Below are 44,141 nucleotides of genomic sequence, written 5' to 3' on the forward strand. Positions count from 1 at the left end.
ACCATCTCATCCGTATCCCGGTCACGCCGACGCTCCTTCAGCCGCTGGTCTCGACGGTGCCGTTGCAGGTCTTCGCCTGCGAACTGGCGACCGCCCGCGGCAACGAGGTGGACCAGCCGAGAAACTTGGCGAAGTCCGTGACGGTGGAGTGAGCCACCGTGGAGTGAGAGGCAGGACCGCAGTGATCATCGGGGTGGGGATCGACGTGGCGGAGATCGAACGGTTCGCGGCGTCGCTGGAGCGTACGCCGGCCATGGCCGAACGGCTCTTCTCGGAACGGGAGTTGCTGCTGCCCAGCGGGGAACGGCGCGGGATCGCCTCCCTGGCCGCGCGCTTCGCGGCCAAGGAGGCGCTGGCCAAGGCGCTGGGCGCGCCGGCCGGGCTGCACTGGACGGACGCCGAGGTGTACGTGGAGGAGAGCGGGCAGCCACGGCTGCGGGTACGGGGCACGGTGGCGGCGCGCGCGGCGGAACTGGGCGTACGGAACTGGCATGTGTCGCTCAGCCATGACGCGGGGGTCGCGTCGGCGGTGGTGATCGCCGAGGGGTGACACCTCCCGCCGGCGGAGGGGTGGGCCAGGGCGTGTTTTGAAACTAGCGTCGTCCGCCCGCAAGGGCGGGGTTCACGGCGTCTGGTGCGTGCGCTCGCAAGACGGAGGATCGCTCACGTACTGGACGTACTTGAGCGACTCCGACAACACCGCGAGCGCGCGTGCCAGGCGTCGTGAGCCAGACGGGGGTTTCAAAACACGCCCTGGTGCCGGGTGCGGCAGACTCGGTGCCATGCGTATCGCCTACAGCGTGGAGACCGTACGGACCGCCGAACGGGAGCTGATGGACCGGCTCCCCGACGGCGTACTCATGCAGCGGGCCGCGGCCGGGCTGGCCGCCGCCTGCGTGGATCTGCTGCGGCGGCGGGGCCGGGTGTACGGGGCGCGGGTCGTCCTGCTCGTCGGCAGCGGCGACAACGGAGGCGACGCGCTGTACGCGGGGGCCCGTCTCGCGCGGCGCGGGGCCGGGGTGGCGGCGGTGCTGCTGAACCCCGGACGGGCGCACGCCGGGGGGCTCGCGGCGCTGGTGGGCTCGGGCGGCCGAGTCCTCGACAGTTCGTCCGACCCGTTCGACGTACTGGCCGCCGCCGATCTCGTCGTGGACGGCATCACCGGTATCGGCGGGCGCGGCGGGCTGCGGCCGGACGCGGTGCCGGTGGCGCGGGCCGCGCGCGGCTCCGGCGCGGTGGTGGTGGCCGTCGACCTGCCGAGCGGGGTCGAGGCGGGGAGCGGCGAGGTGGTGGGGGAGGCGCTGCGGGCGGACGCGACGGTGACGTTCGGCACGTACAAGCCGGGCCATCTGATCGACCCGGCGCGGGAGTACGTGGGCGCGGTGCGGCTCGTGGACATCGGGCTCGGTGCGGTGCTGCCGTCGGTGCCGGAGCTGGAGGCGCTCCAACACGCGGACGTGGCACGGCTGTTGCCGGTGCCGACCGGGGAGAGCGACAAGTACCGGCGGGGGGTCGTGGGTGTCGTCGCAGGCTCGGCGCGCTATCCGGGGGCGGCGGTGCTGGCGGTGGCGGGCGCGCTGCACGGGGGCGCGGGCGCGGTGCGGTACGTGGGGCCCGCCGGGGACGCGGTGATCGCCCGCTTCCCCGAGACCCTGGTCCACGCGGGGCCGCCGGCGAAGGCGGGCCGCGTCCAGGCGTGGGTGGTCGGGCCCGGCCTCGGCGACGAGCCGGGCGTACGGGACGCCGTGGCCTCCGACGTACCGGTCCTGATCGACGCGGACGGCCTGCGCGGGCTGGACGCCGGTGCCGTACGGGCGCGTACGGCACCGACGCTGCTCACCCCGCACGCCGGTGAGGCGGCGGCGCTGCTGGGAGTGCCCCGCGAGGAGGTGGAAGCGGGCCGGCTCGCGGCGGTGCGGGAACTGACGGCGCGCTACGGCGCGACCGTACTGCTCAAGGGCTCGACGACCCTGGTCGCTTCCCCGGCCACCGCGGACCCGGTCCGCGTCAACCCGACGGGCACGCCGTGGCTGGCCACGGCGGGCAGCGGCGACGTGCTCTCGGGGCTGACGGGCTCGCTGCTGGCGGCGGGCCTCACGGCGCGGGACGCGGGGTCGGTGGGGGCGTACCTCCACGGCCTGGCGGCGCGGGCGGCGGCGCAGGGGGCACCGGTGAGCGCGGAGGACGTGGGGGCGGCGTTGCGGGGGGCGTGGCGGGATGTGTCGCGGGAGGCGTGACCTGCCCGCGCCCCCTCATAGGGACCGGATCACCAGGGGACGAGGCCGGCGTCCTCGAAGAACGAACCGGTCGGGCCGCCGTCGGGCAGCGTGGCGAGACGGATCGCCGTGGCCGCGCCCTGCTCGGGTGTACGGGGCGCCTGGAAGCCGGTGAAGTCGGTCGCGACCAGGCCAGGACAGGCGGCGTTGATGAGGATGTTCGTGCCGGCGAACTGCCGGGCGTAGTGCACGGTGACGGCGTTGAGGAACGTCTTCGTCGGTGAGTAGGCCGCCATGACGGGCCCGATCTCGATGTCAGGGTCCGCCTGCCGGGTCAGGGAGCCGACGGAACTGGAGACGTTGACGATGCGCGGCGCCGCCGAGCGCCTGAGCAGCGGCAGCATCGCGTTGGTCACCCGGATGACACCGATGACGTTGGTCTCCACGACCGTGCGGACCACGTCGAGGTCGAGCGTGGTCGGGTCCTGCTCCCACCCCGGGCCCATCGGACCGGAGATGCCGGCGTTGTTGACCAGGACGTCCAGCCGCCCGGCCTGCCGTTCGACCAGTGCCGCGGCGTCGGTGACACTGCGGTCGCCGGTCACCTCCAGCGGTACGCCGAAGGCGTCCGCCCCAGCCGCGCGCAGCTTCTCGACGGCGGCCTCGCGCCGGGCCTCGTCGCGTGCTCCCACCCCGACCCGGTACCCGAGGGCGCCGAGCCCGGTCGCGATCTCGTAGCCGATTCCCTTGTTCGCGCCGGTCACCAGCGCGATCTTCGTTTCGCTCATGACGTAGATGCTGGCTCGCGGGGGAGCCGTGCGGCCAACACCGATACGGTGCTCTGTCATACCCGGCGGGTATCACCGAGTTACGCTGGGGCGATGGACACCTTGGAGACCCGCGAGCTGAGGTACTTCCTGGCCGTCGCGGAGGAACTGCACTTCGGCCGCGCCGCCGAGCGCCTCGGGATGGCCCAGCCACCGCTGTCCCGGGCGATCCAGCAGCTGGAGCGGCGCCTCGGTGTCTCCCTGCTGGAGCGCGACCGCCGCGGTGTCTCCCTGACCGGCGCCGGAGAGGTCCTGCTGCACGAGGGCCGCGCGGCGCTCGACGCGACCACCGCCGCCGCTCGCCGCGCCCGTCGCGCCGGCGGCGCCGACGGTCCGGGCGGCCCCCGCAACCGCCTGGTGCTGGCTGTGAAGGCCGCCGCCTCTCACGAACTGCTCCAGAAGCTCCTCGCCGCCTACGCGGCCGAGCCCGATGCCGCCACCATCGAGGTGCTGCCGAGCGGCATGTGCGAGCAGGAGGAGATGCTGCGCGACGGCCGCGCCGATGCGGCGTTCATGCACGCGCCGTTCGACTCACTCGCCGGTTTCGACAGCGAGGCACTGATGTCCGAGGGGCAGATCGCCGTCCTGCCGGCCGGGCACCCTCTCGCCGCGCGCGAGACGCTGACCATGGCCGACGTCAGCGACCTTCCCGGTCTTCCGCACGCCCGCTGGCCCCGCCACGGCACGTACGCCCCTGGTCCAGGACCGGAGATCCACGACCAGACGCAGCTGGCCCAACTGATCGCCCTCGGGCGGACCATGGCCGTCTTCCCCGACTCCGCCCGCGCCTGGCTGTGGGCCGAGCACGCCGCTGTACCCCTGACCGACGCGCCGCCCGTCACCACACATATCGCCTGGCCGGCGCACAGTCGCTCGCTCGCGCTCGCGGGGCTGGTGCGTACGGCCACCCGACTCTGACCGCGTACGCCCCGCGGCGCCGTACTAGACCTTGTCGAGCCAGATCACGATCCCCGTCAGGTCGTTGAGCACAGCCGCGACGCCCGCCCTGACGGCCGCCGCGCAGCGCTCGGCCGTGAACGAGGCGGGGTCGTACGCCGATGACGCGCCCAGCCCTTCGCCGCGGAACGACGCGCCCGTCCAGTCGACCGCCGTGACGTTGCCGGTGGGCTCGGCCAGCTCCGCCCCCACGACGAGGAACTGCTGCGACAGATGGTTGGGGGTGACCGTCGCGAGGGGGTCGATGAGGTCGTTGCCCGCGCTGATGACGAGGTCCGGGTGCAGCTCCATCGCTTCGGTGATGCTCGGTATGAGGTCGTGCGGGTTGTCCGCGACGACCGTTCTGAGGTCGACGTCCTCCTTCTCGCCCCACTCCCGGACCGCCGTCACGAGGGCCTTGGCCGGACGGTCGTCACCCGTGGTGAGGAGCACCACGCGGTAGTCCTGCGGGGGATGGACCCCGTCCCAGGACCCGGGCCGGGGTGTCGCGGTCGCCTCGGGGGCGAGTGAGGCGGCGGCGGGGCCGGTGAATCCCTCGCCGAGAGTGCCGACGGGGGTGGGCTCGGGGCGCGGTTGGGACCAGTCGTCGCCGGAGCTGCATCCGGTGACCAGCGCGGCTGTCGCGGCCAGCGCGGCGACGGCCCGAAGCGGGGGGCGCAAGGCGATCTTCCTCCGAGAGAGATGGCGGACGGTTCGCCTACATCCTGCTATCCCGTCTTCTGACTCCTTCATCAGCAGGTGTCGTCATCGCGCTTGTTTTTCCGGTCTTCGCCGACCGGCCGGTCCGTGTTCATCCATGACGTCCACCGTGCACTGGCAACCTGAAGGAGCCAGTCACATGTCAAGACACCTCCGCCGCGCCCTCGTCGGGGTCACCGCCGCGGTGATCGCTCTCCTGAGCCTCGGCCCGTCGGCGCAGGCCCACGGATTCACCTCCACCGTCTACACCGACGTCACGTCGGGCGAAGAGGGTCATATACGCACCGAACTGAAGCTTGAGTACGACCTGTTCGTCGTGTCCGCCGCCGACACCGAGGGGGACGACCCCCTCTTCCGTACGGGCAACGCGGCGTTCGAGGACGGTGACACCGGTGCTCAGGCAGCCGCGCTCAACACCCATGCGGAGTCGGCCGTCTCGTATGTCACCAAGCGCTTCTCGGTCACCTCGGGCGGCGGCGCCTGCACGCCGACCCGGGTCGGCGACTTCACGATGGGCCGGCAGGAGGGCGTGCCGTACGCCGAACTGCGGCTGGACTGGGACTGTCCCGGGGAGGGCGACGACCGCGGGATACGCAGCGAGTTGTTCCCCGACGCCGAGACCTATGTCACCGGCACCAAGACGATCGTCACGTACGAGATCGGCGGCCGGTCGGGCAGCGCCGCGCTCGACGCCGCTCATCCCTCGTTCTCCCTGGGGCAGGCGTGGTACGAGCGGTTCTGGGAGTTCTTCCGGCTGGGCGCCGAGCATCTGCTGGGCGGGATCGATCACATCCTCTTCCTGCTGGCGCTGATCGCCGGGTCCCGGCGGCTGCGCGAGATCGTGCTCGCCGCGACCAGCTTCACCCTCGCGCACTCGGTGACGTTCATGCTCGCCGCGCTCGGTCTGGTCGATGTGCCGTCGAGTGTCGTGGAGCCCGTGATCGCGCTGTCGATCGCGGTGGTGGCCGGCTGGTACCTCTGGCGGATCGGGCGGCGCGGAGATCACGCCGGCGAACTCGACCTGGCTCGTGCCGCGGAAGGCGGTCGCCTCGGTCTTGACCGCGCGGGCCGGCTCCGGCTCGCCGTCGTGTTCTGCTTCGGCCTCGTGCACGGCCTGGGCTTCGCTGGCGCGCTGGGCATCGACGAGGCGTTCTCGTGGACGCTGCTGTGGTCGCTCCTGGTGTTCAACGTCGGTATCGAGGTTGTGCAGTTGGCGATCATCGCCCTCGTCTTCCCGCTGCTGGCGGTGCTGCGGCGCCGGGCGCCGAGGACGGGCCTCTGGGCGACCGGTGTGATCTCCGCGGGTGTGTGCGTGATGGGGCTGGTGTGGTTCACACAACGGCTGTTCGGGCTGTGACTCGCATGGTGACTCGCACGGTGATGGGGGCCCTGAGAGGTCCAGAAGTTCAACTGACCCGCTAGCCGCGGTCGTCCAAGGTTCACCAACGGCGAGGAAGTTGTGGATGCCCAATACATCCACCCATGTGGGTAAAAGGAACGTAAACTAATGATACTCAGACCTTCCTCGCGGGCCCCCCGGCCCGCGCGACGCCGTGTGGCCACCGGGGCCGCCGCGGCATTCCTGGGCCTGGCCGTCGCTCTCGGCGGCGGCATGACGACCCCCGCCGGTGCGGCCGAGCCCGCGACGCTCACCGGCATCATCCTCGGCGTCGGCGCCAACGAGTCGCAGCGCACGGTGACTTGGTACTCCTCCGCCGACACAGCGCAGAAGCTCCAGGTCGCCCCGACCGCGGAGCTCGCCGACGGCGAGTTCCCGGCCGGCGCCGCCACCTTCGACGCCATCGGCGCGGTGAACATCGCCACGAGCGGCGGCTATAACCGCCACGCCACGATCACCGGCCTCAAGGAGCACACCCAGTACTCCTACCGCGTCGGCACCGAGGGCAACTGGTCCAAGGCGTACGCCTTCAAGACGCAGGACTTCGAGGGCGAGTACGACTTCCTGTTCTACGGCGACCCGCAGATCGGCTCGTCCGGCGACCTCGCCAAGGACCAGGCCGGCTGGCAGGACACCGTGGACGTGTCGCTCGCGGCCAACCCGGACGCCGAACTCCTGGTGTCGGGCGGTGACCAGGTCGAGACCGCGAACAACGAGTCCCAGTGGAACTCCTTCCTGGCCCCCGACAAGCTGCGCCAGTACCCCTGGGCCGCCACCATCGGCAACCACGACGTCGGTGGCAAGGCGTACGAGCAGCACTTCTCCACCCCGAACACGGACCGCTCGGCCCCGCTGTACTCCAACGGCAACCCGGCGTCCAACACCTCGGGCGGTGACTACTGGTACATCTACAAGGATGTGCTGTTCATCGACCTCAACAGCAACAGCTACGCCACCTCCCAGGGCGGCGGCGGCGACGCGGCGCACCTCGCGTACGTCACCGACATCATCAACAAGCACGGCGCCGAGGCCAAGTGGAAGGTGCTCACGTACCACCACGCGATCTACTCGCCCGCCTCCCACGCCAAGGACGGCGACAACAAGGTCCGCCGTACGGACTTCCCGACCGCGTTCTCCAAGCTCGGCGTCGACCTGGTGCTCCAGGGACACGACCACAGCTATTCGCGCAGCTACCTGATCAAGAACGGCGAGAAGGCGGACCCGGCCGAGCAGCCCGGTGCCTCCGACGTGTACGCCGGTCCCGGCGGTGTCCTGTACGTGACGGGCAACTCCGCCTCGGGCTCGAAGTACTACGACATCACCAAGCCGGACAGCAGCGGCACGAGCGGCGCCGGTAACGGCCCGGACCCGCTGAACCCGGACAGCTACTGGTACAACTCGGTCCAGAACCAGGAGCACGTCCGCACCTACGTCAAGGTCCAGGTGCGCAACGACAAGCTCGTCGTCGAGAACGTCCGCAGCGGCACCTGTGCCGCTCCGAACGCCGCCGTCGAGAAGGGCAGTTGGTGCAACAACACCGCTGAGGGCCAGCCGGTCGGCTCCCTCGTCGACAAGGTGACGGTGCACCCGTACCACGGTGACGGCCAGGACCTCCAGGTCGACGTACCCAACGTCGCGCCCGGCGAGTTCGGCTGGACCATCGACGGCTACAACGGCCTGGTGGACCTCGGCACCGCCAAGGAGACCGGCGGCACCCACTTCGAGGCTGCGGGCAGGATCAACTCGATCGCCGTCTCGGACAGCCGCCGTTCGCTCGCCCCCTGGTCGATCTCGGCCAACGTGAGTGACTTCAAGGACGCCGACAAGACGTTCTCCGGCTCCTACCTCGGCTGGACGCCGCGCGTGCTCGTGAACGGCGCGGGGTCGAAGGCGGGCGTCAAGGTCGCCTCCCGCTACGACGACCAGGGCGAGGGTCTCTCCGTCTCGCGCGGCCTCGGCTCCGCCGACCAGGGCCACGCACGGGGTACGGCCAAGCTCGGCGCCGACCTGGGTCTGAAGATCCCGGACAGCGTCGCGAAGGGCGGCTACCGCGCCACTCTCACGATCACCGCTCTGAGCAGCTGATCCGACCCGCTCCACTGGCGGGGCAGGCGCCTTCGGGCGGTCTGCCCCGCCTCCCGTTCCAGAGGAAACCCACCATGCTCACGCCCGCAACGCGCCGGAAGCCCGGCCCCCTCCTCCTGCTCATCGCGCTCCTGGCCCTCGCGACGGCCGGCCTGTGCGCCGGGCCCGCCCGCGCCGCCGACGGCGACGTCACCTGGACGGTCAGGACGGCCGCGAACGGGTACGGCGACGACCGCTCCAGCTACAGCTACACCGTCAACCCCGGCGGCGAGATCAAGGACGCCATGGTCGTCGCCAACCGCAGCGAGTCCCCGCTCGAACTCACCGTGTACGCCGCCGACGGCTTCACCACCGGCACCGGCCAACTCGACCTGCTCACCGGCGACAAGAAGTCCGTCGGCGTCGGCGCCTGGGCACACGCCGCCCGCGACAGCGTCGTGATCAAGCCCGGCAAGTCCGCCGAAGTCCCCTTCACGGTGCGCGTCCCGGCCAACGCCACGCCCGGCGACTACGTGGGCGGCGTCCTCACCTCCCTGAAGCAGGCCGACGACGCCGAGGGCATCAACGTCGACCGGCGCCTGGGCATCCGGGTCAAGCTCCGGGTCAGCGGCGAGCTCAAGCCGAAGCTCTCGATCGAGAACCTGGACGTGGACTACGCGGGCTCGCTCAACCCGTTCGCCAAGGGCGACGCCACGGTCACGTACACGATCCACAACACGGGCAACGCCCTGCTCTCGGCCCGCCAATCGGTCTCGCTCTCGGGCCCGTTCGGCCGGCTGCGCACAAAGGCGGGCGACATCGCGGCACCACCGGAACTGCTGCCGGGCGAGAGCTGGAAGGTGAAGGTCCCCGTCCACGGAGTGACCCCCGGGTTCACCCTGTCCGCGACAGCGACGCTCACTCCCCTGCTCACGGACGCGTCGGGCACCACCACGTCGCTCAAGCCGACCGGGTCCACGGCCCACGGCTGGGCCGTCCCCTGGGCACTGCTGCTGCTGATCGTCCTCCTGACCGCCGCGACGATCGCCACGCTCCTCCTCCGCCGCCGCACCCGGACCCGCCGCAAGGCCCGCGAGGACGCCCGCGTCCAGGACGCGGTGGAGCAGGCACTGCGCGAGAGATCGGAGTGACCCGGGCCCCGGTTCACCTCGCCATGGCGACATCGTGACGGAGTAGCCCGACTCCTTGCTCGGAGCCGTACGCCGAGAATCTGCCGGACAGGTCGCGGATCTGCTGGACACAGCGCGACGCACCGATCTGTCGCGCGAGGCCGAGGGAACGGCGAGCCAGCTCGGCAGCCTGTTGGACCTCGCCACCGGCCAGCAGGCTTTCCGCTTCGTACGCGAGGAAGACCGCTTTTGTCTTGTCTCGCGTGCCGGGCAGGAGACTGACGCCCTGGGTGATCTGATCACGCGCACGGCGCGGCTTGCCAAGATCGATCAGGCATCTGCCGGTGTCCACCGCCAGGTCGGCGGGGCTCATCCAGGCGCACCACCTGGGGACTTCCTCGGTGGTCGAGCCCAGTAGCCGCTCGGCCGTGGCGAGTTCGCGGTAGCACTCCCGGGCTTCGCCGAGCATCGCGTGCGCTCGGGCTTTGCGCAGCGACAGCAGGGAGCGGGCCGTGGGGTTCGTGGTGCGCGAGAGCGCGTGGCCGAGGCAGTCGACGGCGGCGGCCGGCCGGCCGAGCCAGATGCTCTGGTAGGCGATGTCGGAGAGCGCGCCCGCGCCCATGTCGGTGTTTCCGGCCTCATGGGCGGAGTGCACGGCAGCGTGCCAGTAACGAGTGGCCGCGGCGTGGTGCTCGTGATCGAACCGGTGCCAGGCGACGGTCCCCGCGAGTGAGGAGGCCAGGGTGTGCAGGCGCTTGCCCAGGGCGCGGTTGTAGCTGCTGTGCTCCAGCAGGTCGACGACGGTTTCGAGGTGCCCGTCCAGAAGGGGACTTGTGTGCTGCCGGTGTGCCGTGGACATGCCGGTGAGACCGTGGGCCGATTCCTCCAGCCAGCCGACGAACGCGGGGTCCACCGGGCGTCCGGTGGTCACGCCGCCGGCCGGTGCCGGTTCTGTCGTGGCCCACTGGAGGGCGAGCGAGCCGAGAGCGGCCGGAGCGAGGGCCAGGAAGGTGCGGCGGTCGGCTGCCATCCGTACGGCCTTTCTCAGAACGGCGACGGTCAGCCCGGCGCCGAGGGGAGCGGGGGTCTCGTGGCCGGGCAGCCAGTGAGGCCAGCCCAGAGCCGTCGCCTGTGCGTAGGGGATGTCGAAGACGTCCGACAGGAGCAGCTGGGAGAACTCGTCGGGGGCCACGCGCTTCTCCCAGAGGGACACGCGCTGACGGGACGTGCCGGCCCGCAGCCCGCGGCGGCCGGCGGCTCTTCTCATCTGCTGGGCGAGGTCGGACTGGGACCAGCCCCGCATCCGTCGCGCGTAGGCCAGAGGATGCCGGATGAGTTCGTCCACGTCTCTCATGAAAGCAGTCGGATGCCCCTGCCGCCGGTCGATCCGGCGGAGGGGGATGACAGGGGGATGACGCCCGAACGATGGCGCGACGAGGCCTGTCGCTCTGTAATCGAGTTGCCGCCGGACGCGTCCGGTCGGCTCCTGCTGGCACAAGACGAGGAAGGGGCGACGCATGGCGATGCGCGCACTCCAGGCTCCGTGGGCGATGCGACTGGTCACCGACCGGCTTCCGGCCGGCCTGCCGTCGTACGCGACGGTGACGCTCGACCCGGTCACGCAGACCGCCCGCTACACCGACACCCTCGGCCGGCCCGTCGAGATGGGAAAGCACGGCACCTCGAAGACGACCGGTACCGCGTCGATGTCCGGGGGCGGTGACGGGAAGCTCCCGGTGTCGCAGACGCAGGACGACAACACCACCGACTACGAGTCGGACTGACCGATGGCCCACACCGTCCTGGTCCTCACCGCGCTCGAAGACATCACCGCGGACCGGGTCGTCGGCGCGCTGAACGAGCGTGAGGTGGCTGTGGCGCGCGTCGATCCCGCCGACATCGGGCCTGCACTGACCTTCGGGTTCCGCATCGGTGGGGAGGACTCGGCCTGGGGCGGCCGACTGCGTACGGCGACCAGGGAGGTGGAGCTGGGTGAGGTGGCGGCGGTGTACTACCGCCGCCCCACCCCGTACGTCGCCCGGTTCGAGCAACTGCCGCAGCAGCAGCGCGAGTTCGCCGTGGCCGAGGCGAGACACGGGCTCGGTGGCGTCCTGAACCAGCTGCGCCGTGCGACGTATGTCAACCACCCGTCAGCGGTGGCCCGCGCCGACTTCAAGCCCGTACAGCTCCAGCGGTTCGCCGAGCTCGGCCTGGCGATCCCGCCGACCCTTGTCACCAACGACGTCGAGGCGGCACGGAAGTTCGCGGCCGACCACGAGCACGTCATCTGCAAAACGTTCCGTGGCCTGCCTCCTGACGGGGACGGGCGCGCCGGGGCGATCTGGGCCCAGCGAATCCGTCCGGAGACCTTCGACCACACACTCGCGGTGACCGCACAGCTTTTCCAGGCCGAGATCCCCAAGACCACGGACGTGCGGGTGACCGTGGTCGGCCGAAAGGTGTTCGCTCAGCAAGTCGCGGCACCGGACGGCGCCCTGGACTGGCGCAGGGGCGACTGGGACGAGTTGGTTCATGCCCCGATCGGCGTCCCGCCCCGGATCGAGGCCGCCCTGCACAGCTATCTGGCGTCGTTCGGCCTGCGCTTCGGCTGCTTCGACTTCGCCCTGACCGGGGACGGGGACGACCCGGCACACTGGACCGCGATCGAGTGCAATCCGAACGGCCAGTGGGGCTGGCTCCCGGACGCGCCGGCCATCACGGCCGCGTTCGCCGACATCCTGAGCACGGAAGGAGGCGGCAGGCCATGACCACGCTCGCCGATCTGGAGAAGGACGCCCAACGGCTGCGGGAGGCGATGGCGAAGGACCTTGCCCAGAACGGCGTCCTCGCCGATCCGGGCTGGCGGCAGGCCGTGGAGACGGTGCCCAGGCATCGGTTCGTGCCTGGCTTCCATCTGCCGGTCGGCGAACGGGACGGGCCTGGGCTGACGGTGTGGGAGCCGGTCACCGCCGCACTCGACCAGGGCCGCTGGCTGGCCGCCGCGTACTCTGACACCACGCTCATCACGCAGTTCGACGGGGACGAACCCGACTGGACGCGGCCCGCCGTACGCCACGGCGGCGCACCGACCTCCTCTTCCACGCTGCCCTCCCTGGTCGTACGAATGTGGGCGGATGCCGAGATCGCCGAGGGGCACACGGTGCTGGAGATCGGCACCGGGACCGGCTACTCGACCGCGCTCGCCTGCGAACGGCTCGGCTCCGGCGGCATCACGAGCATCGAGGTGGACCCCCACCGGCTGGAGACGGCCGCGAGCGCGCTGTACGGGTGCGGTTACACCCCGACCCTGGCCGTGGCCGACGGACTGTACGGCTACTGGCCGGAGGCGAAGTTCGACCGGATCGTCGCCGCCTGCTCCTTCCGCGCCGTGCCTCCGGCACTGATCGCGCAGACCCGGCCGGGCGGGAAGATCCTGCTCACCTTGTCGGGCTGGCTCTACGGGTACGCCCGCGTCCTGCTCACCGTCGCCGCGGACGGCACCGCCGAGGGGCATCTGCTGGATGGCACCGTGTCCTTCATGCCGGCCCGCACCCACGCGGCGCCCGCATTCGGCAATCCCGCCCACTGGGCCGCGGGACTCCCCGCGAAGCCCCGCATCGCGCGGCACGGCCCCGAACGGCTCAACGCAGCCACCCAGGAGGCGTTCCACCTGCGGTTCCTCGCTCAATGCGCCGTGCCCGACGCCCAGATGACCACCGTCGGCGAGGTCGTGCACCTGGTCGACGTCGTCACCGGCTCCGCCGCCACCCTCACCCCGGACGACGGCGCGTGGCAGGTGCGCGAGGCCGGCGCGGTGAAGCTGTGGGAGCGCGTCGAGCGTGTCCTGGACGCCTACGACGCGGCCGGCAGACCGGAGCCGGAGACGTTCGAGCTGCACATCCACCGCGACGGGCAGCACCTGCGGCACCCGCGGATGCCCGACTTGCGACTAAGGGGTCTCTACGACGGTGATGTGTCGTAGTTGGCGGTGGAGGCGGGCGGCAAGCATGCCGGGGTGCTGGGGTTGGTTGTAGGGGGTGAGTGCGTCGTGTTCTCGGGCGTGCCAGCCGCACTGCATCTGTTCCACGCAGGTGCGTTGGCGGGCGAGGTGCATGGAGTCGTAGCGGACGCGGCCGGGTCCGGTGGGACCGACGTGTGGCTGCGCGCCGTGAACTGCCCCGCCACCCACCACCGACGGGGAGGCGTGTCGATGCCGTCCGCCACCCCGTACGTCGCCGGCCGCAGCACCGATGTGGGCCCTCTGGATCCGCATGCAGGAGCCTCGCCGGAGAACTCGTCCGGGGGCAGGTCTCCTTCATGCTCCAGCCCGGGGACTACCTCATCGTGAATCAGCGCCGCTTCCTGCACGGTCGGGAGGCGCTCCACAGCGGTCAGGAGACCGTCCCGGTCTCCGACAGGCGGCTGCTTCTCCAGTTGTTCCTACGAGCGAGGGCCGGCGACGGCTCTGCCGCGTAGCCGGCCGACGGCACACCGGGTGACCTACTACCAAGTCCCGCCCCCGAGCACGCGGCACGGCCACGGGGCGGGACTCGGTCGGGCACCCCCGGAAACGGTTGCGCACACGGCTCCACGGGCCCGTGCGCGTTAGATGCGCGAGTTGCGCAGCGACTGCCATACAGCCCCTGTCAGTGCCCGCGTCGCCCGTGGGACCGACAGATGCTCGTGCTCGCGGTACAGAGCCCAGTTGTATTGCACGAGCGACAGCTTGTTGGAGGACAGCGATCCCGCCTGGTGAGCCCGGTACACCGCAAGCGGTTCAACCAGGCCCCGGGCGTCAGCGCCGTCTCGCATGATCGACAACCAGAGGGCGTAGTCCTGGCGCTTGCGCATCTCGGGCATCAGCTTTGTGCCCAGGGCATTGCGGTCGTACATGGCCGTCAAGGCGCCGATGTAGTCGCGGCGCAGCATCGCGCGGTAGTCCACGTGCTCCCGCGCACGGATTACCCGCCCGTTCGGAATCCAGTCGGTGCTCTCGCCGTCGTAGTCGGCGTCCATCTTGAAGTACGAGGTGAACGTCAACGGCGCAGTGGCCTCTGAGGCGAAGGCGAGTTGCTTCTCGGTCTTCTCCGGAAGCCACATGTCGTCGGAGTCGAGGAACGCGATGTAGTCCCCGCGGGCCCGCTCGATCGCGAGGTTGCGGGCCCGGCCCGCACCTCCCTGTTCGGGTGCCGACTCCGGCAGGACGCGCTCGTCCTGCTCGGCGAACTCGCGGAGCAGGTCCATGGAGCCATCGGAGGACTGGTCGTCGGTGACCAGGAGCTCCAGGTCGCTGTGAGTCTGCGTGAGTACCGATCGGACGGCTGCGCCGAGGGTGGGTGCCGAGTTGTACACGGGCATCACGACAGACACCAGGGGCACAGCGTTACTCCTTGCCAGACCAGGAACGACGGTCCATTCAAGCACCGCAATCGAGTAGGACCTGCCATGCGATCGCTGTCGCTGGTCAGGGCTACGTAGGGCTTCCGCCGGCGGCCCGCCGTCGTACGCGACGGTGACGCTCGCGGATGCCCGGCTTGCGACTAAGGAGTGTCTACGGCGGTGACGTGTCGTAGCTGGCGGTGGAGGCGGGTGGCGAGCATGCCGGGGTGTTGGGGTTTGTTGTAAGGGACGAGTGCGTCGTTTTCGGAGGTGTGCCAGCCATGTTCGGTGAGGCGGTAGAGGGTGCCGGAGACTCCGTGGAGGTGGGGTTTGCGGACGCGGAGGACGGCGTGTTGGGTGTGGCGGAGGAAGGGGCACTGGTGCAGGGAGAGTTGGACGTGTTCGGTGCATAGGGGTGGCATGGCGGTGATGGATTTCTCGGGCCAGGTGAGGGGTGAGTCCGGGCGGCGCCAGTCGATGAAGAGCCAGCCGTGTTTGTTCCGGTCGGCGGGCTGGGCGCAGATCTGGCAGAGCATCTGTTCCATGCAGGTGCGTTGGCGGGCGGGGTGCATGGAGTCGTAGCGGATGCGGCCGGGTTCGGTGGGTTCTTGCATGCGGATCCAGAGGTTTCCGTGGCGGTCGCGGTCTCCGGGGCGGGGGTGGGTGTAGGCGAGCCGGGGGCCTTTCGCGGTGAACTCCACGGTCAACTCGGCCTTGCGCGGGCCCACATCGGTGCTGCGCGCGGCGACGTAGGGGGTGGCGGGCGGCATCGTCACGCCTCCCGGTGGGAGTCGGTGGTGAGGCAGGCGGGGCAGTTGACGGCGCGCAGCCACACGTCGGTCACGCCGCCGGGATCGCTTGCCCCGCACACGGCCTGGCGTTTGTGCTCGCCGATGACCCGGAGTCTGTGCACGGTTCTCACGTCGTCCCCGACCGTGCCCGCGACGGTCTCCTGCGCGTTGTCCATCATGGCGCCCACACCTCTCCGTAGTCGTTTCACTACCAAGGCGGCTCAGCGTGACCTAGAGTTGGGGTTCCTTCAACTAATCGTGACCGAAGGAAGGGGAGGGTGACGCATGGTCAACCGCAAGGATCTGAACCCGGACAGCTCGCCACGGGCGGCCTACGGTGCCCGCATTCGCCGGTTTCGCGAGGATCGCGGGTGGAGCCAGGAGGACTTGGCCGGGTACCTGTCATATTCCAGCCAGCATGTTTCTGCGGTCGAAACTTGTCGCAAACCGCCGACCCTTCGCTTCTCCCGTGAACTCGACCTCGCCTTCGGCACAGTTGATTCCACGGACTCGTTCGAGCGCGAATGGCGCGACATCCGACAGGGATCGTTGTTGGAAGGCTTCCCGGAGTACGTGGGGTATGAGGGCCGAGCGGTAGAGATCCGGCTCTACAACATCGGGATTGTGCCCGGCCTCTTGCAGACACCTGACTACGCAAGGGTGTTGGCGGACAGCGCCGTCAGGCGGGGGGCGATCACCCCCGATCAAGCAGAGGAACGAGTCGCGTTCCTGATGGAACGGCAGGCGGCGTTGGAGCGGCCCCGGCCACCCATGGTGTTCGTGACGATGGACGAAAGCTGCATCCGCCGGCCCGTTGGCGGGACCGCCATCATGGCTGCCCAGTTGGCCCGTCTGGTCGAGTTCGCCGAACTGCCCAACACCCTGCTACAGATGGCCCCGTACGAAATGGGCGAGCGGCGCACCTTCGATCTGCCCGTGAACCTTTTGACGCTCTCCGATCGGTCCGTGATCTGCTACGCGGAGTCCCAAGCCCAGGGACACTTGGACCGCGAAAGTGCCTCCGTGCTTCCCATGTTGACGGCCTACCATCAACTACAGGGCGAAGCGCTGTCGCAAGCAGCCTCCGTAGACATGATCAATCAGCTGCGAAAGGGCACCCCGTGACGACCACGACCGAGTCCCCCCGTTGGTTCACGTCCTCGTACAGCAACAACGGCGGCGACTGCGTCGAGGTCGCCGCCAACCTCGTTGCCACCCATGGCGTCGTCCCCGTCCGTGACTCCAAGAACACGGTCGGCCCGGTCCTCGACTTCCCCGCCGACTCCTTCGCTTCCTTCGTGGCGGGCGTCAAGGCCGGGCAGTTCGGGGCCGTTTGAGCGGAGCGGCGTCTGTTCCCGGCGTCGGCGGGCCGCCCGTGTCCTTCGCGCGGGCGGCCCCCGGCCGAGACGTGACGACGCCTACACGAAGCCCGCCGCGTGGGCGAGGAGGCCGGCTGCCGTGCCTCCCGCCAGGGGGGGCGAGCACCGGGATCCACGCGTAGCTCCAGTTGCTTCCGCCCTTGTTCCTGATGGGCAGCAGGGCGTGTGCGATGCGGGGGGACAGGTCGCGGGCCGGGTTGATGGCGTAGCCCGTGGGGCCGCCCAGGGACGCGCCGATTCCGACGACCAGCAGGGCCACCGCGAGCGGTCCCAGCCCCGAGGGTGTCTTGCCGAAGGCCACGACGACGAAGATCAGCACGAAGGTCGCGATGAACTCCGTCATGAGGTTGGACACGCGGCGCGCGATCGCCGGACCGGTCGAGAAGACCGCGAGCTTGGCGCCGGGGTCCGACTCCGGGTCGTCGAAGTGGTCGCGGTACGCCGCCCAGGCGAGCACGGCGCCGACGAACGCGCCGAGGAACTGCCCGCCCAGATAGGCGAGTACGTGCGCCGCGCCGCCCAGGCTCTGTCCGGCGGCGAGCAGTCCGACGGTGACCGCCGGGTTGAGGTGTGCTCCGGACTCGTAGGCCACGTACACGGCGGCGAAGACCGCGAGGCCCCAGCCGAAGTTGATCATCAGGAAGCCGCCGTTGAAGCCCTTGCTCCTGGCGAGGGCGACGTTGGCGACGACACCACATCCCAGCAGAATCAGCATGCCCGTACCCATGAGTTCGCTGAGGAAGACCTGTCCGGCGCCGATCATGCGGATCTTCTTTCCCGAGTGCGCCGGGCGGTGCCGGACGAGGGTGGTGTTCTCACGGTGGCCGGTGCGGGGTCAGTGGGCTTCATGGCGCGACGGTGCCGGCAGTCCCGCGTCCTCGCGGACCTGGGAGGCGAACCGCTCGATGGACTTGAGCGCGCTGACCACGTCATCGGCGCCGACCTCGAAGGGCATGGAGTGGATCGTCTCGCCCTCCGCCGTCGCCGCCTCCGCGACCGTTCGCAGCTCCGTGTCGTCGTCCACGGCCAGCCCGACCTCGGTGAGCGTGGTGGGCAGACCCACCCGGGTGGTGAACTCCACGAACTCGCGGATGTCGCTGGTCGGTGCCCCTTCCAGGACGAGCTGGGCGAGGGACCCGAGGTTGACCTTCTGCCCGTGTGCCAGGCCATGGGTCTGCGGGACCGCGGTGAGCCCGTTGTGGATGGCGTGTGCTGCGGCCAGGCCGCCGGACTCGAAACCCAGGCCGGACAGCAGGGTGTTGGCCTCGATGACCTTCTCGACGGCGGGGGTCACCTGTCGGTCCTTGACCGCCTGGATCGCGGGCAGCGCGTTCTCCCAGAGCACGTCCCAGCTGAGCTGGGCGAGCGCGGTGCCGGTGAGGGTCGGCAGCCCGCCGGCCATCGTCTGCGAGTTGGACCGCGCGGTGGCCCGCGCCTCCAGCCAGGTGGCGAGGGCGTCGCCCACCCCTGCCACCAGCAGCGAGACCGGCGCGTTCGCGACCACCTGGGAGTCGACCAGGACGAGGTCGGGGTTGCGCGGGAAGAAGCGGTACTCCTCGAACTCCCCGCTCTCCGTGTAGATCACCGACAGCGCGCTGCACGGCGCGTCGGTGGAGGCGACGGTCGGGCAGTTGGCCCAGCGGATCCCGGCGACATGGCCGGCCGCCTTCACCGCGTCGATGGTGCTGCCGCCGCCCACCGCCACCGCCACGTCGGAACCGGTCGCCTTGATCGCGTCGGCCAGCCTGTCGACCTCGTTCGCGCTGGGGACGCCGTTGAACTTCTCGCGTACGAGGGGAAGCCCCGCGGCCTTCAGCGAGGCGGTGATGTCGTGGCCCACCAGGCCCCACACCAGATCGTCGGCGACGATCAGCGGGGTCGAGCCGATGGGCTTCAGGTACTCGCCGAGCCTGTGTATCGCTCCCTTGCCCTGGACATAGCGGCCGGGGCTGATGACGGTACGAAGTGCGCGCGTCATGATTCCTCCTTGTGCGGGTGCGGCTCCGAAGTGACGCCGCGTATGGAACGGGTCGAGATATCGGGGTCGGGGAGAGGTCCGGCGGGCCTGGAGCAGCGTGTTCCGGCCCGGCCTCCGGGGCCGAAACGGGCTCCGGGCGCGGTCACGGGACGAGGATCGCGCGACCGCGGACCCGGCCGGCGCCGAGATCGTCCAGGGCGTCCTGGAAGCGGTCGAGCGGATACTTGGTGGTGTGCAGGCGGACCCGGCCGCGCGCCGCGAGCACCATGAGCTCGCACAGGTCGGTGTAGGAGCCGACGAGGTTGCCGATGAAATTGATCTCGGTGGAGATGATGTCGATCGTCGGTATATCGATGTTCTCCCCATAACCGACGATATGGTAGTCACCCGCTCGGCGCAGCATCCGTACGCCTTCCCCGGTCGCGCCGCCCTCGCCGACGAAGTCGACGACCGTCTCGGCACCCTGGCCGCCGGTGAGCTCAAGCACCCGGTCGACGTGCCCGCCGTCGGCGAGTACGCCACGGTCGGCACCGATGGACTCGGCCAGTTTCACCGCATCGGGGTTGCGGTCGACGACCACGATCTCGGCCGCCGTGAGGGCCTTGAGCACCTGTACGCCGATGTGGCCCAGTCCGCCCGCGCCGATGACGACGCAGGTGTCGCCGGGCCGCAGCCGCCGGGCAGCCTTGGCCGCGGCGTGGTACGCGGTCAGGCCCGCGTCGGCGAGGGCGGCGACGTCGGACGGTTCGAGGGAGTCGTCGAGGCGTACGACACTGCGCGCGGAGGTCTTCAGGTACTCGGCGTAGCCGCCGGCGGTGTCGATGCCGGGGAAGAGGCTCTGCGCGCAGTGGACGTCGTCGCCCCGGCGGCAGGCCGGGCACAGACCGCAGGTGATCAACGGGTGGACGATGACCTTGTCGCCCTCGGCGACGTTGGTGACGGCGCCGCCGACGGCGTGCACCCAGCCTGCGTTCTCGTGCCCGATGGTGTAGGGCAGCGCCACCCCCGACTTCTGCGCCCATTGGCCCTCCAGGATGTGGAGGTCCGTACGGCAGACGCCCGCCCCGCCGATCCTGACGATCACGTCGTGGGGACCGGTGATCTCGGGGACGGGTACGTCGGCCATGCCGAGGCTGCGGTGGTAGCCCACGACCTGGACTGCCTTCATGAGATGTGCTCCTTCACTGAGGACGCGGCGGGTGCGGAATCCCACTCGCGCGGGGTCTGGTCGGCCGCGGAGCCGGGATAGCGGGTGCGCAGCAGACCGCGGCAGAAGTGCGCGTTCCCGTCGACCGAGATCCGGACCGCGCGGGCGAACCTCAGGCGCAGCGGGATCTCTCCCGGCGGGAAGCGGCGTCCGTGCTCGTCCACGAGGACGGGGTCGGCGGGCGCCGTGCCCAGCCCGAGTGCGGCCCGGCGGCGCAGCAGGGCGCGGGTCCCCGGCCCGTCGGGCAGGTCGCCGAGTACGACGTCGTACAGCCGCTCCTCGCCGAGGCCGGGGCGCTGCCGCAGCAGCGAGGTCATCGCCCGCTCCATCGCCGCGGTGTGCGCCTTGCGGCGGAAGGTCTCCCGCAGCTCGTCCAGGTCGGATTCGGCCTCGGTGCCGAAGGTGCCCCGGTAGCCCGCGTCCGCCGCCAGACCGCGGTTGATCAGCTCGGAGTCGTGGTGGTCGTCGAGCAGTACGACGACGTCCTCCGCGCCCGGGAGCGCCGTCAGGGCGTCCTTGGCGTCCGAGGCCATGAGGTAGGCGAAGTTCGGGGAGCAGAAGGAGGTCGGCAACCGCAGGTGGACGGTCACCCGGCGGCCCGAGACCACCACGGAGCGGACGAAGCCGAGGTCGGTTATCGGCTCGTCCAGCTCGGGGTCGAAGACGCCGTCCAGCGCCGCGCGTGCCGCTCGCTCCAGTGCCCCTGTCGGCCGTGGTCCGGCGGGCATGTCAGGCCGCCGCCGGTTCCGCGACGGCGCACCGGGCCGGTACCTCTATCCCGTACATGGCCGCCGCGTTGAGCCCGAGGATCTTCTTCTTCTGCGCCACGGTGAGCGGCTGGTACTCCGTCATGTCCGCGGGGAACTGGAAGTCGACGAACCGCTCGACGAGCCAGCGGGGTGTCCACAGCGCGTAGTCGCTGGAGAACTGGATGCGGTCCTCGCCCAGCCAGTACAGCAACTCCCCGATGATCTGCGCGAAGTAGCGGGGCCGGGTATGGATGAACGGCATGGCGACGGCGAGGCCGGCGTGCACGTTCGGCTCCTGGGTGGCGATCCAGCAGAAGTCCTCCAGGCGGGGGAGGCCGCAGTGTTCGACGACGAAGTTCAGCTCCGGGAAGTCGGTCGCCACCTTGTCCACGTCCGCGACGTCGAAGGCGTCCCGGTCCAGCGGCCGGATCGTCGGCCCCTTGTGGACGTGGATGTTCGTGATGCCGAGTTCCTGGGCCGCTTCCAGGTAGCGGTAGGACCAGGGGTCGTCCAGCTTGTATCCGCGCGAGTCGCCGTGCCATTCGGCGGTGTACAGCTTCACGCCCTTGAGCTGGAAGCGCTCGGCGTCCCGCCGCAGCTGGTCCAGCCCCGCCTGCTCGAACCGGGGGTCCCAGCAGTGGTTGTAGGTCAGCTTGCCGGGGTGCTGCCGGGTGAGCGCGAACGCCTCCTCGGTCTGGCCGAAACCGTTTCGGTAGAAGGCCCCGAGCCGGGCCGGCTGGAAGATGGCGTGATCGACGTGGCCGTCGGTGAACAGGTCCTTCATCAGCCGCTCACCGCCGTAGTAGAGGTACTCCTCGTACGGCCACAGCTCGGACTCGGGGCTCAGGTTGCGGTGGTAGTCGTAGAAGCAGTCGATGAACTGCTTTCCATGGACGTTGAGCTGGTTCTCGGGGCGTGCGTCCCACAGCGCGATGTGCGCGTCGACGATGAAGTAGTCCTCGCCGTTCTTGCTGTACATGTGCGTCCCTCCAGGCCCGTGATGGCTCTCAGCAGGTTCGGAACGGCACAGTAGGAAGCGTCGCCCCACGGCTGGAAGACGTCGTATGTCTCATTTTGAGAATGTCGTCCGTCTCGTTTTTGAGACACGCATCCTGGCGATGAAGGCGCCTTCACGCAGTACCGTGCTCGGAGCGACGGCGCGAAGACGCGTCCTCAGGAGGTCGAAGTGGAGAACCGTCGGCCCACACCGCCCATGTACGTCACCCCCGGCACGGCGCTCGGCGACGTGGTGGCTCTCGCCCCGCGCATGCGCGCTTCGTGGCAGCGCAGCGAGCACTACGGACTGTCGCCGGAGGAGATGCGGCCCGTCTTCACCGGGTCGGTGGACACCGCCTCACTGCTCTACGAGTGCGGTCACGAAGTCCTCCAGGGACTGCGCAGAACTCTCGCCAACGAGCCGGTCAGCATGATGATCGCCGACCGTGACGGTCTGGTGCTGTTCCGTCTGTGCGACGACGCATCGATCAACCGTTCCCTCGACCGGGTCCATCTGGCGCCCGGCTTCTACTTCTCCGAGGAGAACGCGGGCACCAACGGACTCGGCCTCGCCCTGGCCGACCGCGTTCCGTCACTGGTGCGGGCTCAGGAGCACTACTGCACGGCGCTGCGCGGATACACCTGCGCCGCGGTCCCGGTCCTCGATCCGCTCACCGGCGAACTCGCCGGCAGCGTCAATCTCACCACGTGGTCCGACTCCTCCTCGGAGCTTCTGCTGGCGCTCGCGCAGGCCACCGCCGGGAACACCGCCGCGCTCATGCTGGCCCGGGGGTCCGGCCGCCGGAGCAGGCCGACCCCGCGCGGAGAGGTGTTCCACGTCTACGCGGACCGCTCCCCGCAGCATGACGACGCGCGGTACCCGCTCTCCCCGGCCTGGACGAACGCCGTCGCGGCGGCCGGCACGGCCGTGGCGCGGGGGCGGGTCGTGGCGGTCGTGGGTGAGCCCGGCGCGGGGAAGACCGCACTGATCTCCGCCGCCCGCCGGCGGACGGAGCCGAGAGGGCGCGTCCTGAGCGCCCGGCCTCCGGCCCCGGACGACATACCGTCCTGGCTGACGCTATGGACACCCGAGCTGGCCAAGGACAGCACCTGCGTCATCGTCTCCGGGACGCAGACCCTGCCGGCGTGGGCGGCCACCGAGCTGGCGCGGGTGTTCAGCGACGTCCGCCGCACTGACCCCGGGGGATCCCCCCGTCCGCAACCGTTCGCCCTGACGGCGGTGGAGTACTCCGCGATACCGGAGGCCCTCCGCTCCCTGGTCGACACCGTCGTCGAAGTGCCCACACTGCGTTCGCGTCCCGACGACATCCTGCCGCTGGCCCGCCACTTCGCTCAGGCACACCGTGGGCACACGGTGACCTTCACCCGCGCCGCGGAACACACCCTGACCGCCTACGAATGGCCCGAGAACGTCAGGCAGCTCCGGAGCGTGGTCCGTGACGCGGCCTCCCGGACCGATGTGATCGACGCCCACCACCTGCCGGCAGAGGTGTTCACGGGCACCAACCGCTCCCTGGGCCGACTCCAGACACTCCAGCGCGACGAGATCGTGCGCTGTCTGACGGAGCCGGGCACGACGGTGGCACAGGCCGCGGAGCGGCTCAGCATGAGCCGCGCCACCATCTACCGCAAGATGGCGGAGTACGGCATCAGGCTCCCCGGCCGCACGCAGCAGCCGCGCGGCTGACCGCGACGCGGCGCCGCACGTCGGAGCCCGGGGGACACGGTCCCGCCGATCGCGAACAGATTCTCAGGAGTGCCGGGGGAGGTCCGCGCCGCGCGAGGCCTCTTCGAAGGCGCGCAGCTCTGCCGCCATGTCCGTCAGCTGCCTCTGGACGGTCTCGTAGCCGCCGGCGCCCAGGACGATACGGCGGGGCGGGTCGGCGCTGTTCATGGCGTCCACGACAGCCCGCACTCCGCGGTGGGGGTCACCGGGCTGCTGACCGCTCTGTTCGATCATGGAGGAGCGGACGGATCGGATCATGGGCAGGTACGCGTCGACCGTCTCGTTCACGGCTTCGTCGGCGAACGACGCGTACGCGTGCGTCCGAAAGGCGCCCGGCTCCACGGCCAGGACCTTGATGCCGAACGGGGCGACTTCGTGGCGCAGCGCGTCGGTGAGGCCTTCGACGGCGTATTTGGCGGCGCTGTAGTAGCCGAAGCCCGGCACGCTGGACAGTCCCGCGACGGAGGACATGTTGATGATCCATCCGCTCCCGCGCTCCCGCATGCCCGGCAGGACGGCGCGGAGTGTCCGCGTGACGGAGAAGAAGTTCAGCTCGAAGGAGGCCCTGACGTCGCTGTCGGGCGTGCCCTCGACGGAGCCGTACCAGCCCCGGCCGGCGTTGTTGACCAGGACGTCGATACGGCCGAAACGCTCTTCGGCGGCCCGGACGGCGTCGTCGGTCTGCTGTGCGTCGGTGACGTCCAGGGGGCGGACGAGCACCCGGTCGTCGTGGCGGGCGGCCCAGTCGTCGAGCAGGTGGGGGCGGCGGGCGGTGAGGACGACGTTGTCGCCGAGTTCCAGGGCGGCGTCGGCGTAGGCCATGCCGAATCCGCCGGGGGTGCCGCCGGTGATGAACCAGGTCTTCATGCTGTTCGTGCTCCTGCGGGCGGGTCGGTGAGGGTGATCGATGTCGGGTTCTCGGTGCGACTGCTGAAATAGAAGCCACTGACTTCTACTTTAGCAGTAACCTCGCGCCTATTTTCCGTGACCGCATATTGACGGACGGTCACCGTGTCGCGACTATTGAGAGCGCTCTCCTTTGTCGTGAACATGATCAGGAGGCTCTGATGTCCCACAGACGATGGATCGTCGGCGTCGTTTCCCTCGTACTCCTCGGCACATCCGTCTTCGGGCAGGTGACCGCCGCCGGACCCGCCGAAGCCGTTGCCGCGGTGACGGACGATCAGCCGTCCACGCTCGGCGGGCCCCTTGTCGGCGGCGCCGACCCGAGCGTGATCAAGGTCGGTGATCTCTACGTCTCCGCCAAGGCCGTGGACGGCGGTATCGCGGTGCGGACGGCGTCCACCATGGAGGCCGTGGCCACCGCGCCCAAGCACCAGGTGTGGCGGGACACCGGCGGCCTCGGTGAGGTCTGGGCGCCGGAGATCGTGCACCACGATGGGCAGTACCGCATCTACTTCGCCGCCGGCACCGGTGCGGCGCACCGGATGTACCACATCGGCTCGGCCAGCCCCGACAGCGGCTACTCCGCCGCCACCAAGGTCGCCCTGCCCAACGACAAGTGGGCTCTCGACGGGGCGCCCTTCACCTTCGGCGGGCAGCGCTGGTTCGTGTGGTCCGGCTGGTCCGGCGACACCAACGTCGAGCAGAACCTCTACATCGCCCGGATGAGCGGTCCCACCACGACCACCGGCGGCCGGTACGTCATATCGCAGCCGCGCGAGCCGTGGGAGCGGGTCGTGGGCAACCCCTACATCAACGAGGCGCCCCAGCCGGTCGTCGACCCCAGCGGGCAGTTGCACATCGTGTACTCCGCGAACGGCAGTTGGAGTAACCAGTACTGCATCGCCGACCTGCGGCTGCGGGCCGGCGGCGATCCGACGTACGTGTGGGACTGGTACAAGAGCAACGGCTGCCTGTTCGGCTCGCACGCCGCGACCATGATGCAGGGCTGGGACCCCACGCTGAACGTCGACGGTCCCGGCCATCACACCTTCGTCCTGCCGCGCGGCGACGCGACCGCGGGTCCGCCGTCCGGCAACCGGTTCCCGACCATGTTCCACGCGGTCGCCAAGGGCACGCCGTACTCGTGGGCCAACCGCCAGTGGTACAGCGGCACGGCCGTCTGGTGGGGCAGCACCACCTACCGCAGGGCCAACGTCCCCGGCGCCACCACCACCGTCGGATACAGCCTCAAGTTCTTCGAGTGAGAACCGCCTCCGGGCGGCCGCGCGGCGGAGCTTCGTGTTCCGGCGGGTGCGGGGGGCTCTGAGAGACTGTTCCGGATGACCGGAACCGTACCCACCTCGCCCCTTCGTGCCCGTGCCGAGATCGATCTCGGCGCTCTGCGCGGCAACGTCCGTGCCCTGCGGAGCCGGCTCGCGCCTGGTGCCGGGCTCATGGCCGTCGTGAAGTCCGACGCGTACGGGCACGGCGCGCTGCCCTGTGCGCGGGCCGCCCTCGACGCCGGGGCGAGCTGGCTCGGGACCGCGACACCGCACGAGGCGCTGGCGTTGCGGGCCGCCGGGATCGAGGCCCCCGTTCTGTGCTGGCTGTGGATCCCCGGCGACCCCTGGCGCGAGGCCATCGAGGCCGGCATCGACATGTCCGTGAGCGGGATGTGGGCGCTGCGCGAGGTCACCGCCGCCGCGCGGGAGGCCGGGCGGGTCGCGCGGATTCAGCTCAAGGCCGACACCGGGCTCGGCCGTAACGGGTGCCAGCCCGCCGACTGGCCCGAACTCGTCGCCGCCGCCCGCGCCGCCGAGGCCGCCGGCACCGTCCGGGTCACCGGCCTGTGGTCGCACTTCGCGTGCGCGGACGAGCCGGGCCACCCCTCGGTCGGCGCGCAGCTCCATCTCTTCCACGAACTCGTCGCGTACGCCGAGAAGGCCGGAGTCGAGCCCGAGGTCCGGCACATCGCGAACTCTCCCGCCACCCTCACCGCCCCCGAGTCGCACTTCGACCTCGTACGGACCGGTATCGCCGTCTACGGCATCTCGCCCGGCCCCGAGGTCGGCACATCGGCGGAGCTCGGCCTGCGGCCCGTCATGACGCTCGCCGCGTCCGTGGCGCTGGTCAAGCGCGTACCGGAGGGGCACGGCGTCAGCTACGGCCACCAGTACCGCACCCCCGCCGAGACGACCCTCGGCCTGATCCCCCTCGGATACGCGGACGGCATTCCGCGCCACGCGTCCGGCCGGGGCCCCGTACTCGTCGGGGAGAAGGTACGGCGGGTGGCCGGGCGGGTTGCCATGGACCAGTTCGTGGTGGACCTCGGCACCGGACCGGACGCCGACGCCGTCCAGGAGGGCGCGCCCGCCGTCCTCTTCGGGCCCGGCGACCGGGGCGAGCCGACCGCCGCCGACTGGGCGGAGGCGGCAGGCACCATCGCGTACGAGATCGTGACCCGTATCGGTCCGCGTGTTCCCCGCGTCTATGTGAATGGGCAAGAGAACAGCGGAGACGGCGGAGACCGGGGCGACGTGGGACCACAAGGAGCGGGACGTTGAGCGAGAGCAAATCCGGGGGCGTGGTGGCGGTCGCCGCCGACGCCGCCAAGGCCGTGAACACCGGCGGCACGTGGCGGCTGGCCGGCATCGCCGGCACGGCGATAGGCGTGATCGCCGCCGGGGCCGCGGCCGGCGTCGCGATCGAGCGGATGACGGTCGGCCGCGGCATGCGCAAGAAGGCCCGGCTGGCGCTCGACTCGACGGGACCGTACGGCTCCCTGCGCGGCACCCCCGGCACGGCCGTCGCCGACGACGGCACCGAGCTCTACTTCGAGGTGGACGACGTCGACCCCGAGTCCGGCGCGGGCACCCCGCGCCGCCGCAGACTCTTCGGCCGCAAGGCCCCCGCGCCCGTCACCGTCGTCTTCAGCCACGGCTACTGCCTCAACCAGGACTCCTGGCACTTCCAGCGCGCCGCGCTGCGCGGTCTGGTGCGGACCGTCTTCTGGGACCAGCGCAGCCACGGCCGCTCAAGCCGGGGCGCGGCGCAGCAGGGACCGGACGGGGTCCCCGTCTCGATCGACCAGCTCGGCCGCGACCTCAGGGCGGTCATCGACGAGGCGGCGCCCGAGGGCCCGCTCGTTCTCGTCGGCCACTCCATGGGCGGCATGACGATGATGGCGCTCGCGGACAACTTCCCCGAATTCATACAGGACCGGGTCGTCGGCGCCGCGTTCGTCGGCTCCTCCAGCGGCAAGCTCGGCGAGGTCAACTTCGGGCTGCCGGTGGCCGGTGTGAACGCCGTACGCCGGGTGCTCCCCGGCGTACTGAAGGCCCTCGGCTCGCAGACCGAACTGGTCGAGCGCGGCCGGCGGGCCACCGCCGATCTCTTCGCGGGACTGATCAAGCGCTACTCGTTCAGCTCGAAGGACGTGGACCCGGCCGTCGCGCGGTTCGCCGAGCGGCTGATCGAGGGGACGCCGATCGACGTGGTGGCGGAGTTCTACCCGGCGTTCACCGAGCACGACAAGTCGGCGGCGCTGCCGGTCTTCATGGAGGTCCCGGTGCTGGTGCTGGCCGGGGACCGGGATCTCATCACGCCCAGCTCACACAGCGAGGCCATGGCGGACCTGCTGCCGGACTCGGAACTGGTGATCGTGCCGGACGCGGGCCATCTGGTGATGCTGGAGCATCCGGAGGCCGTCACCGACCGGCTCGCGGACCTGCTGGTACGGGCGGGTGCCGTGCCGGCAACCATTAACGTGGGTTCGTATGGAAGCACCGCACAGCCCGGCGGCTGAACCCACCGTCCCTCGCGTCACCGCCCGTGTCACCGTCGACTCACCCGAGCGGATGAGCGAGCTGGGCGGGCGGCTCGCCGCGCAGCTGCGCCCCGGCGATCTCGTGATGCTCAGCGGCCCACTCGGCGCGGGCAAGACGACGCTGACGCGCGGCCTGGGGGCCGGGCTCGGTGTACGGGGCGCGGTCACGTCCCCGACCTTCGTCATCGCCCGGGTGCACCCCTCCCTGACCTCGGGCCCGCCGCTCGTACACGTGGACGCGTACCGGCTGGGCGGCGGTCTCGACGAGATGGAGGACCTCGATCTCGACGTGTCGCTGCCGGACTCGGTGGTGGTCGTGGAGTGGGGCGAGGGGAAGGTCGAGGAGCTGTCCGACGACCGGCTCCAGGTGGTGATCGACCGGGTGCTCGGGGGCGGGACGGGGACGGACCCGCTCGCCGTGGAGGAGCACGACCTGCGCGTGGTCACCCTCACCGGGATCGGCAGGCGCTGGGCGGACGTGGACCTCACCGCGTCTGTGAGCTGAGTCACGCCGTCCGCGTCGATTCCGACACGACGTCGGTAAACTGTTGCCTATGCCGTGCGGCCGTGGTCACATGGTGAACGAGAGTTGGTTAGGTTTGCCTAACCGGCCTGCCCCCGGAGCCTCAGGAGGCATCCATGTCGGCGACAGAGAGCACCGAAGCGCGACCGTCGGAGCCGACGATCCCGTCCCCTGACCCGTCGTCCGTGTCGATGAGCGAGCTGCTGGCATCGTGCGCCGCCGCCAGCGCCGTATCGACCCCGCCGACCGAGTCCCGTGCGGACGTCGAGCGTGCCTACGACGAGGGCGCCCAGGACGACGGGGGCGCGGAAGCGGCGTAGCCGGGCTGGGCCGGTGTCCCGTTCACGGGACGACGACGACCTTCGAACCGATCGGCGCGAACGTCCACATCGCGTCCCCGTCCGCCGGCGCCATCCGCACGCCGCCCGTCTTCAGATTCGGGTCGGGCTTCACCATCGTCCCGTCCACCGCCGCGCTGAAGCCGATCGCGACCTGGCCGACGTTGGCGAACCGCACCACGTGCTCGATGTCCACCCCGTCCGACCCGGTGATCTCCCCGGAGCGCGAGGTGACCTGATACGTGCCCGGGGGCGGGCTCACCGTGCTCGGCATGACCACGAAGGTCCGCGGCTTCTGGCCCACCGCCTTGCCCACCAGCCACACGCGCTTCGCCGCCAGCGCGTAGACGACGCGCTGACCGGTGCCCGACGCCGCGGGCACCGCGTGCGCGTCCTTCTTCTTCTCCTTGCCCGCCGGAGAACCGGCCGCCGACGAGCCCGGCTTCTTGGGCGACGCGAGCTCGTCCGGCACGTTCGCCGACGCCTGGTACGCGAGGAAACCGACGGCGGCCACGGCCAGCGCGGTGAGCCCGGCCACGAATCCCGAGCTGCTCCTGGACACCTTGATCCACCTCTCGTACGTACGTCTGCGTGGTGACGTTAGCAGCAGCCGAGGGGGCGGCTGAGGTGCCGTGCCCGGCCCCAGGGTCTGCCGTTCGGATCAGTCCGGGCTCGCGGTCCCTGATCCGCCTGATCCAAACGACAGACCCCGGCCCCCCGGGGGAGCCGTAGGCTGTTTGTGTGCTGCTGCTCGCCGTTGATACCGCCACGCCCGCCGTCACCGTCGCCCTCCACGACGGTGTCTCCGTCCTCGCCGCCGAGAGCCAGGTCGACGCGCGCCGGCACGGCGAGCTGCTGCTCCCCGCCGTCGACCGCGTCCTCGCCGGGGCCGGTCTCGCGCTCGGGGCCGTGACGGACCTGGTCGTCGGCGTGGGCCCCGGCCCGTACACCGGACTGCGCGTCGGCCTCGTCACGGCCGCGGCCTTCGGCTCGACGCTCGGGGTGCCGGTCCACGGCCTGTGCACGCTGGACGGCCTCGCGTACGCCGCCGGGCTCGACGAGCCCTTCGCCGTCGCGACGGACGCGCGCCGCAAGGAGGTCTACTGGGCGCGGTACGCCGACTCCCGTACGCGCCTGACCGAGCCCGCCGTCGACCGGCCCGCCGACATCGCCGCCGAGCTGGCCGGACTGCCGGTCGTCGGGGCGGGCGGCACGCTCTACCCGGGGGAGTTCCCGGACGCGCGCGGGCCCGAGCACCAGTCCGCCGCCGCGCTCGCCTCCCTCGCCGCCGAGAGACTCGCGGCGGGCGACGGCGACGCGCTCAAGGCCGCGTTCCTCCCCGCGCTGCCTCTCTATCTGCGCCGCCCCGACGCGCAGGTGCCCAAGAACTACAAGGTGGTCACCCCGAAGTGACCGACACGACGCTGCGCGAGATGCGCTGGTGGGACATCGAGCCCGTACTCGCCCTTGAGTACGAGCTGTTCCCCGAGGACGCCTGGTCACCTGGCATGTTCTGGTCCGAGCTGGCCCATGCGCGCGGCCCCGCCGCCACCCGCCGTTACGTGGTCGCCGAGGCCGACGACGGCCGGATCGTCGGCTACGCCGGACTCGCCGCCGCCGGTGGCCTCGGCGACGTACAGACCATCGCCGCCGCCCGCGACCGATGGGGGAGCGGGCTCGGCTCCCGGCTGCTCACCGATCTCCTCCAGCACGCCACCGCCTTCGAGTGCGAGGAGGTGCTGCTCGAAGTGCGGGTGGACAACCCCCGCGCGCAGAAGCTGTACGAGCGGTTCGGCTTCGAGCCCATCGGCTTCCGCCGGGGCTACTACCAGCCGGGCAACGTCGACGCCCTCGTCATGCGCCTGTCGATGCGTGACGAGCGGGGCGTCCCCACACAAGGAACAGGGACCCATGGCTGACGAACCTCTCGTCCTCGGCATCGAGACCTCGTGCGACGAGACGGGCGTGGGCATCGTCCGCGGTACGACCCTGCTCGCCGACGCCATCGCCTCCAGCGTCGACGAGCACGCGCGCTTCGGCGGTGTCGTCCCCGAGGTCGCCTCGCGCGCGCACCTGGAGGCCATGGTGCCGACGGTCGAGCGCGCCCTGAAGGAGGCGGGGGTGAGCGCCCGCGACCTCGACGGGATCGCGGTCACGGCCGGTCCTGGGCTGGCCGGGGCGCTGCTGGTCGGGGTGTCGGCCGCGAAGGCGTACGCGTACGCGCTCGGCAAGCCGCTCTACGGCGTGAACCATCTCGCCTCCCACATCTGCGTCGACCAGCTGGAGCACGGGCCGCTGCCCGAGCCGACGATGGCGCTGCTGGTCAGCGGCGGGCACTCGTCACTGCTGCTCGCGCCCGACATCACCGCGGACGTACGGCCGATGGGCGCGACCATCGACGACGCGGCGGGCGAGGCCTTCGACAAGATCGCGCGCGTGCTCCAACTGGGCTTCCCCGGCGGCCCGGTGATCGACCGGCTCGCGCGCGAGGGCGACCCGGCGGCGATCGCGTTCCCGAGGGGACTCACCGGTCCGCGCGACGCGCCGTACGACTTCTCCTTCTCCGGGCTCAAGACCTCGGTCGCCCGCTGGATCGAGGCGAAGCGGGCGGCGGGCGAGGACGTGCCCGTACGGGACGTGGCCGCGTCTTTCCAGGAGGCGGTGGTGGACGTGTTGACGCGAAAGGCGGTGCGCGCCTGCGAGGACGAGGGCGTGGACCACCTGATGATCGGCGGCGGTGTCGCGGCCAACTCCCGGCTGCGGGCGCTGGCCGCCGACCGGTGCGAGCGGGCGGGCATCCGGCTGCGGGTGCCGCGGCCCGGACTCTGCACGGACAACGGCGCGATGGTCGCGGCGCTCGGCGCCGAGATGGTGGCGCGGAACCGGCCCGCTTCGGACTGGGACCTGTCGGCGGACTCCTCGCTGCCGGTGACGGAGACGCACGTACCGGGCCAGGCCGCCCATGCGCACGACCACGCGCACGACCACGACCATGTGCACGAGGTCAGCAAGGAGAACCTCTACTCATGACCGCCGACTCATGACCGTCGCGCTGATGTGGGAGGCCAAGGCCGCCCCCGGGCGGGGCGCCGACCTGCTGGAGTGGGCCCGCGAAGCGGACCTCGCCCCCGCCCCGGAGCGCCGCGAGACGCTCACCGCGCCCGGCGGCCGGGTGCTGGTGATGACCTGGTGGGACGCGCCGTACGACGCGGATCTGCCCGAGATCCCGGAGCCGGCCGATGACCTGGTGGCGCGGGCCGTGCACCGCTGGCGGTTCGAGACGGCGGACTGATCCGGACCGCCGCCGGAAACTTTTCGAAGAAAAGTCGCGGCGTGTGTCGATCCCGGCCCGGCCTGTTCGACGCAAGGGTGAGAGGCGGGAAACAGCCCCGCCACCGCACACCGAGGAGTCACCATGCCGCGCTATCTGACCACGATCCACCTGGATGAGAACAACGCTCCTTCCGAGGGCCCCAGCGCCGAACTGATGGACCGCATGGGTGCGCTCATCGAGGAGATGAACAAGGCCGGGGTGATGCTGGAGACCGCCGGACTCACGCCGTCCGCGCAGGGCACCCGTGTCCTGTGGTCCGGCGGGAAGATCTCCGTCACCGACGGGCCCTTCACCGAGTCCAAGGAGGTCATCGGCGGGTACTCGATCATCCAGGCCAAGAACCAGGCCGAGGCCGTCGAATGGAGCAAGCGGTTCCTCCAGGTCCATGAGGACACCTGGACGATCTCGGTCCAGGTGCGCGAGATCGGAGAGTAACCGCGGCCTGCGCGCCGCTCCCGCGTTGCCGTCCGCCCGCCCCGGTGTTCTGATGGGTGGCCGTGACGGCAGACGGCGAGGGCGGCGGCAGCGCGGGCGCGGTGGAAGCGGTGTTCCGGATCGAGCAGTCCAGGATCATCGCCGCTGTCGCACGCGTCGTACGTGACGTGGGCATCGCCGGGGAACTGGCGCAGGACGCTCTCGTCGCCGCCCTTGAACAGTGGCCCCGATCAGGGGTCCCGGACAATCCCGGTGCCTGGCTCATGGCCACCGCCCGGCGCCGCGCCATCGATCTCGTACGCCGCCGCGAGACGTACGCGCGCAAGCTCGCCGAGGTCGGCCGCACCCTTGAGGAAACCGTTCCGCCGCCCGAGCCCGCCGAGGCGGACGACATCGACGACGACCTGCTGCGGCTCGTCTTCGTCTCCTGCCATCCGGTCCTGTCCACCGAGGCGCGCCTCGCCCTCACGCTGCGGCTGCTCGGCGGCCTCACCACCGAGGAGATCGCCCGCGCCTTTCTGGTGCCGGAGCCCACCGTCGCCCAGCGCATCGTGCGCGCCAAGCGGGCCCTCGCCAAGGCGGGCGTCCCCTTCGAGGTGCCGTACGGCGCCGAGCGCGACGCGCGCCTGGCGTCCGTGCTGGAGGTCATCTACCTCATCTTCAACGAGGGTTACTCGGCCACGGCCGGGGACGACCTGCTGCGTCCTGGCCTCTGCGAGGACGCGCTGCGGCTGGCGCGCGTACTGAGCGCACTGATGCCCAAGGAGCCCGAAGTACACGCCCTGGCAGCCCTGTTGGAGCTCCAGGCGTCCCGTACGGCCACCCGTACCGGCCCCGACGGCGCGCCCGTCCTGCTCGCCGACCAGAACCGCTCCCGCTGGGACCGGCTGCTGATCCGCCGTGGTGTGGACGCCCTCACCCGGGCGAGCGCGCTGGGCGGCGTCCCCGGCCCGTACGCGCTCCAGGCGGCGATCGCCGCGTGTCACGCGGGGGCCGCGACGTACGAGGACACCGACTGGACCACGATCGCCGCGCTGTACGGGCGGCTCGCCGCGCTCACCCCCTCGCCCGTCGTGGAGCTGAACCGCGCGGTCGCCGTCTCGATGGTCGAGGGGCCGGCCGAGGGCCTGGCGCTGGTCGACGCGCTGGCGGCGGTGCCCGCGCTCAAGGGCTACCACCTGCTGCCGAGCGTGCGCGGGGATCTGCTGGCGAGGCTGGGGCGTACGGAGGAGGCGCGGGCCGAGTTCGTACGGGCGGCGGGGCTGACCCGCAACGAACGGGAACGCACGCTGCTGGAGGAGCGCGCCGCCGGGCTCTGACCCGAATGGCCCACGCGGCGGTGGTCCCCGGTGGTGACCCCCGGCGGTGATCCCCGGTCCGCCCCACGATGATCAAGGACGATAACCTCCCCGGATGTTCCGTCGTGCGCCGCTGCCGCCCCCACCGCCGCCCGAGGACCTCTACGACTGGCCCGACCTGGAGTCCTTACTCGCGGACCGGGCCGCCGCGATGGCGGAGTTGCAGCGGCACGGTCTCTCCGTCACCCGGATGCTGCTGCTCTGGTCGCTCGGGCTCTGGGCGGCGCTGGGATGGATCCTGGTCAGCCTCGGGCTCGGCCATTTCGAGGACCGGACAGCCGACTACATCACTGGGTTGGTCGAACTGGTCCTCGGTGTGATGGTCCTGGTCCCGGCCATGATCGGCGCCGGGTTCGCCGTCGCCAGGGACCAGGCCGTACGTGAGAGGCTCGACGCCTGGGCCGAACTGGCGTACGACCCCGAGAACGACCACCGGCTGCGGGCGGGTGCCCGCAGCGCGATGTGGCTGGGAATGTCCGTAGCGCTGTGCGTCGCAGGGCTGGGGCTGGCCCTGACCGGCGGTGGCCAGCCGGATTCCGCGGGCCTGGGCGAGGTGGCGTATCTCGTCGGGACCGGCGTGATAGCGCTGGTCATCGGCGTGCTCGGCGCGATCAGGGCCGTACTCCACCAGCGGTGGGCCGGGCACGTACTGAGCCCGGCGCCCGAGCGCGGACGCGGCGGCGCCCACCGCTGAGACGGTGATTTACGGGACGTGAGCGACGTGTGATGTCCGGATGTGTCCCGAAGTCGCCCCCCGCTCTCTGAGGTCGTTCCTACGCGGTCCGTTCTATCCTGGGTGGAACGCATGCGCCATTTCAGGGGTGAAGGGGCGGCGGATGAACTGGCTGTGGTGGATTTTCGTCTTCTTCATGGTCGGTGGCTTCAGCTGGGTCGCCGACACGGGCCGGAGCGCGCTGCGCACCAGGCACGAGCGAAGAGTGGAGCGCATCAAGCTCGTCGAGGGCGGCCGGCTCGCCCTGGAGGAGTCACACAGGCCGCCGGAGCCCGTCTGCGGGTGTACGCACCATCTCGCCAAGCACGACAAGCAGGGCAAGTGCCACGAGAACGTGGAAGTGGCGACGGCCTGGGACGAGAACAAGAAGCCGAAGCGGTACGAGCTCGCGCAGTGCAACTGCCAGCAGTACGTCGGGCCGCAGCCGCTCTCGCAGATCTACGCGGACGAGATCACCGACCTGGACCAGCTGCTGCTGGACGCCCAGCTCAAGAGCGCGGAGGAGAAGGCCGGCGGGCCGAAGAAGACGGCGGGGACGGCTGGGACGGCGCCTGAGGCGCCCGCCAAGGCTGAGACGCGCGCGAAGGCTGACACGTCCAAGAAGCCTGAGGCACCCGCCAAGCCTGAGCCGTCCGGGATACCGGAGATGTTGAAGAAGAAGCCGGAGGAGCCCAAGGAGCCGGGGGACAAGGACCAGGACTGACCGGGTGCGCCTGAGACCGGGTGCGCCTGAGCGTCCTCAGGCGGCCGGCGCGGCGCTGACCGCCGCGAACAGCACCACGGGCTCCTCCGCGTCGGGCTGCCCCACACCGACGGCGACCAGCCGCCCGCCCACCCGCCACGTCTGAAGGTCGCCGTAGTAGCCCAGCTCGAACAGGGCCGCGTAGAACGGCGGCACCGGCTCCCCGGCCAGATGCCGGTCGCCGTCCTCCTCAAGGCCGACGGTCAGGTGTGCGCCCCACCGGGTGTCGAGGGCGAGGACGACGCCCCAGAGCTCGGTCTCGTACTCGTTGATGACGGCCGCGTGGAGTTCGCCGTCCTCGTCCTCGTAGAAGTCGGGGCTGACCCGCAGCGCGACGATCGCGAAGTCCGCCCCCGCGCCGGACCGGCCCGGGTCCACGCCGTCCGGCCACGGCGGGGCGTACGGCGCGGTGGCGAGCCGTTCGACGGCGGCGGTCCGCGCGTCGACCGCCGCCTTGAACGCGAGCGGGTCGCGTCCCGGTTCCCCGGCCCCCGAAGCCCCCGAGGTCACAGCTTCGGCCGGTCCGCCGGCGTGGGCAGCGGCTCCAGCGCGCCCGCGTCGGCGAGCGTCTTGTGCGCCGCGAGCACCGCGTCCGTGGAAGGACCGATATTCAGTACGACTCCGCCGGGCCCGGCTGCCAGGCGTGGCGCGGCCAGGTCCGCGGGGACCCGCGCGGCCCGGTTCGCCGACACGAAGACGGCCCAGCCGCAGCGCGGGTGGGAGGCCCGCAGGCCGTACGCGGACCTCAGCGCGTTGAACAGCTCCCGGTCGTGTGCGCTCCCGGTGTCCGCGTCCCAGACGTCCGCCACGGCGGCCAGCGCCTCGGGGAGCCGGCCCGCGAGCGGCGCCGCGGCGCCCGGGGAGCCGGGGAAGAGCAGCAGCGTCGCGTTGAACGGGGTGTATCCGTCCGTACCGCCCGCCCCCACCTTGAGCTGCGCGTATCCGCCGTCCTGCCGCCTGGCCACGACGACACCCGTGCGGCCGATGACGTCCGCGTCGTCGTGCGGGTTGGCCGCCTCGATCGCCGCCGCGAAGGCGCCCACCTCATCCGGCACGGTTTCGCCGGGCGCGGCGCCGTCGGTGTCCCACCGCCACTCGGCCAGGTCGCCCCCCGACAGGTCCGTCAGCCGCCCCAGCAGGGCCAGCCAGCGACCGGCCAGCTCCTGGGAGGACTCGGGCCTGGGTCCCCAGGACGCCTTCACGATGGTCTCGCTCGCCATGCTCGACACTCCCGCCACTCCGATCGTGCTCCTGCTTCCCGCTTCTCACTTCTTCCAGGGCGTGTGGACGACGTCCACGTCCACCCCGGCATCGTCGAACGCCTTCTGTGCGGCGTCGGCGGCCTGCTTGTTGGAGAAGTTCCATTCAACCGGCTTGCCGTTCGCCGCCCGTACCTGGCGCCGCGCCTGCTCGACCCACTTGGTGGCCTGTGCGGGTTCCAGAGTGCCATCCGGGCGGACCTTGCCCCCGTAGCCGAACTTCGCCTCCTTGTACTTCTGCCCGGCGGAGTCCCATCCGTCGAAGTCGACGTCGCGGCCGGTGTCGGGGTCCTTCACCGAGTACTCCTTGCCGCGCTTCACTCCGGAGACCTGCTCCTGGAACCGCATCCAGCGCTCCATCGCCGGGTTGTACGCGACCGACTTCTTCGTCTTCCACTTGCCGTCGCCGAGATCGGCGGAGCCCTTGCGGGGGTTCTTCAGATCGCCGTACCAGGACGGCTTCTTCCACTTGGAGACCGCTTTGCGGCCGGCCTCCTTCTGCGCTTCCTTCGCCGCTTCGGCGTCCTTCTTGGCCTGTTCGGCGGCGTCGATCTCCTCCTGGCTCGCGCCGTCGCACTTCTTCTCGAACGGCAGGAGTACGGGGACGCCGTTCGCCCGGTAGACCGCCACGGTCCGCCCGGCGGCGTTGACCCCGCCGCTGAGCGAGGGCGCCTTGGTACCGGAACCGCCGGGGTCGCCCGGCCCGCCGGGCCCGCCCGATCCGCCCGGGAGCCGGCCGCCGATCGGGCCGGAGCTGATCACACAGCCCTTCTCCGCCAGCTCCTTCTCGGCGTCGTCGGCGTGCTGCTGGGCCTCCTTCGCCGCCTTGTCGGCCGCCTTGACGTCGCCCTTCTCCGCGGCTTTCCGGGCCCGCTCGGCGGCCTCCCTCGCCTTGTCGGCCGCCTTGCCCAGTTTCCCGAGCTTGCCCAGCTTGCCGATCTTGCCGAGTTTTCCGCCGACCTTCGCCGCGTTGTAGCCGGGGATGAAGATGGACCCGATGTTCCATACGACGTCGGTGACCGCCCGCGTCTTCTCGCCGTTGTTCCACCGGTCGCGGACCTCGTCACCGACGAAGATGTCGTCGCCGACCGAGACGACCGTGTTCACGGACGCGCCGCCCCAGTCGGTCAGCGCGTCGAGGTAGTCGCCCTTCGCCCACTTGTCGCCGGCGTCCTTGGTGTCCTCGGACCACTCGTCGCCCAGGTGGCTCCCGTAGTCCTTGAGCCCGTCCCACGTGCCGCCGGGGTCGGTGACCAGGTCCCAGACGCCGGTGACGTCGCCCCAGAAGCCGTCCACCGCCAGGCCCTTGGCGACCTGGCCGATCCGGTCGCCCGCGCAGGAGAAGAAGCCCCAGCCCCCGCAGTCCTCCTTCTCCTCCCCGCCGTCATCGCCGTCGTCGGCGGCGGCCTGGTCGTCCTCCCAGCCGGGTTCGTCGGCGGCGGCGTCGGTGCGGTCCTCGTCGGTCTCGACGCTCACGGGGACGGTGCCGCCGTTCTCGCCGTCCCGCGGATCGCCTGGATCGCCCGGGTCACCGGGGTTGTCGGGGTTTCCGGGATCGCCCTGGTCGCCGCCGGGTTCGTCCTGGCCGTCGTCGCCCGCCTCGACCGAGTCGCCGTCGGCCGCCGGGCACGCCGCGCCCGTGATCGAACAGACCGCGGACTGGAGGCCGTTGGATATCTGTCCGCCGACGCCGCTCACCGTGAGCCCGACGATGATCGCGGCGACGAGGACGAACAGCCCGAGGTATTCGAGCGCCGTCTGGCCCCCGTCGCTGCGCCACCTGATGAACCGCGCGAACGAGAACCGCCGGTGCTCCGCCCGCCGTTCGACATCGAGCCGGATCCACTCCCGGCTCTCGGGACGGCTCAGGAAGACGAGGATCAGTATGGGCAGGAGGAGTTGGGTGAAGCCCTGGACCGAGCCCTCGGTGATGTTGGAGATGCCTCCGGCGATCAGCCACGCCTGGACGGCGAGCAGAGCCCGCCACTCCCACACACCGCCGGTCCACAGCCGCCTGGACAGCAGCCAGCCGGCCGTGCCGGGCGCCGCCGCCCACACGGTGAGGCCGATGAGCTCCGCGTCCATCGCGTCGGCGTCGGCGGCCGAGAGAAGCAGGCCGATCCCGCCCAGCACGGTGAAGCCGAAGAGCGCGTGGATCAACCACCGCGCGAACTGGAGCAGTTGGGGCATGTCCCGCCGCCCCGACGGGTCCGGCGGTGTCCACCCGCCCTCGTACGCCGACGTTCCCCCGTAACCAGCCATTCCGAGCCCCCAACCACCTTCATGAACCGCGGCGTTCGGGCGGCGCACGCAAGCCGCCCCACAGCGGAGCTTATGTCCTGAACACGTCAGCAGGCATGGGTCCAGAGGCCCAAAACCCTCTCAAATGTGCTCGGGGGCAAGGGGGTTCGGGGTGATTGGCGAAGATCAGGGACGCCGGACTCCGGCCATGAACGGGCCGGAACTCACGCCTTCCCGGCCGGCCGGCCGAGCAGCATGGTCGGCGCGCCCGCGACCCGGGTGAGGAAGACCGTGGCCGAATTCCGGCCCTTGAGCTTCATCTTCCGCCGCAGCTCCTCCGGTTCGACCGGCGAGCCGCGCTTCTTGACCGTCAGGATGCCGACCTCGCGCTCACGGAGCAGGGCCTTGAGCCGCTTGAGGCTGAACGGCAGTTCGTCGGTGATCTCGTACGCGGTCGCGTACGGCGTCGGGAGAATCTCGTCGGCCGTGATGTACGCGATCGTCTCGTCGATCAGCCCGCCGGCCAGCTCGTCGGCGGCCTCGGCGACCAGATGGGCGCGGATGACGGCGCCGTCCGGCTCGTACAGATAGCGGCCGACCGCCCTGACCTGAGGGTCCGGCAGCCCGCGCCCGGTGAGCGTGACTCCGGCCGGGAGCAGGGTGGCCCGCCGCGCGCCGGGCACGACCCGGCCGGGGGCGCCGGGGCCGGCGGGCGCGCTCGCGTCATACCAGAGCACCGCCTCCTTGACGTCCCCGCCGTCGGAGATCCACTCGGCCTCGAAATCACCGGGGACCAGTTCGTGCGGGATGCCCGGCGCGATCTTGATGCCGCCGGCGCCGACCGAACGTACCGCCTCGATCGCCCAGGACAGCGGCGGTGAGTACGCCTCCGGATCGAAGATCCGCCCCCGGCCGCCGCGCCTCGCCGGGTCGATGAAGAGGGCGTCGGGAGCGGGCGCGGCGTGCGGGTCGTACGTCATGACGTCCGCGCACAGGACCGTCGGCGCCGGGGCGTCGGGCGCCAGCGTACGGACGTTGTGCGCGGCGATCTCGCAGGTCTCCGGAGAGCGGTCGACGGCGGTCACGGCGAACCCCGCGCGGGCCAGCTCGATCGCGTCGCCGCCGATGCCGCAGCAGAGGTCGGTGATCCGCGCCGGGCCGGTGCTCGTGCGGCCCGCGCCCGTGGCGTCGATGGCCCGGAACCGGGCCGCGCGGTGGGCGGCGACCGAGGTGCGGGTGGCCTGCTCGACGCCGTCGGGCGTGAAGTACATGCGGTACGCGTCCCGCTCGCCGAACTTCGCGGTCGCGCGCTGGCGCAGCCGGGCCTGCGCGAGCGCCGACGAGACCAGCTCGGCGGGGTGGTCACGGCGCAGCCGGGTCGCCAGGGCCAGCTCCTGGGCGGGGTCGTGGTCGCGAAGGGCGGCGAGCAGGGCCTGGCCCTCCTCGGAGAGGAGCGGGGCCAGGGGTGCGGGGGTGCGGTCGTTCACCGGGCCATTGTGGGCCAGCCGGGCGACCGTCATCGCTCCCCGGCGGTGTCTGCCGGGTGCGTGGGCCGGGCGCTGACAGGATGCGACGCCATGCAACTAGTACGACAAAACGACAATAAAGCCTCAGAGGCTCGGAAAAGTCACCCCGGCCGGCGGGTACGCACCGTCGCCGCCGTACTCCTGATCGCCGCGCTCGGCACCGCCTGCGCGGGTGAGTCCGGCGACCGCGACCGCAGCGGCGGCGGCCGGAGCGGGGACGGTGGCGGCGGTGGCGGCGGACCCGTCGAGTCGGCCCCGGAGAAACCGGGCCGGGCCGGCCCCGCCCCGGGGGCCGGAGCCGGCAAGAAGGCGGACGCCGCCGCTGCCGTCAGGGCGCAGGCGGAAGCCCAGGCGAAGGCCCAGGCGCTGCGCGCCGTGGCCGCGAAGAAGTGGAAGCTCGCCAAGACCCCGCTCGCCGCACCTCCGCCGCCCACGGCGAAGCCCCGGATCACCACCCGCAAGGGCTTCGAGGTCACGGGCGGCGCGAACCTGCCGCCGGTCTTCACCAGGGTCCCGACCAAGGAGAAGGTCGTCTTCCTGACGATCGACGACGGCGCCGAGAAGGACCCCGAACTGCTGCGGATGATGGGCGAGTTGAAGATCCCGTACAGCGCCTTCCTCAGCGACTACGTCATCAACGACAACTACGCCTATTTCAAGAAGATGCAGTCCCGCGGTGTCTCCCTGCACAACCACACCCTCACCCATCCCTACCTCCCCGGGCTCTCCTACAAGGAGCAGAAACGGGAGATCTGCGGCCAGCAGGAGAAGATCGAGAAGCGGTACGGGAAGCGGCCCGCGCTCTTCCGGCCGCCGTACGGCAACTACGACGCGCGCACCCTGCGCGCCGCCAAGTCCTGCGGCGTCAAGGCGGTTCCGCTGTGGTCGTCCGAGGCGTTCCCCGACCACATGGAGTGGCGCGAGTGGGACCGGGACCTGCACCCCGGCGACATCGTCCTCACGCATTTCCGCGGGAAGGAGGACTGGAAGGGCTCGATGCCCGACATGATCCGGCACGTCATGAAGACGATCACGGACAAGGGGTACGCGGTGGCGAAGCTGGAGGACTACGTCTGAGCCGGTTCACCGGCCCCTTCGGGCCCCGGGACGGGGGCCGGACGGCGGCGGCGCGCGGGGCCCGACTGGCACTCAGCTTGACCGAGTGCTAATCGCGGTCATAGTGTCATGTCTGGCACTCCCCACTGGAGAGTGCCAATGCGTGACAGGACAGGTCCGGCACCCGCGACGACGGATCGAGCCCGGTCGCGCCACCCAGACAGTTAACCCCGTGAGATCTCCGAAGGGGGAGGTCGGATCGTGACGACCGCCAGCACCAAGGTTGCCATCAAGCCGCTCGAGGACCGCATTGTGGTCCAGCCGCTCGACGCAGAGCAGACCACGGCCTCTGGCCTGGTTATTCCGGACACGGCCAAGGAGAAGCCCCAGGAGGGCGTCGTCCTGGCCGTCGGTCCGGGTCGCTTCGAGAACGGCGAGCGTCTTCCGCTCGACGTTTCCGTCGGCGACGTCGTTCTGTACAGCAAGTACGGCGGTACTGAGGTGAAGTACACGGGCGAGGAGTACCTCGTCCTCTCGGCTCGCGACGTGCTCGCGATCATCGAGAAGTAATTCCACAGTCCGCTGTGAGCTGCGCCCCTGGCCCCCGCATCGCCGGGCGGCCCGGGGCGTAGTTCGTTGTTCGTTCGAGAGGACAAGAGAAAGCTCCCATGGCGAAGATCCTGAAGTTCGACGAGGACGCCCGTCGCGCCCTTGAGCGCGGCGTCAACAAGCTTGCCGACACGGTGAAGGTGACGATCGGCCCCAAGGGCCGCAACGTCGTCATCGACAAGAAGTTCGGCGCGCCGACCATCACCAACGACGGTGTCACCATCGCCCGCGAGGTCGAGCTCGACGACCCGTACGAAAACCTCGGCGCCCAGCTCGTGAAGGAGGTGGCGACCAAGACCAACGACATCGCGGGTGACGGCACCACCACCGCCACCGTGCTGGCCCAGGCGCTGGTCCGCGAGGGCCTGCGCAACGTCGCCGCCGGCGCCTCCCCGGCCGCCCTGAAGAAGGGCATCGACGCCGCCGTCGCCGCCGTCTCCAAGGAGCTGCTGGACACGGCCCGCCCGATCGAAGACAAGGCCGACATCGCCGCGGTCGCCGGGCTCTCCGCCCAGGACCCGCAGGTCGGCGAGCTCATCGCCGAGGCGATGGACAAGGTCGGCAAGGACGGTGTCATCACCGTCGAGGAGTCCAACACCTTCGGCCTGGAGCTGGAGTTCACCGAGGGCATGGCCTTCGACAAGGGCTACCTCTCGCCGTACATGGTGACCGACCAGGAGCGTATGGAGGCCGTCCTCGACGACCCGTACATCCTGATCAACCAGGGCAAGATCGCCTCCATCCAGGACATGCTCCCGCTGCTGGAGAAGGTCATCCAGGCGGGCGGCTCCCGGCCGCTGCTGATCATCGCCGAGGACGTCGAGGGCGAGGCGCTCTCCACCCTCGTCGTCAACAAGATCCGCGGCACGTTCAACGCCGTCGCGGTGAAGGCCCCCGGCTTCGGTGACCGCCGCAAGGCCATGCTCGGCGACATCGCCACCCTCACGGGTGCGACCGTCATCGCCGAGGAGGTCGGCCTCAAGCTCGACCAGGCCGGTCTCGACGTGCTGGGCACCGCGCGCCGCGTCACGGTCTCCAAGGACGACACCACGATCGTCGACGGCGGTGGCGAGAGCACCGAGGTCGCCGGCCGCGTCAACCAGATCAAGGCCGAGATCGAGGCCACGGACTCCGACTGGGACCGCGAGAAGCTCCAGGAGCGCCTCGCGAAGCTGGCCGGCGGCGTGTGCGTGATCAAGGTCGGCGCCGCGACCGAGGTCGAGCTCAAGGAGAAGAAGCACCGTCTGGAGGACGCCATCTCCGCGACCCGCGCCGCGGTCGAGGAGGGCATCGTCTCCGGTGGTGGCTCCGCCCTGGTGCACGCCGCCAAGGTGCTGGGCGACAACCTCGGCAAGACGGGCGACGAGGCCACCGGTGTCGCGGTCGTCCGCCGCGCCGTGGTCGAGCCGCTGCGCTGGATCGCCGAGAACGCCGGTCTTGAGGGCTACGTCATCACCGCGAAGGTCGCCGAGCTCGACAAGGGCCACGGCTTCAACGCCTCGACCGGCGAGTACGTCGACCTGGTGAAGGCCGGCGTCAACGACCCGGTCAAGGTCACCCGTTCCGCGCTGGAGAACGCCGCTTCCATCGCCGCGCTGCTCCTCACGACCGAGACCCTGGTCGTCGAGAAGCCGGCCGAGGAAGAGGCCGACGCCGCGCAGGGCGGTCACGGCCACAGCCACTGAGTCCAGCGGCTCTCCGTGGTACACGCGCCGAGGCCCGGCGCCCCTTCGGGGG

At 70.8% G+C, this 44,141-nt stretch carries 47 protein-coding genes and 1 pseudogene (1 of these 48 running past the window's edge); 30 read left to right on the plus strand and 18 right to left on the minus strand.

What is annotated here, in order from left to right; translation table 11 throughout:
* From glmS to ACFWV8_RS01165, 3 genes are all read left to right on the plus strand, one after another.
* Window positions 1-152, plus strand: the 3' end of a protein-coding gene (glmS, locus tag ACFWV8_RS01155; RefSeq protein ID WP_384196817.1) for a glutamine--fructose-6-phosphate transaminase (isomerizing). 1,696 nt of this gene lie to the left of the window's left edge; 152 of the gene's 1,848 nt are visible here — the last part of the coding sequence; its start codon lies off the left edge, out of view; its stop codon occupies window positions 150-152.
* Window positions 153-181: 29 nt separating this feature from the next.
* Window positions 182-550 (plus strand): holo-ACP synthase, encoded by a 369-nt coding sequence (locus tag ACFWV8_RS01160; protein WP_329383078.1) that lies wholly within the window; start codon window positions 182-184, stop codon window positions 548-550.
* Between the two features lie 232 nt (window positions 551-782).
* Window positions 783-2,237, plus strand: coding sequence for an NAD(P)H-hydrate dehydratase (locus ACFWV8_RS01165; protein ID WP_384196819.1), 1,455 nt, complete (start codon window positions 783-785; stop codon window positions 2,235-2,237).
* A gap of 29 nt (window positions 2,238-2,266) precedes the next feature.
* Here ACFWV8_RS01165 and ACFWV8_RS01170 read toward each other — a convergent pair whose 3' ends face one another.
* A complete protein-coding gene (locus ACFWV8_RS01170) occupies window positions 2,267-3,004 on the minus strand; it encodes an SDR family oxidoreductase (RefSeq protein WP_384196821.1) in 738 nt (245 codons plus the stop codon).
* A 93-nt stretch (window positions 3,005-3,097) separates the two neighbouring features.
* Here ACFWV8_RS01170 and ACFWV8_RS01175 point away from each other — a divergent pair, with 93 nt between their 5' ends.
* Complete coding sequence (locus ACFWV8_RS01175) at window positions 3,098-3,961, plus strand: LysR family transcriptional regulator (protein ID WP_384196822.1); 864 nt, start codon at window positions 3,098-3,100, stop codon at window positions 3,959-3,961.
* Between the two features lie 24 nt (window positions 3,962-3,985).
* On the opposite strand, the gene ACFWV8_RS01180 is transcribed toward ACFWV8_RS01175, so the two are convergent.
* On the minus strand, window positions 3,986-4,660 hold the full coding sequence (locus ACFWV8_RS01180) for a hypothetical protein (RefSeq protein WP_384196824.1): 675 nt from the start codon (window positions 4,658-4,660) through the stop codon (window positions 3,986-3,988).
* Window positions 4,661-4,838: 178 nt separating this feature from the next.
* Here ACFWV8_RS01180 and ACFWV8_RS01185 point away from each other — a divergent pair, with 178 nt between their 5' ends.
* The 3 genes from ACFWV8_RS01185 (at window position 4,839) to ACFWV8_RS01195 (ending at window position 9,313) form a co-directional block, all read left to right on the plus strand.
* Complete coding sequence (locus ACFWV8_RS01185) at window positions 4,839-6,056, plus strand: HupE/UreJ family protein (protein WP_384196825.1); 1,218 nt, start codon at window positions 4,839-4,841, stop codon at window positions 6,054-6,056.
* A 150-nt stretch (window positions 6,057-6,206) separates the two neighbouring features.
* Window positions 6,207-8,183 carry a fibronectin type III domain-containing protein gene (locus ACFWV8_RS01190; protein ID WP_384196827.1) on the plus strand — a complete coding sequence of 659 codons (1,977 nt, stop codon included), beginning with the start codon at window positions 6,207-6,209 and terminating at the stop codon, window positions 8,181-8,183.
* Window positions 8,184-8,257: 74 nt separating this feature from the next.
* Window positions 8,258-9,313, plus strand: a complete 1,056-nt coding sequence (locus ACFWV8_RS01195; RefSeq protein ID WP_384196829.1) for a WxL protein peptidoglycan domain-containing protein — start codon at window positions 8,258-8,260, stop codon at window positions 9,311-9,313.
* 13 nt (window positions 9,314-9,326) lie between these two features.
* Here the strand turns inward: ACFWV8_RS01195 and ACFWV8_RS01200 are convergent, their stop codons facing one another.
* Window positions 9,327-10,637 carry an XRE family transcriptional regulator gene (locus ACFWV8_RS01200; protein ID WP_384196831.1) on the minus strand — a complete coding sequence of 437 codons (1,311 nt, stop codon included), beginning with the start codon at window positions 10,635-10,637 and terminating at the stop codon, window positions 9,327-9,329.
* Window positions 10,638-10,842: 205 nt separating this feature from the next.
* On the opposite strand from ACFWV8_RS01200, the gene ACFWV8_RS01205 reads away from it, so the two are divergent.
* The 4 genes from ACFWV8_RS01205 (at window position 10,843) to ACFWV8_RS01220 (ending at window position 13,768) form a co-directional block, all read left to right on the plus strand.
* Window positions 10,843-11,076 carry a putative ATP-grasp-modified RiPP gene (locus tag ACFWV8_RS01205; protein WP_384196914.1) on the plus strand — a complete coding sequence of 78 codons (234 nt, stop codon included), beginning with the start codon at window positions 10,843-10,845 and terminating at the stop codon, window positions 11,074-11,076.
* Window positions 11,077-11,079: 3 nt separating this feature from the next.
* Window positions 11,080-12,060: an ATP-grasp ribosomal peptide maturase gene (gene tgmB / locus ACFWV8_RS01210; protein ID WP_384196833.1), complete on the plus strand. Its 981-nt coding sequence runs from the start codon at window positions 11,080-11,082 to the stop codon at window positions 12,058-12,060.
* Window positions 12,057-13,274 carry an ATP-grasp peptide maturase system methyltransferase gene (gene tgmC, locus ACFWV8_RS01215; RefSeq protein ID WP_384196834.1) on the plus strand — a complete coding sequence of 406 codons (1,218 nt, stop codon included), beginning with the start codon at window positions 12,057-12,059 and terminating at the stop codon, window positions 13,272-13,274. Before tgmB ends, tgmC begins: the two co-directional genes overlap by 4 nt.
* A gap of 335 nt (window positions 13,275-13,609) precedes the next feature.
* Window positions 13,610-13,768: a hypothetical protein gene (locus ACFWV8_RS01220; protein ID WP_384196836.1), complete on the plus strand. Its 159-nt coding sequence runs from the start codon at window positions 13,610-13,612 to the stop codon at window positions 13,766-13,768.
* A 129-nt stretch (window positions 13,769-13,897) separates the two neighbouring features.
* Here the strand turns inward: ACFWV8_RS01220 and ACFWV8_RS01225 are convergent, their stop codons facing one another.
* From ACFWV8_RS01225 to ACFWV8_RS01235, 3 genes are all read right to left on the minus strand, one after another.
* On the minus strand, window positions 13,898-14,671 hold the full coding sequence (locus ACFWV8_RS01225; protein WP_384196838.1) for a glycosyltransferase family 2 protein: 774 nt from the start codon (window positions 14,669-14,671) through the stop codon (window positions 13,898-13,900).
* Window positions 14,672-14,832: 161 nt separating this feature from the next.
* Window positions 14,833-15,447 (minus strand): hypothetical protein, encoded by a 615-nt coding sequence (locus tag ACFWV8_RS01230; RefSeq protein ID WP_384196839.1) that lies wholly within the window; start codon window positions 15,445-15,447, stop codon window positions 14,833-14,835.
* Entirely contained in the window at window positions 15,444-15,641 is a 198-nt protein-coding gene (locus ACFWV8_RS01235; protein WP_384196841.1) for a hypothetical protein, read from the minus strand. The genes ACFWV8_RS01230 and ACFWV8_RS01235 overlap by 4 nt, the downstream gene beginning before the upstream one ends.
* Before the next feature lie 106 nt (window positions 15,642-15,747).
* On the opposite strand from ACFWV8_RS01235, the gene ACFWV8_RS01240 reads away from it, so the two are divergent.
* Complete coding sequence (locus ACFWV8_RS01240; RefSeq protein WP_384196843.1) at window positions 15,748-16,587, plus strand: Scr1 family TA system antitoxin-like transcriptional regulator; 840 nt, start codon at window positions 15,748-15,750, stop codon at window positions 16,585-16,587.
* A complete protein-coding gene (locus ACFWV8_RS01245) occupies window positions 16,584-16,799 on the plus strand; it encodes a DUF397 domain-containing protein (RefSeq protein ID WP_384196845.1) in 216 nt (71 codons plus the stop codon). The genes ACFWV8_RS01240 and ACFWV8_RS01245 overlap by 4 nt, the downstream gene beginning before the upstream one ends.
* On the opposite strand, the gene ACFWV8_RS01250 is transcribed toward ACFWV8_RS01245, so the two are convergent.
* The 5 genes from ACFWV8_RS01250 to ACFWV8_RS01270 form a co-directional block, all read right to left on the minus strand.
* Window positions 16,771-17,604, minus strand: coding sequence for an MIP/aquaporin family protein (locus tag ACFWV8_RS01250; protein WP_384196846.1), 834 nt, complete (start codon window positions 17,602-17,604; stop codon window positions 16,771-16,773). The two genes, ACFWV8_RS01245 and ACFWV8_RS01250, sit on opposite strands and share 29 nt — an antisense overlap.
* A 72-nt stretch (window positions 17,605-17,676) precedes the next feature.
* A complete protein-coding gene (locus ACFWV8_RS01255; RefSeq protein ID WP_384196848.1) occupies window positions 17,677-18,819 on the minus strand; it encodes a glycerol dehydrogenase in 1,143 nt (380 codons plus the stop codon).
* Between the two features lie 142 nt (window positions 18,820-18,961).
* Window positions 18,962-19,987, minus strand: a complete 1,026-nt coding sequence (locus tag ACFWV8_RS01260) for an NAD(P)-dependent alcohol dehydrogenase (protein ID WP_384196850.1) — start codon at window positions 19,985-19,987, stop codon at window positions 18,962-18,964.
* Window positions 19,984-20,754, minus strand: a complete 771-nt coding sequence (locus tag ACFWV8_RS01265; protein WP_384196851.1) for an iron-sulfur cluster assembly protein — start codon at window positions 20,752-20,754, stop codon at window positions 19,984-19,986. The genes ACFWV8_RS01260 and ACFWV8_RS01265 overlap by 4 nt, the downstream gene beginning before the upstream one ends.
* A 1-nt stretch (window position 20,755) precedes the next feature.
* Window positions 20,756-21,754 (minus strand): amidohydrolase family protein, encoded by a 999-nt coding sequence (locus ACFWV8_RS01270; RefSeq protein ID WP_384196853.1) that lies wholly within the window; start codon window positions 21,752-21,754, stop codon window positions 20,756-20,758.
* Between the two features lie 207 nt (window positions 21,755-21,961).
* On the opposite strand from ACFWV8_RS01270, the gene ACFWV8_RS01275 reads away from it, so the two are divergent.
* Window positions 21,962-23,479, plus strand: coding sequence for a GAF domain-containing protein (locus tag ACFWV8_RS01275; RefSeq protein ID WP_384196854.1), 1,518 nt, complete (start codon window positions 21,962-21,964; stop codon window positions 23,477-23,479).
* A gap of 63 nt (window positions 23,480-23,542) precedes the next feature.
* Here ACFWV8_RS01275 and ACFWV8_RS01280 read toward each other — a convergent pair whose 3' ends face one another.
* Window positions 23,543-24,385 carry an SDR family NAD(P)-dependent oxidoreductase gene (locus tag ACFWV8_RS01280; RefSeq protein ID WP_384196856.1) on the minus strand — a complete coding sequence of 281 codons (843 nt, stop codon included), beginning with the start codon at window positions 24,383-24,385 and terminating at the stop codon, window positions 23,543-23,545.
* A complete protein-coding gene (locus ACFWV8_RS01285; protein ID WP_384196858.1) occupies window positions 24,382-24,570 on the minus strand; it encodes a hypothetical protein in 189 nt (62 codons plus the stop codon). The genes ACFWV8_RS01280 and ACFWV8_RS01285 overlap by 4 nt, the downstream gene beginning before the upstream one ends.
* A 15-nt stretch (window positions 24,571-24,585) precedes the next feature.
* On the opposite strand from ACFWV8_RS01285, the gene ACFWV8_RS01290 reads away from it, so the two are divergent.
* The 5 genes from ACFWV8_RS01290 to ACFWV8_RS01310 all read left to right on the plus strand — a co-directional run bounded on the left by ACFWV8_RS01290 (window position 24,586) and on the right by ACFWV8_RS01310 (window position 29,093).
* Window positions 24,586-25,689, plus strand: coding sequence for a glycoside hydrolase family 43 protein (locus ACFWV8_RS01290; protein ID WP_384196860.1), 1,104 nt, complete (start codon window positions 24,586-24,588; stop codon window positions 25,687-25,689).
* Between the two features lie 75 nt (window positions 25,690-25,764).
* Window positions 25,765-26,988 (plus strand): alanine racemase, encoded by a 1,224-nt coding sequence (gene alr / locus ACFWV8_RS01295; RefSeq protein WP_384196862.1) that lies wholly within the window; start codon window positions 25,765-25,767, stop codon window positions 26,986-26,988.
* Complete coding sequence (locus tag ACFWV8_RS01300) at window positions 26,985-28,229, plus strand: alpha/beta fold hydrolase (protein WP_384196863.1); 1,245 nt, start codon at window positions 26,985-26,987, stop codon at window positions 28,227-28,229. The genes alr and ACFWV8_RS01300 overlap by 4 nt, the downstream gene beginning before the upstream one ends.
* On the plus strand, window positions 28,201-28,755 hold the full coding sequence (gene tsaE, locus ACFWV8_RS01305) for a tRNA (adenosine(37)-N6)-threonylcarbamoyltransferase complex ATPase subunit type 1 TsaE (protein WP_384196864.1): 555 nt from the start codon (window positions 28,201-28,203) through the stop codon (window positions 28,753-28,755). Before ACFWV8_RS01300 ends, tsaE begins: the two co-directional genes overlap by 29 nt.
* A 134-nt stretch (window positions 28,756-28,889) precedes the next feature.
* Window positions 28,890-29,093, plus strand: coding sequence for a hypothetical protein (locus ACFWV8_RS01310; protein ID WP_384196866.1), 204 nt, complete (start codon window positions 28,890-28,892; stop codon window positions 29,091-29,093).
* 22 nt (window positions 29,094-29,115) lie between these two features.
* Here the strand turns inward: ACFWV8_RS01310 and ACFWV8_RS01315 are convergent, their stop codons facing one another.
* Window positions 29,116-29,673: a hypothetical protein gene (locus tag ACFWV8_RS01315; protein ID WP_384196867.1), complete on the minus strand. Its 558-nt coding sequence runs from the start codon at window positions 29,671-29,673 to the stop codon at window positions 29,116-29,118.
* 179 nt (window positions 29,674-29,852) lie between these two features.
* On the opposite strand from ACFWV8_RS01315, the gene tsaB reads away from it, so the two are divergent.
* From tsaB to ACFWV8_RS01355, 8 genes and pseudogenes are all read left to right on the plus strand, one after another.
* Window positions 29,853-30,524, plus strand: coding sequence for a tRNA (adenosine(37)-N6)-threonylcarbamoyltransferase complex dimerization subunit type 1 TsaB (gene tsaB, locus ACFWV8_RS01320; protein WP_384196869.1), 672 nt, complete (start codon window positions 29,853-29,855; stop codon window positions 30,522-30,524).
* Window positions 30,525-30,544: 20 nt separating this feature from the next.
* Window positions 30,545-31,030, plus strand: a complete 486-nt coding sequence (rimI, locus tag ACFWV8_RS01325) for a ribosomal protein S18-alanine N-acetyltransferase (RefSeq protein WP_384196916.1) — start codon at window positions 30,545-30,547, stop codon at window positions 31,028-31,030.
* A complete protein-coding gene (tsaD, locus tag ACFWV8_RS01330; RefSeq protein WP_384196871.1) occupies window positions 31,023-32,141 on the plus strand; it encodes a tRNA (adenosine(37)-N6)-threonylcarbamoyltransferase complex transferase subunit TsaD in 1,119 nt (372 codons plus the stop codon). The genes rimI and tsaD overlap by 8 nt, the downstream gene beginning before the upstream one ends.
* A gap of 10 nt (window positions 32,142-32,151) precedes the next feature.
* Window positions 32,152-32,403, plus strand: a complete 252-nt coding sequence (locus tag ACFWV8_RS01335) for a hypothetical protein (RefSeq protein ID WP_384196873.1) — start codon at window positions 32,152-32,154, stop codon at window positions 32,401-32,403.
* 123 nt (window positions 32,404-32,526) lie between these two features.
* Entirely contained in the window at window positions 32,527-32,880 is a 354-nt protein-coding gene (locus tag ACFWV8_RS01340) for a YciI family protein (RefSeq protein ID WP_384196875.1), read from the plus strand.
* Window positions 32,881-32,942: 62 nt separating this feature from the next.
* Window positions 32,943-34,199, plus strand: coding sequence for an RNA polymerase sigma factor (locus ACFWV8_RS01345; protein WP_384196876.1), 1,257 nt, complete (start codon window positions 32,943-32,945; stop codon window positions 34,197-34,199).
* A gap of 94 nt (window positions 34,200-34,293) precedes the next feature.
* Window positions 34,294-34,932 (plus strand): hypothetical protein, encoded by a 639-nt coding sequence (locus ACFWV8_RS01350; protein WP_384196878.1) that lies wholly within the window; start codon window positions 34,294-34,296, stop codon window positions 34,930-34,932.
* A gap of 142 nt (window positions 34,933-35,074) precedes the next feature.
* Window positions 35,075-35,431: pseudogene (locus ACFWV8_RS01355) on the plus strand (hypothetical protein); the annotation flags it as partial.
* A 279-nt stretch (window positions 35,432-35,710) separates the two neighbouring features.
* Here the strand turns inward: ACFWV8_RS01355 and ACFWV8_RS01360 are convergent.
* The 4 genes from ACFWV8_RS01360 to ACFWV8_RS01375 form a co-directional block, all read right to left on the minus strand.
* Window positions 35,711-36,223, minus strand: a complete 513-nt coding sequence (locus ACFWV8_RS01360; protein ID WP_384196880.1) for a hypothetical protein — start codon at window positions 36,221-36,223, stop codon at window positions 35,711-35,713.
* Window positions 36,220-36,933, minus strand: coding sequence for a hypothetical protein (locus ACFWV8_RS01365; RefSeq protein WP_384196882.1), 714 nt, complete (start codon window positions 36,931-36,933; stop codon window positions 36,220-36,222). Before ACFWV8_RS01365 ends, ACFWV8_RS01360 begins: the two co-directional genes overlap by 4 nt.
* Before the next feature lie 45 nt (window positions 36,934-36,978).
* The gene (locus ACFWV8_RS01370; protein ID WP_384196883.1) at window positions 36,979-39,234 is read right to left on the minus strand and encodes a Tox-REase-5 domain-containing protein; all 2,256 of its coding nucleotides are present in this window, start codon (window positions 39,232-39,234) and stop codon (window positions 36,979-36,981) included.
* 203 nt (window positions 39,235-39,437) lie between these two features.
* The gene (locus ACFWV8_RS01375; RefSeq protein ID WP_384196885.1) at window positions 39,438-40,733 is read right to left on the minus strand and encodes a methyltransferase domain-containing protein; all 1,296 of its coding nucleotides are present in this window, start codon (window positions 40,731-40,733) and stop codon (window positions 39,438-39,440) included.
* Window positions 40,734-40,790: 57 nt separating this feature from the next.
* Between ACFWV8_RS01375 and ACFWV8_RS01380 the strand changes: the two genes are divergently transcribed.
* The 3 genes from ACFWV8_RS01380 (at window position 40,791) to groL (ending at window position 44,089) form a co-directional block, all read left to right on the plus strand.
* Entirely contained in the window at window positions 40,791-41,816 is a 1,026-nt protein-coding gene (locus tag ACFWV8_RS01380) for a polysaccharide deacetylase family protein (protein WP_384196887.1), read from the plus strand.
* 240 nt (window positions 41,817-42,056) lie between these two features.
* A complete protein-coding gene (groES, locus tag ACFWV8_RS01385; RefSeq protein ID WP_189107608.1) occupies window positions 42,057-42,365 on the plus strand; it encodes a co-chaperone GroES in 309 nt (102 codons plus the stop codon).
* Between the two features lie 98 nt (window positions 42,366-42,463).
* A complete protein-coding gene (groL, locus tag ACFWV8_RS01390; protein ID WP_384196889.1) occupies window positions 42,464-44,089 on the plus strand; it encodes a chaperonin GroEL in 1,626 nt (541 codons plus the stop codon).
* Window positions 44,090-44,141 lie beyond the last annotated feature (52 nt).

Source organism: Streptomyces sp. NPDC058665, assembly GCF_042714995.1.
In the GTDB taxonomy this organism is placed as follows: domain Bacteria; phylum Actinomycetota; class Actinomycetes; order Streptomycetales; family Streptomycetaceae; genus Streptomyces.

What these genes read in the sequence shown, in the direction of transcription:
- ACFWV8_RS01250 (WP_384196846.1), bottom strand. Translation starts at nt 17,604, where the DNA reads ATGATCGGCGCCGGACAGGTCTTCCTCAGCGAACTCATGGGTACGGGC.
- tgmC (WP_384196834.1), top strand. Translation starts at nt 12,057, where the DNA reads ATGACCACGCTCGCCGATCTGGAGAAGGACGCCCAACGGCTGCGGGAG.
- rimI (WP_384196916.1), top strand. Translation starts at nt 30,545, where the DNA reads ATGCGCTGGTGGGACATCGAGCCCGTACTCGCCCTTGAGTACGAGCTG.
- ACFWV8_RS01310 (WP_384196866.1), top strand. Translation starts at nt 28,890, where the DNA reads ATGTCGGCGACAGAGAGCACCGAAGCGCGACCGTCGGAGCCGACGATC.
- ACFWV8_RS01165 (WP_384196819.1), top strand. Translation starts at nt 783, where the DNA reads ATGCGTATCGCCTACAGCGTGGAGACCGTACGGACCGCCGAACGGGAG.
- ACFWV8_RS01170 (WP_384196821.1), bottom strand. Translation starts at nt 3,004, where the DNA reads ATGAGCGAAACGAAGATCGCGCTGGTGACCGGCGCGAACAAGGGAATC.
- ACFWV8_RS01285 (WP_384196858.1), bottom strand. Translation starts at nt 24,570, where the DNA reads ATGTTCACGACAAAGGAGAGCGCTCTCAATAGTCGCGACACGGTGACC.
- ACFWV8_RS01190 (WP_384196827.1), top strand. Translation starts at nt 6,207, where the DNA reads ATGATACTCAGACCTTCCTCGCGGGCCCCCCGGCCCGCGCGACGCCGT.
- ACFWV8_RS01365 (WP_384196882.1), bottom strand. Translation starts at nt 36,933, where the DNA reads ATGGCGAGCGAGACCATCGTGAAGGCGTCCTGGGGACCCAGGCCCGAG.
- alr (WP_384196862.1), top strand. Translation starts at nt 25,765, where the DNA reads ATGACCGGAACCGTACCCACCTCGCCCCTTCGTGCCCGTGCCGAGATC.
- ACFWV8_RS01265 (WP_384196851.1), bottom strand. Translation starts at nt 20,754, where the DNA reads ATGCCCGCCGGACCACGGCCGACAGGGGCACTGGAGCGAGCGGCACGC.
- ACFWV8_RS01335 (WP_384196873.1), top strand. Translation starts at nt 32,152, where the DNA reads ATGACCGTCGCGCTGATGTGGGAGGCCAAGGCCGCCCCCGGGCGGGGC.
- ACFWV8_RS01370 (WP_384196883.1), bottom strand. Translation starts at nt 39,234, where the DNA reads ATGGCTGGTTACGGGGGAACGTCGGCGTACGAGGGCGGGTGGACACCG.
- ACFWV8_RS01380 (WP_384196887.1), top strand. Translation starts at nt 40,791, where the DNA reads ATGCAACTAGTACGACAAAACGACAATAAAGCCTCAGAGGCTCGGAAA.
- ACFWV8_RS01270 (WP_384196853.1), bottom strand. Translation starts at nt 21,754, where the DNA reads ATGTACAGCAAGAACGGCGAGGACTACTTCATCGTCGACGCGCACATC.
- ACFWV8_RS01175 (WP_384196822.1), top strand. Translation starts at nt 3,098, where the DNA reads ATGGACACCTTGGAGACCCGCGAGCTGAGGTACTTCCTGGCCGTCGCG.
- ACFWV8_RS01375 (WP_384196885.1), bottom strand. Translation starts at nt 40,733, where the DNA reads ATGACGGTCGCCCGGCTGGCCCACAATGGCCCGGTGAACGACCGCACC.
- tsaE (WP_384196864.1), top strand. Translation starts at nt 28,201, where the DNA reads ATGGAAGCACCGCACAGCCCGGCGGCTGAACCCACCGTCCCTCGCGTC.
- ACFWV8_RS01340 (WP_384196875.1), top strand. Translation starts at nt 32,527, where the DNA reads ATGCCGCGCTATCTGACCACGATCCACCTGGATGAGAACAACGCTCCT.
- tgmB (WP_384196833.1), top strand. Translation starts at nt 11,080, where the DNA reads ATGGCCCACACCGTCCTGGTCCTCACCGCGCTCGAAGACATCACCGCG.
- groL (WP_384196889.1), top strand. Translation starts at nt 42,464, where the DNA reads ATGGCGAAGATCCTGAAGTTCGACGAGGACGCCCGTCGCGCCCTTGAG.
- ACFWV8_RS01290 (WP_384196860.1), top strand. Translation starts at nt 24,586, where the DNA reads ATGTCCCACAGACGATGGATCGTCGGCGTCGTTTCCCTCGTACTCCTC.
- ACFWV8_RS01220 (WP_384196836.1), top strand. Translation starts at nt 13,610, where the DNA reads ATGCTCCAGCCCGGGGACTACCTCATCGTGAATCAGCGCCGCTTCCTG.
- ACFWV8_RS01185 (WP_384196825.1), top strand. Translation starts at nt 4,839, where the DNA reads ATGTCAAGACACCTCCGCCGCGCCCTCGTCGGGGTCACCGCCGCGGTG.
- ACFWV8_RS01240 (WP_384196843.1), top strand. Translation starts at nt 15,748, where the DNA reads ATGGTCAACCGCAAGGATCTGAACCCGGACAGCTCGCCACGGGCGGCC.
- ACFWV8_RS01350 (WP_384196878.1), top strand. Translation starts at nt 34,294, where the DNA reads ATGTTCCGTCGTGCGCCGCTGCCGCCCCCACCGCCGCCCGAGGACCTC.
- ACFWV8_RS01255 (WP_384196848.1), bottom strand. Translation starts at nt 18,819, where the DNA reads ATGACGCGCGCACTTCGTACCGTCATCAGCCCCGGCCGCTATGTCCAG.
- tsaD (WP_384196871.1), top strand. Translation starts at nt 31,023, where the DNA reads ATGGCTGACGAACCTCTCGTCCTCGGCATCGAGACCTCGTGCGACGAG.
- ACFWV8_RS01205 (WP_384196914.1), top strand. Translation starts at nt 10,843, where the DNA reads ATGCGACTGGTCACCGACCGGCTTCCGGCCGGCCTGCCGTCGTACGCG.
- ACFWV8_RS01280 (WP_384196856.1), bottom strand. Translation starts at nt 24,385, where the DNA reads ATGAAGACCTGGTTCATCACCGGCGGCACCCCCGGCGGATTCGGCATG.
- ACFWV8_RS01235 (WP_384196841.1), bottom strand. Translation starts at nt 15,641, where the DNA reads ATGATGGACAACGCGCAGGAGACCGTCGCGGGCACGGTCGGGGACGAC.
- ACFWV8_RS01260 (WP_384196850.1), bottom strand. Translation starts at nt 19,987, where the DNA reads ATGAAGGCAGTCCAGGTCGTGGGCTACCACCGCAGCCTCGGCATGGCC.
- ACFWV8_RS01195 (WP_384196829.1), top strand. Translation starts at nt 8,258, where the DNA reads ATGCTCACGCCCGCAACGCGCCGGAAGCCCGGCCCCCTCCTCCTGCTC.